Origin of the sequence: Rhizobium sp. CB3060 (assembly GCF_025200735.1) — a bacterium.
Lineage (GTDB): Bacteria > Pseudomonadota > Alphaproteobacteria > Rhizobiales > Rhizobiaceae > Rhizobium.
Genome location: NZ_CP104159.1, coordinates 346,029 through 403,699 on the forward strand (window position 1 = coordinate 346,029; position 57,671 = coordinate 403,699).

Annotated in this window: 49 protein-coding genes (1 of these 49 only partly in view); 28 read left to right on the forward strand and 21 right to left on the reverse strand. The window is 59.8% G+C overall.

The features are described from left to right. The first annotated feature begins 98 nt into the window (after window positions 1-98). The 13 genes from N2601_RS21100 to N2601_RS21160 all read left to right on the forward strand — a co-directional run bounded on the left by N2601_RS21100 (window position 99) and on the right by N2601_RS21160 (window position 13,800). Window positions 99-1,754 (forward strand): ABC transporter substrate-binding protein, encoded by a 1,656-nt coding sequence (locus N2601_RS21100; protein WP_260304762.1) that lies wholly within the window; start codon window positions 99-101, stop codon window positions 1,752-1,754. 115 nt (window positions 1,755-1,869) lie between these two features. Further along, window positions 1,870-2,847 carry an ABC transporter permease gene (locus tag N2601_RS21105; RefSeq protein WP_260304763.1) on the forward strand — a complete coding sequence of 326 codons (978 nt, stop codon included), beginning with the start codon at window positions 1,870-1,872 and terminating at the stop codon, window positions 2,845-2,847. 3 nt (window positions 2,848-2,850) lie between these two features. Continuing rightward, window positions 2,851-3,765, forward strand: coding sequence for an ABC transporter permease (locus tag N2601_RS21110; protein ID WP_104826219.1), 915 nt, complete (start codon window positions 2,851-2,853; stop codon window positions 3,763-3,765). 1 nt (window position 3,766) lies between these two features. Then, window positions 3,767-4,576, forward strand: a complete 810-nt coding sequence (locus N2601_RS21115; RefSeq protein ID WP_260304764.1) for an ABC transporter ATP-binding protein — start codon at window positions 3,767-3,769, stop codon at window positions 4,574-4,576. After that, a complete protein-coding gene (locus N2601_RS21120) occupies window positions 4,573-5,541 on the forward strand; it encodes an ABC transporter ATP-binding protein (protein ID WP_260304765.1) in 969 nt (322 codons plus the stop codon). The genes N2601_RS21115 and N2601_RS21120 overlap by 4 nt, the downstream gene beginning before the upstream one ends. Window position 5,542: 1 nt before the next feature. Further along, window positions 5,543-6,016 (forward strand): GNAT family N-acetyltransferase, encoded by a 474-nt coding sequence (locus N2601_RS21125; protein WP_260304766.1) that lies wholly within the window; start codon window positions 5,543-5,545, stop codon window positions 6,014-6,016. 48 nt (window positions 6,017-6,064) lie between these two features. After that, window positions 6,065-7,981, forward strand: a complete 1,917-nt coding sequence (locus N2601_RS21130) for a beta-N-acetylhexosaminidase (protein ID WP_260304767.1) — start codon at window positions 6,065-6,067, stop codon at window positions 7,979-7,981. A gap of 128 nt (window positions 7,982-8,109) precedes the next feature. Then, entirely contained in the window at window positions 8,110-8,934 is an 825-nt protein-coding gene (locus N2601_RS21135; RefSeq protein ID WP_260304768.1) for a class I fructose-bisphosphate aldolase, read from the forward strand. 21 nt (window positions 8,935-8,955) lie between these two features. Beyond that, window positions 8,956-10,110 (forward strand): Gfo/Idh/MocA family protein, encoded by a 1,155-nt coding sequence (locus tag N2601_RS21140; RefSeq protein ID WP_260304769.1) that lies wholly within the window; start codon window positions 8,956-8,958, stop codon window positions 10,108-10,110. Further along, on the forward strand, window positions 10,110-10,781 hold the full coding sequence (locus tag N2601_RS21145) for a D-lyxose/D-mannose family sugar isomerase (RefSeq protein WP_260304770.1): 672 nt from the start codon (window positions 10,110-10,112) through the stop codon (window positions 10,779-10,781). The genes N2601_RS21140 and N2601_RS21145 overlap by 1 nt, the downstream gene beginning before the upstream one ends. Further along, on the forward strand, window positions 10,781-11,836 hold the full coding sequence (locus N2601_RS21150; protein WP_260304771.1) for a carbohydrate kinase family protein: 1,056 nt from the start codon (window positions 10,781-10,783) through the stop codon (window positions 11,834-11,836). Before N2601_RS21145 ends, N2601_RS21150 begins: the two co-directional genes overlap by 1 nt. Before the next feature lie 86 nt (window positions 11,837-11,922). Beyond that, complete coding sequence (locus tag N2601_RS21155; protein ID WP_260304772.1) at window positions 11,923-12,711, forward strand: L-iditol 2-dehydrogenase; 789 nt, start codon at window positions 11,923-11,925, stop codon at window positions 12,709-12,711. Window positions 12,712-12,789: 78 nt separating this feature from the next. Further along, window positions 12,790-13,800, forward strand: coding sequence for a zinc-dependent alcohol dehydrogenase family protein (locus N2601_RS21160; RefSeq protein ID WP_260304773.1), 1,011 nt, complete (start codon window positions 12,790-12,792; stop codon window positions 13,798-13,800). A 27-nt stretch (window positions 13,801-13,827) separates the two neighbouring features. On the opposite strand, the gene N2601_RS21165 is transcribed toward N2601_RS21160, so the two are convergent. Then, window positions 13,828-14,847, reverse strand: coding sequence for a LacI family DNA-binding transcriptional regulator (locus N2601_RS21165; protein ID WP_260304774.1), 1,020 nt, complete (start codon window positions 14,845-14,847; stop codon window positions 13,828-13,830). Window positions 14,848-15,054: 207 nt separating this feature from the next. Then, on the reverse strand, window positions 15,055-15,942 hold the full coding sequence (locus N2601_RS21170; RefSeq protein ID WP_260304775.1) for an MBL fold metallo-hydrolase: 888 nt from the start codon (window positions 15,940-15,942) through the stop codon (window positions 15,055-15,057). Between the two features lie 265 nt (window positions 15,943-16,207). Here N2601_RS21170 and N2601_RS21175 point away from each other — a divergent pair, with 265 nt between their 5' ends. After that, the gene (locus N2601_RS21175; RefSeq protein WP_260304776.1) at window positions 16,208-17,491 is read left to right on the forward strand and encodes a cystathionine gamma-synthase family protein; all 1,284 of its coding nucleotides are present in this window, start codon (window positions 16,208-16,210) and stop codon (window positions 17,489-17,491) included. A gap of 148 nt (window positions 17,492-17,639) precedes the next feature. On the opposite strand, the gene N2601_RS34245 is transcribed toward N2601_RS21175, so the two are convergent. The 3 genes from N2601_RS34245 to N2601_RS21190 form a co-directional block, all read right to left on the reverse strand. After that, a complete protein-coding gene (locus N2601_RS34245; RefSeq protein WP_104826233.1) occupies window positions 17,640-17,915 on the reverse strand; it encodes a GCG_CRPN prefix-to-repeats domain-containing protein in 276 nt (91 codons plus the stop codon). A gap of 176 nt (window positions 17,916-18,091) precedes the next feature. Further along, window positions 18,092-18,571, reverse strand: a complete 480-nt coding sequence (locus N2601_RS21185) for a VOC family protein (RefSeq protein ID WP_260304777.1) — start codon at window positions 18,569-18,571, stop codon at window positions 18,092-18,094. Window positions 18,572-18,732: 161 nt separating this feature from the next. Then, the gene (locus N2601_RS21190) at window positions 18,733-20,586 is read right to left on the reverse strand and encodes an ABC transporter ATP-binding protein (RefSeq protein WP_260304778.1); all 1,854 of its coding nucleotides are present in this window, start codon (window positions 20,584-20,586) and stop codon (window positions 18,733-18,735) included. Window positions 20,587-20,803: 217 nt separating this feature from the next. On the opposite strand from N2601_RS21190, the gene N2601_RS21195 reads away from it, so the two are divergent. Next, window positions 20,804-21,781 carry a L,D-transpeptidase family protein gene (locus N2601_RS21195; RefSeq protein ID WP_260304779.1) on the forward strand — a complete coding sequence of 326 codons (978 nt, stop codon included), beginning with the start codon at window positions 20,804-20,806 and terminating at the stop codon, window positions 21,779-21,781. A 45-nt stretch (window positions 21,782-21,826) separates the two neighbouring features. Here the strand turns inward: N2601_RS21195 and N2601_RS21200 are convergent, their stop codons facing one another. From N2601_RS21200 to N2601_RS21215, 4 genes are all read right to left on the reverse strand, one after another. Beyond that, window positions 21,827-22,954 carry an adenylate/guanylate cyclase domain-containing protein gene (locus N2601_RS21200; protein WP_104826237.1) on the reverse strand — a complete coding sequence of 376 codons (1,128 nt, stop codon included), beginning with the start codon at window positions 22,952-22,954 and terminating at the stop codon, window positions 21,827-21,829. 113 nt (window positions 22,955-23,067) lie between these two features. Then, entirely contained in the window at window positions 23,068-26,127 is a 3,060-nt protein-coding gene (locus tag N2601_RS21205; RefSeq protein WP_260304780.1) for an efflux RND transporter permease subunit, read from the reverse strand. Then, the gene (locus tag N2601_RS21210; protein WP_260304781.1) at window positions 26,124-27,209 is read right to left on the reverse strand and encodes an efflux RND transporter periplasmic adaptor subunit; all 1,086 of its coding nucleotides are present in this window, start codon (window positions 27,207-27,209) and stop codon (window positions 26,124-26,126) included. Before N2601_RS21210 ends, N2601_RS21205 begins: the two co-directional genes overlap by 4 nt. Next, window positions 27,206-28,282, reverse strand: a complete 1,077-nt coding sequence (locus N2601_RS21215) for an efflux RND transporter periplasmic adaptor subunit (RefSeq protein ID WP_260304782.1) — start codon at window positions 28,280-28,282, stop codon at window positions 27,206-27,208. The genes N2601_RS21210 and N2601_RS21215 overlap by 4 nt, the downstream gene beginning before the upstream one ends. A gap of 132 nt (window positions 28,283-28,414) precedes the next feature. Between N2601_RS21215 and N2601_RS21220 the strand changes: the two genes are divergently transcribed. Beyond that, complete coding sequence (locus tag N2601_RS21220; protein WP_104826241.1) at window positions 28,415-29,044, forward strand: TetR/AcrR family transcriptional regulator; 630 nt, start codon at window positions 28,415-28,417, stop codon at window positions 29,042-29,044. 50 nt (window positions 29,045-29,094) lie between these two features. On the opposite strand, the gene N2601_RS21225 is transcribed toward N2601_RS21220, so the two are convergent. Beyond that, a complete protein-coding gene (locus N2601_RS21225; RefSeq protein WP_260304783.1) occupies window positions 29,095-29,514 on the reverse strand; it encodes an RrF2 family transcriptional regulator in 420 nt (139 codons plus the stop codon). 278 nt (window positions 29,515-29,792) lie between these two features. Between N2601_RS21225 and hmpA the strand changes: the two genes are divergently transcribed. Beyond that, the gene (hmpA, locus tag N2601_RS21230) at window positions 29,793-31,004 is read left to right on the forward strand and encodes an NO-inducible flavohemoprotein (RefSeq protein WP_260304784.1); all 1,212 of its coding nucleotides are present in this window, start codon (window positions 29,793-29,795) and stop codon (window positions 31,002-31,004) included. 68 nt (window positions 31,005-31,072) lie between these two features. Here hmpA and N2601_RS21235 read toward each other — a convergent pair whose 3' ends face one another. The 3 genes from N2601_RS21235 to N2601_RS21245 form a co-directional block, all read right to left on the reverse strand. Beyond that, window positions 31,073-33,067, reverse strand: a complete 1,995-nt coding sequence (locus tag N2601_RS21235; RefSeq protein WP_260304785.1) for a glycosyltransferase — start codon at window positions 33,065-33,067, stop codon at window positions 31,073-31,075. Further along, complete coding sequence (locus tag N2601_RS21240) at window positions 33,049-34,281, reverse strand: HlyD family secretion protein (RefSeq protein ID WP_260304786.1); 1,233 nt, start codon at window positions 34,279-34,281, stop codon at window positions 33,049-33,051. The genes N2601_RS21235 and N2601_RS21240 overlap by 19 nt, the downstream gene beginning before the upstream one ends. A gap of 244 nt (window positions 34,282-34,525) precedes the next feature. After that, the gene (locus tag N2601_RS21245; protein WP_260304787.1) at window positions 34,526-36,082 is read right to left on the reverse strand and encodes a putative bifunctional diguanylate cyclase/phosphodiesterase; all 1,557 of its coding nucleotides are present in this window, start codon (window positions 36,080-36,082) and stop codon (window positions 34,526-34,528) included. A 282-nt stretch (window positions 36,083-36,364) separates the two neighbouring features. Between N2601_RS21245 and N2601_RS21250 the strand changes: the two genes are divergently transcribed. Further along, entirely contained in the window at window positions 36,365-36,748 is a 384-nt protein-coding gene (locus N2601_RS21250) for a hypothetical protein (RefSeq protein WP_260304788.1), read from the forward strand. A gap of 143 nt (window positions 36,749-36,891) precedes the next feature. Here N2601_RS21250 and N2601_RS21255 read toward each other — a convergent pair whose 3' ends face one another. Together N2601_RS21255 and N2601_RS21260 are read right to left on the reverse strand one after the other, a co-directional pair. Next, entirely contained in the window at window positions 36,892-38,757 is a 1,866-nt protein-coding gene (locus N2601_RS21255; RefSeq protein ID WP_260304789.1) for a methyl-accepting chemotaxis protein, read from the reverse strand. A 410-nt stretch (window positions 38,758-39,167) separates the two neighbouring features. Continuing rightward, entirely contained in the window at window positions 39,168-39,956 is a 789-nt protein-coding gene (locus N2601_RS21260) for an IclR family transcriptional regulator (RefSeq protein ID WP_260304790.1), read from the reverse strand. A gap of 182 nt (window positions 39,957-40,138) precedes the next feature. Here N2601_RS21260 and N2601_RS21265 point away from each other — a divergent pair, with 182 nt between their 5' ends. The 8 genes from N2601_RS21265 to N2601_RS21300 are packed head-to-tail and all read left to right on the forward strand — an operon-like array spanning window position 40,139 to window position 48,363. Next, window positions 40,139-41,251 (forward strand): ABC transporter substrate-binding protein, encoded by a 1,113-nt coding sequence (locus N2601_RS21265; protein WP_445945025.1) that lies wholly within the window; start codon window positions 40,139-40,141, stop codon window positions 41,249-41,251. 21 nt (window positions 41,252-41,272) lie between these two features. After that, window positions 41,273-42,781, forward strand: coding sequence for a sugar ABC transporter ATP-binding protein (locus N2601_RS21270; protein ID WP_260304792.1), 1,509 nt, complete (start codon window positions 41,273-41,275; stop codon window positions 42,779-42,781). Then, complete coding sequence (locus tag N2601_RS21275; RefSeq protein ID WP_260304793.1) at window positions 42,778-43,743, forward strand: ABC transporter permease; 966 nt, start codon at window positions 42,778-42,780, stop codon at window positions 43,741-43,743. The genes N2601_RS21270 and N2601_RS21275 overlap by 4 nt, the downstream gene beginning before the upstream one ends. Beyond that, a complete protein-coding gene (locus N2601_RS21280; protein ID WP_260304794.1) occupies window positions 43,740-44,681 on the forward strand; it encodes an ABC transporter permease in 942 nt (313 codons plus the stop codon). Before N2601_RS21275 ends, N2601_RS21280 begins: the two co-directional genes overlap by 4 nt. After that, window positions 44,678-45,634: an amidohydrolase family protein gene (locus N2601_RS21285; RefSeq protein ID WP_260304795.1), complete on the forward strand. Its 957-nt coding sequence runs from the start codon at window positions 44,678-44,680 to the stop codon at window positions 45,632-45,634. Before N2601_RS21280 ends, N2601_RS21285 begins: the two co-directional genes overlap by 4 nt. After that, window positions 45,627-46,937, forward strand: coding sequence for an alanine racemase (locus N2601_RS21290; RefSeq protein ID WP_260304796.1), 1,311 nt, complete (start codon window positions 45,627-45,629; stop codon window positions 46,935-46,937). Before N2601_RS21285 ends, N2601_RS21290 begins: the two co-directional genes overlap by 8 nt. A gap of 36 nt (window positions 46,938-46,973) precedes the next feature. Beyond that, entirely contained in the window at window positions 46,974-47,318 is a 345-nt protein-coding gene (locus N2601_RS21295; RefSeq protein ID WP_104826255.1) for a RidA family protein, read from the forward strand. Window positions 47,319-47,349: 31 nt separating this feature from the next. Next, complete coding sequence (locus N2601_RS21300) at window positions 47,350-48,363, forward strand: succinylglutamate desuccinylase/aspartoacylase family protein (protein ID WP_260304797.1); 1,014 nt, start codon at window positions 47,350-47,352, stop codon at window positions 48,361-48,363. Window positions 48,364-48,370: 7 nt separating this feature from the next. Here the strand turns inward: N2601_RS21300 and N2601_RS21305 are convergent, their stop codons facing one another. From N2601_RS21305 to N2601_RS21330, 6 genes are all read right to left on the reverse strand, one after another. Beyond that, window positions 48,371-49,555, reverse strand: a complete 1,185-nt coding sequence (locus tag N2601_RS21305) for a hypothetical protein (protein ID WP_260304798.1) — start codon at window positions 49,553-49,555, stop codon at window positions 48,371-48,373. A 141-nt stretch (window positions 49,556-49,696) separates the two neighbouring features. Further along, window positions 49,697-50,464 (reverse strand): SDR family NAD(P)-dependent oxidoreductase, encoded by a 768-nt coding sequence (locus N2601_RS21310; protein WP_260304799.1) that lies wholly within the window; start codon window positions 50,462-50,464, stop codon window positions 49,697-49,699. Window positions 50,465-50,589: 125 nt separating this feature from the next. After that, complete coding sequence (locus tag N2601_RS21315; protein WP_260304800.1) at window positions 50,590-51,294, reverse strand: response regulator transcription factor; 705 nt, start codon at window positions 51,292-51,294, stop codon at window positions 50,590-50,592. A gap of 1 nt (window position 51,295) precedes the next feature. Beyond that, on the reverse strand, window positions 51,296-51,673 hold the full coding sequence (locus N2601_RS21320) for a response regulator (RefSeq protein ID WP_260305285.1): 378 nt from the start codon (window positions 51,671-51,673) through the stop codon (window positions 51,296-51,298). Window positions 51,674-51,675: 2 nt separating this feature from the next. Then, window positions 51,676-52,317 carry a response regulator transcription factor gene (locus tag N2601_RS21325; protein WP_104826261.1) on the reverse strand — a complete coding sequence of 214 codons (642 nt, stop codon included), beginning with the start codon at window positions 52,315-52,317 and terminating at the stop codon, window positions 51,676-51,678. Then, window positions 52,314-56,006: a PAS domain-containing protein gene (locus tag N2601_RS21330; protein ID WP_260304801.1), complete on the reverse strand. Its 3,693-nt coding sequence runs from the start codon at window positions 56,004-56,006 to the stop codon at window positions 52,314-52,316. Before N2601_RS21330 ends, N2601_RS21325 begins: the two co-directional genes overlap by 4 nt. Before the next feature lie 362 nt (window positions 56,007-56,368). Between N2601_RS21330 and N2601_RS21335 the strand changes: the two genes are divergently transcribed. Further along, entirely contained in the window at window positions 56,369-57,346 is a 978-nt protein-coding gene (locus N2601_RS21335) for a sensor histidine kinase (protein ID WP_260304802.1), read from the forward strand. Window positions 57,347-57,363: 17 nt separating this feature from the next. Next, window positions 57,364-57,671 carry the 5' portion of a response regulator gene (locus tag N2601_RS21340; RefSeq protein ID WP_260304803.1) on the forward strand. Its footprint extends 85 nt past the window's final position, so only the first 308 of its 393 coding nucleotides appear in the window; it begins with the start codon at window positions 57,364-57,366; the stop codon falls past the right edge of the window.

Genomic DNA, 57,671 nt, shown 5'->3' on the forward strand with positions numbered 1-57,671 from the left:
CCGGAATTGTCGGGTGACTTTGCCGTTCGCCTCGCGCTGATATGACGTTGCCAACCGGGCCGGGCTAGAACCTGCGCCGTGATAAATGGGGAACGGAAATGAACATCAAGACTATTTTGAAGGCCGCGCTGGTTGCCAGTGTCATGGTGCCGGCATCAGCGCGTGCAGAGGTGACGTTGACTGCACTGCCGGACGAATCGACGGCGTGGGTGGAGAATTTCAATCCTTTCAACACCACGACCCGCGTGCCATCGGTGGAAGACTTCATGTATGAGCCGCTGATTGTCTTCAATGCGCTCAAGGATGGCGAACCGAATTATCGGCTGGCGGAATCCTTTGCCTATTCGGACGATCTGAAAAGCGTCACCTTCAAGCTCAGGAACGCGAAGTGGTCTGACGGCAAGCCGTTTACCGCGAAGGACGTGGTCTTCACATTCAATCTGATCAAGGAGCACAAGGCGCTCGATCTGCAGGCGATCTGGGATCAGATCGATGGAATCGAGGCACCTGACGATCATACGGTGAAGATCAACTACAAAAGCCCGAACAGCGGCCTGATCTTCAAGATCGTGCAGATTTACATCGTTCCGGAACATATCTGGGCGTCCGTCAAGGATCCGGTCACGTTCACCAATCCCAATCCGGTCGGCAGCGGCCCGCTCACAGAAATCCGCCGCTTCACGCCGCAGGAATATGTCCAGTGCCGCAACCCCAATTATTGGGACAACGCCACGCTGAAGGTCGATTGCATGCGTTTCCCGCAGGTCGCGGGCAATGATCAAACGATCGCGCTTGCCGCCAAGGGCGAACTCGACTGGTTCGGCTCCTTCCTTCCGGACATTGAGAAGACTTATGTCGGTACGGACCCCAAACATCATGGCTACTGGTTCCCGGCCGGTTCCATGGTCGCCTTCACCATGAATTTCGAAACGACGAATCCTGGCAATCACGAGGCATTCAACAACCTCGCCTTCCGCCGCGCCTTCTCAATGGCGCTGGATCGCCAGGCGATGGTCGACATTGCCGGCTATGGCTATCCGACGCTCAACGAATATCCCTCCGGCCTCGGACGGGCTTTCCATTCCTGGAATGATCCGAAGGTGGATGAGAAATACGGGGCCTTCTCGAAATATAATGTCGAGGCCGCCAAGGCTGAGCTGGCGAAGGCCGGCTTCAAGGATGTCGATGGCGACGGCTTCGTCGAAAATCCGGATGGCAGCAAGATCAGCTTCGACATCATCGTGCCGAATGGCTGGACGGACTGGGTGAACACCTGCCAGCTTGCGATCGAAGGACTGACGGAGGTCGGCATCCAGGCAAAGCTCGCAACCCCGGATGTCCCCGGCTGGACCGATGCGCTGATCACCGGCAAATACGACGTGGCGATCAACTCTTTCCGAACCGGCATCACGCCGCAGTTCATGTATGACGAGGCGCTCAACTCCAGCAACAAGGGCAAGACACGCTTTGCGTCGGCCCACTACAGCAACCCAGAACTCGATGCATTGCTGAACGAATTCTACACCACCAATGATCACGGCAAGCAGGTCGAGATCATGAACAAGATCCAGGACATTATCGGCGCGAACCTGCCTTTCGTTGCGGTTTACAACAACCCGCTCTGGTACGAATACAACACCAAGCGCTTCACCGGTTGGTTCAGCGCCGACAACCCGGTCGCCCGCCCGGTCGTCTATGGCGGCGTGCCGGAACGGCTCCTGCAGCTTCTGGCATTGCGGCCAGTCACGCAGTAATCGCGCGTCCGACTCTCCCTCTCTGTTTGGACGCACGCATTCGGTTCAGGCGCTCAGCCTGAACCGAATTGATCGCGGACATCCGCCCTGCTCGGTCGCTGCCGGAGACAAACCGATGACCTTCATCTTGCGAAGAGTGATCTTCTATATTGCCGCCTTCTTCACCGCGGCCACGATAAATTTCTTCATACCGCGGCAGATGCCGGGCAATCCGGTGGACGTGATGTTCGCCAAGATGAATTCCTCGCTGCCGCCCGAGGCCAAGGCCGCCTTGATCGAAACCTTCGGCTTCGCCTCGGGGCCGCTTTATCTGCAGTTTCTCGACTACATGAAAAGCGTCTTCACCTGGGATCTGGGGCCATCTATCAAATTCTATCCGCTGACCGTGGGGCAGGTGCTCGGTCATGCGCTTCCCTGGACGCTGACGCTCGCCGGCACGGCCTCGGTCCTCGCCTTCGCAACGGGTTCATGGCTCGGGGTTTCCGCGGCCTGGCGGCGCGGCGGCGTCCTCGATACGATTGCTTCTCCCGGCGCGCTTGCGCTCCAGTCCATCCCCGCGGTCGTGGTGGCCCTGACCGGGCTCTATGTTTTTGGTTTGATCCTCGCCTGGTTTCCGACGAGTTTTGCCTTCGACCCGCAACTCGATCCCGGGCTGACGCCGAGCTTTCTCTCCAGCGCGCTTTACCACGCCGTCATGCCGGTGGTGTCCCTCGCCTTCGTTCATATCGGCGGCTATCTCGTCACCATGCGCAACAACATGATCGGCCAGCTCGGCGAGGATTATGTCGTCATGGGCATGGCCAAGGGCCTTTCCGATCGACGCGTGATGTTCAACTACGCAGCGCGCAATGCCTTGCTTCCGAGCGTGACGGCTTTTGCCATCACCCTCGGCGCCGTGATGGGCGGCTCGCTGGTGACCGAGGTGGTGTTCAACTATCCGGGTCTCGGCCATCTCCTCTATCTCGGCATCGTCGCGCGTGACTATCCGTTGATCCAGGGCCAGTTGCTGATCATGACGCTTGCCATGCTCTCGGCCAATCTCATTGTGGACCTCATCTACGTGCTGCTTGACCCAAGATTGAGGAAGGCCTGATCCATGCAGAGGACCCTCCTTCCCATTCTCAGCAACCGCAAGGCGCTCATCGGCCTTGCCATCGTCCTCCTTTACGTCGCTGTCGCCTTGCTGGCTCCCGTGCTGACCGGTCATGAGCCGATCAAACGGGTCGGCCGGCCGCATGAGGCGCCTTCATTGGACCACATCCTCGGCACCACCCGGATGGGTCGCGACGTCTTCACCCAGTTGATCTGGGGCACGCGTACGTCGCTGTTCATCGGGCTTCTGGCCGGTTCGATCGTCACCGTGATCGGCGTGATCCTGGGCGTCACCGCCGGCTATTTCGGCGGCTGGATCGATGAGGCGATCAACTTCATCACCAATATCGCTCTCGTCATTCCGCAATTGCCCTTGCTGCTCGTCATCGCCGCTTTCGTCGGCGAGGCGAGCCCCTTGGTGATCGTGCTTATCATCGGGCTGACCTCCTGGGCCTGGGGTGCAAGGGTCACGCGGGCGCAGACCATGACGCTCCGGCAACGCGATTTCATCCTCGCCTCGGAGCTGATCGGCGAGCCGAAATGGCGGATGATCGTCGTCGAGCTCATGCCCAATCTGCTTTCGATCATCGGCTTCAATTTCATCGGCTCGGTCATCTATACGATCATCACCGAGGCAACGCTGGAGTTTCTGGGGCTCGGCGATCCGCTCGCCGTTTCCTGGGGCACCATGCTCTATAACGCCCAGACCGCATCGGCGATGAGCGTCGGCGCCTGGTGGGAGGTGTTCGCGCCGGCAACCGCGATCGCCGTTATCGGCATCGGTCTCTCGCTGATCAATTTTGCCGTCGACGAGATTTCCAATCCCCGGCTGCGCACGCTCGGGACAGTCAACGCGGCTGTCAGAAAACAGCGCAAGCTCGATCGCGCCCGGACCGTAGCACACGGACAGGAGGCTTGAAATGAACCTCTCCTCCAATCTCGTGGAAGTGCGTGGGCTGCAGGTGGATTTCCTGACCCAAAACGGTCTCTTCACCGCCGTCAAGGGTGTGGATTTCGACATAAAGCGCGGCGAAGTGATGGGGCTTGCCGGCGAAAGCGGCTGTGGAAAATCGACCATAGCCTTCGCCCTGATGCGGCTGCATCGCCCGCCGGCGATCATCTCGAAGGGCGATATCCGTATCGACGGGACCGATGTGCTCGCGCTTTCCACCCGCGCCCTGGAGCAGTGGCGCTGGCGCAAGGCGTCCATGGTGTTCCAGAGCGCCATGAGCTCTCTCAATCCGGTGCTGACGATCTTCGAGCAGTTCAGGGACGTGCTGTCCAGGCACGACGGAATGGGGAAGGACGAGGCACGGGCGCGCGCCGAGACGCTGATGCGGCTCGTCTCCATCTCCTCTGACCGACTTGACGACTATCCGCATCAATTGTCCGGCGGCATGCGCCAGCGTGTCGTGCTCGCCATCGCGCTCGCGCTCGAACCGCAGCTCGTGATCATGGATGAGCCGACGACTGCACTTGACGTGGTCGTTCAGCGGGAGATCCTGCAGGAGATCGTCACGCTCAAGGAAACGCTCGGCTTTTCCATCCTCTTCATCACCCATGATCTGGCGTTGATGGCACAGTTTGCCGATCGGATTGCCATCATGCTGAAGGGGGAAATCGTCGAAACCGCGCCCGTCGCGGATATCGTTGCCGCACCCCGGCATGAGTATACGCGTCGCCTTTGGGAGGCGATGCCGCGGCTCGGGCACGCGATGGAGGTGGTATGACGGACGATAATTTCTCACCGCTGCTCGAACTCAAGAACGTCAGCAAAACCTTCTTGCTGAAGCCGTTGTTCGGGCAGGAAAAGCGGGTCGATGCGCTTCGGAACGTGTCTTTGAAACTGGAAGCGGGAAGGGCGCTGGCGATCGTCGGCGAATCCGGGTCCGGAAAATCGACCGTGGGACGAGCAGTCACCCGGCTCTTCCAGCCGACATCGGGCAACATCCTGTTTGCGGGTCGGGATATCGGCGGCCTCACCACGGCAGCCGACCAGATGAGTTACCTTCGCATGGTGCAGATGGTGTTCCAGGACCCCTTCGCGGCGCTCAATCCGGCACACAGGATCCGCCATCACCTCTTCCGCCCTCTCATCTTGCATCAAGGCTTAAAGGGCGATGCGTTGAAGGCGGCTGCGCGTCAGACGCTCGCCGATGTCGAACTCGATCCCAACGTGACGCTCGATAAATATCCGCATGAGCTTTCGGGAGGACAGCGCCAGCGTGTCAATCTCGCCCGCGCGCTTGCAGTCGATGCACGGTTGATCGTTGCGGACGAGCCGACATCCATGCTCGACGTCTCGATCCGCCGCTCCGTGCTGGACCTCATGCGCCGGCTGAAGCTCGAACGTGGCATCGGCTTCCTTTACATCACCCACGATATCGCGACGGCGCATTATATTGCCGAGGATACGGCCGTGATGTTTGCCGGTCAGATCGTCGAATATGGCCCGTCGGCCAGCGTGATCCGCAATCCGCAGCATCCCTATACGCGGCTGCTGCTCTCGGCCGTGCCCGATCCGGCCGTCAGGATCGCGGGCCGTAGCGGCGAACAGGGGCAATCATTCTCCACGCATGCCGAGACGGTGCGCGACGCATCTCGCAGGCCGGTCGGGCAATCGGTGGAGGTTACGCCCGGCCATTTCGTCTTTCATCATATCGACATGAACCCATCGACAGGGGAGGCCGCGTAGCATGTCTGATCTTCTGGTCCGTCTTTACGACCTGCCGGCCTATGACGACGCGAAAGTGCGCGCGCATGGCATCGAGATACGCCGGGCGCTGACGCCGGAGCGCAGCCTGGTGCTCGGCTGGATCGAAAAGCATTTTGGCTTGAAATGGGCCGCCGAAAGCGAAACGGGCTTCGGCAGCCATCCGATCACGACCTGGATTGCGGTCAAGGATGGCGAGATGTTGGGCTTTGCCTGCGGCGACGCGATTGCCAAGGGCTTTTTCGGGCCGACTGGGGTCGCGGAGGACCAGCGCGGCAAGGGCGTCGGCGAAGCGCTGTTGTTTGCCGTGCTCTATGGCCTGCGCGAGGCCGGGTATGCCTATGCCATTATCGGCGATCCGGGCCCTGTCGAATTCTACTGCAAGCGCCTCGACATCCTCGAAATCCCCGGATCATGGCCCGGTATCTATCGCGGCATGCTCCGCACTTCCTCCTGACATTCCGCAAGCATTGTTTCGCCCTCACCGAAATCTGAAAGCACCACCATGACGTCAGCACCATGTCATCTCGAAGCCTGCTGGGAACCTATCGAAGGCACGACCGGCCGTTTCGAATTCACGCTCTTCAATTTTACCGATGAGACCCTCACCGGTTTCCGCCTTGCCTATACGTCGCTCACCCGCACGGCCGACACTCATGTGTGTCAGGGCGCGACGCTGCTGCGCCGCAATGCCAATTTTCACGAATATGCGCCGCCGGCCGAGCTTGCGCTCGCACCGGGCGAGCAATGGACCTTTCGTGTGTCCGGCCTGACCCGTCCGGCGAAACATTGCACCGACGGTGTGAAATCCGCCTATATGACCTTGAGCGATGGACGCGCCCTGCCGGTCACATTCGGCGATCTGATGCTCAAAGGCCGAAAGAGCACGGCCGCACCGGCGCTTCTTCCGGAAGGACGGCTCGACCAGCCTTTCTCGCTCTTGCCCTGGCCAGCCGAATGCCGTCTGACGGCAGGCGGTGAGGTGCCGGTGGCGCTCTATCCCGCACCGGGGAGCGGACCTGTGCATCGCAAGACGATGGTGGCCGTGCTCCGGCTTTTCCAGCGGCTCTTTCCCGCCGCGAACGTGCCCTTCAGCCTCACCGCCGTCGAAGGCGGCGTGCCGGTGATATTCGCGTCGTCATCGCTTTCCAAGGAAGGCTACGCGCTTGATTTCTCGCCGGGCGGCATCCGCCTGACAAGCTGGGATGCAGCCGGCCTGCAATATGGGCTGACCACGCTTGCGCAGATGCTGCATGGCGCCCGGACCGAGCCTGCAAGATTCAAATTTCCGGTCGCCGGGCGAATTTCCGACCAGCCGCGCTATGCCTGGCGCGGCTGCCATCTCGATGTCTCCAGGCAATTCTATCCCGCGGCCGATATCTCCCGCCTTCTCGATATCCTGGCCTGGAACAAGCTCAATATCTTCCATTGGCACCTGACCGACGACGAGGCCTGGCGCATCGAGATCAAGGCCTATCCGGCGCTGACCACGATCGGCGCGCGGCGCGGCCCGAATGAAATCCTGGTGCCGCAACTGGGCGATGGCGCCGAGGTTCGCGAGGGGCACTATTCGCAGGAGACCGTCCGGGAGATCGTTGCGCATGCCGCTGCGCTCCATATCGAGATCATCCCGGAAATCGATATTCCGGGCCATTGCACGGCAGCCCTCATGTCCATTCCCGAACTGGCCGATGGCCAGGAGGCGCCCGACAGCTACCGCTCGGTTCAAGGCTATCCCAACAATGCGCTTAACCCGGCAATTCCCGCCACATATGAGTTTCTCGGCAAAGTCTTCGACGAACTGATCGAGCTTTTTCCCTCCGACTACGTCCATGTTGGCGGCGACGAGGTCGCTAATGGCTCATGGCTCGCTTCGCCGCTCTGCCGCAAATTGATGGATCAGGAAGGCATAGAAGGAACGTTCGGCCTCCAGTCCTATTTTCTGGGCAAGGTCAAGGCGATGCTCGATGCGCGCGGCCGAAAGCTCGCCGGCTGGAACGAGGTCGCCCATGGCGGCGGCGTCAATGCGGAAAACACGCTGCTCATGGCATGGGAGAACCAGAAGGTCGGCATCGAGCTTGCCCATGAAGGCTATGACGTGGTGATCACGCCCGGCCAAGCCTATTATCTGGACATGGTCCAGGCCGAGGATTGGCAGGAGCCCGGCGCGAGCTGGGCGGGCACCGTGCCTCCTCATTATACCTACACCTATGAGGCGGAAGGCGATTTCCCGGATGAGCTTAAACATAAGCTCAAAGGCATTCAGGCCTGCATCTGGAGTGAGAATTTCATCTCCAAGGCCTATTTCAACCATCTCGTCTTTCCTCGTTTGAATGCGATTGCGGAAGCGGCCTGGACTCCCAAGCCTCAGAAAGACTGGGAGCGCTTTGCCGCGATAACGCGGCTCAGTCCCTTGCTTTGATTGAATTGGTAGGGATTGCCAGCCGTTCAATGCATAACGATATATGGAAACGATACCACATTTATTGACTCGCAGTCCTGACCCGCATATCCTCCCGTATGGAAACGTTACCATATGGGAGGAAGCGAATGAAATCCGCGCGGCTCAACCGCCTTTTTGGCGTGTCTGGAAATTGCTTCGACGTCGCCATCGATCACGGCATGTTCAACGAGCGGACTTTTCTCGCTGGGATCGAGGACATGAAGACGGCCATCAAGGTGATCGCCGATGCCGCGCCCGATGCCATTCAGCTTCCGCCCGGCACGGCGCCTCTGCTGCAGGCAATCCCCGGCAAGCAGCGCCCAGCATTGGTGCTGCGCACTGACATTGCCAATATCTACGGCAATCCGCTGCCTTCGGCGCTGTTTTCCGAAATGATCGACCGGGGCGTCGAGCAGGCCGTGGCGCTGGATGCCGCCTGCGTCGTCGTCAATCTTCTGATGCTGCCGGACCAGCCCGAAGTCTATCGTGCCTGCGTGCGCAACGTGAATAGTCTGAAGCGTGAATGCGAGATCTACGGCATGCCGCTGATGGTCGAACCGCTGGTCATGCAGGACAATTCAAAGGGTGCCTACATGGTCGACGGCGCGATCGACAAGATCCTGCCGCTGGTGCGTCAGGCAGCCGAACTCGGCGCTGACATCATCAAGGCCGACCCATGCGACAATGTCGCGGAATATCATCGCGTCGTCGAAATCGCTCAGGGTCTTCCGGTGCTGGTGCGCGGCGGCGGCCGCGTTTCGGATCAGGAAATCCTGACCCGGACAAAGCAGTTGATGGAACAGGGCGCCCGGGGCATCGTCTATGGCCGCAACGTCATTCAGCACAACAACCCCGCAGGCATGACACGGGCGCTGATGGCGATCGTCCATGACGGGGCTTCGGTCGAAGATGCCTCCCGGCATCTCGCCTGACGCATCTTGGGAGGAGGAGGCATGACAAAAATATTCCGCTTCGGCGTCATCGGCTGTGGTCTGATGGGGCGCGAGTTCGCGAGCGCTGCGGCGCGCTGGCTGCATTTGGCCGATATGAAGGCGCGGCCAGAAATCATCGCCGTCTGCGACACCAATACGACGCTGCTCGACTGGTTCAGGGACAATGTGCCGACGGTTCGGCAATTCACCGCCGACTATAAGGAGCTTCTGGCCAATCCCGAAGTCGATGCGGTCTATTGCGCCGTCCCGCATGTGCTGCACCAGGACTTCTATATCGATGTCCTGAAGGCCGGAAAGCATCTTCTCGGCGAAAAGCCGTTCGGCATGGATGCCGCCCAGAACCGAGCGATCATGGCGGTTCTCGCCGAGCATCCCGAACTCCTGGTCCGCTGCTCGTCGGAAATGCCTTTCTTCCCCGGCGCACAGAAGGTCATCGCGCTCGCTAAAAGCGGTGAGATGGGGGATATCCTCGAAGTCGAGGCGGGCTTCCTGCATTCCTCGGATATCGACCGGCAGAAGCCGATCAACTGGAAGCGCATGGCGGATATCAACGGTGATTACGGCTGCATGGGCGATCTCGGCATGCATGTGCTGCATGTGCCGCTGCGCCTTGGCTGGCGTCCGCAAACCCTGCATGCGCAATTGGTCAAGAAGGTCACCGAACGTCCCGACGGCAAGGGCGGGATGCTGCCTTGCACTACCTGGGACAATGCCACGATCAGCTCCCGCGTGCGCACCGGGGATCAGGATTTCCCCATGGTGTTGAAAACCTGGCGCATAGCGCCGGGTGAATCGAATACCTGGTACATTCGCATTCTCGGCATGAGGAAGAGCGCATTCTTCAGCACAAAGTCGCCGCGCCAGTGGCAGTGGATGGACTATAATGGCGGCGCGCAGGCCTGGAGCACCGAGGATCTCGGATATGGTTCGCTGTTTCCGGCAATCACCGGCAAAATCTTCGAATTCGGCTTTGCCGATGCCATACAGCAGATGTGGGCGGCCTTCGTCGATGAGCTTGCCGGAGGAAATGCCAACGGTTTTGGCTGCGCCACGCCGGCGGAGGCGCAGGCACATCATGCGGTGCTGACGGCCGCTCTCAAATCCGGCCGCGAGGATGCCGTCGTTTCGGTCAACTATGACGGAGCGGCAGTCTGATGAAGCGCTCCGAAATCAACGCCGCGCTGCGGCGCGCAAGCGAGACCCTTGAACGCTGGCATTGGTCTCTGCCGGAGTGGGGCTTTTGGTCGGCGTCGGAATTTGCCTCCCATCCGGAGGCATCGGCCTATCTGCGCGCCCATCAGCTTGGTTGGGATGTCACCGATTTCGGCTCCAACCGCTTCGCCGAATGCGGTCTCGTGTTGTTCTGCCTGCGCAACGGCATTGTTGGTGCCGAGGGCGAGCGCACCTATGCCGAAAAGCTGCTTTTCGTCGAGGAGGGTCAGGTGACGCCGACGCATCGGCACGCGGCGAAGATGGAAGACATCATCAATCGCGCTGGCGGCGATCTCGTCATCAAATTCGCCGCTGCCGATGCTGATGGCAATGCGCTGCAGGATGATGTGATGGTTCCGGTGGATGGGCTGCCGCGCCGGCTCGCCGCATGGGAACCGTTGGTTCTTGCGTCCGGCCAGAGCGTGACGATCCGCACCGGGCTTTATCATCGCTTTTACGGCAGGAAAGGGGGCGGGCCTGTGCTTGTCGGCGAGGTCAGCCAGGTCAACGACGACCATAGCGACAACTTCTTTCTTGAGCCGATCGGGCGCTTTGCCGCGATCGAGGAAGATGAGCCGCCGCTCAGGCCCCTGTGGAACGAGGGAGGAGGCTGATGCGATCGGGGGAGGAGGCTCACGGTGGCGACAGTCAGCAGGGCGGCATCGTCTGCGCGGGAAACTTCATCGTCGATCGCGTCCACACCCTGTCTTATTGGCCCGAACAGGGTAATCTTGCCTACATCGTGCATCAGGATTTGGGTGTCGGCGGTGGGGCGGCCAATGTCGTCACCGACCTCGCCTCGCTCGGGTTTTCCGGAAGGCTGGCGGCGGCGGGATGCATCGGTGCTGATCAGGACGGAGAGATCGTCAAGGCCCGCCTTGCGAATGCCGGCATCAATGTCGAGGGACTTCTGGCGCTCGCAGATCGGGTGACGGCTCACACGCATGTCATGAACGTGCCGGGTCAGAACCGCACCTTCTTCTATCATGGCGGCGCCAACGATGCGCTCACAGATACGCTCATCTCGTCTGCGACCTTTGCTAACGCCGGCTATCGGCTGTTCTATCTCGGCTATCTGATGCTATTGCCCGGGCTCGACCAGATCGGCCCAGACGGTCGTTCGGGGGCATCACGCCTGCTGGAAGCCGCTCGCAGCGCGGGGCTCACGACCTGTGTGGATTTCGTGTCGAGCGAAGATCCGGAATTCGCCGCCAAGGTGGGCGTCGCTCTGCCTTTCTGCGATTTTCTGATCATCAACGAGATGGAGGCGGGTCGGGCAACTGGCGTTACCGTTCGCGATGAAAAGGGAGATCTGAGTGAGGCTGGGCTTTTAAGCGCAGGCAAGCGCCTGCTGGCTGCCGGCGTCACCAAAGGTGTCGTCATCCATGCGCCGGAAATCTGTTTCTGGTTTGCGCCGGACACTTTACCGGTCGTAACGCGCTCGCGGCCCGTCGATCCGCACGATATCGTCAGCACCGTCGGCGCGGGAGACGCTTTCTGCGCTGCCGTGCTCTACGGCCTGCATGAAAACTGGCCTGTCGAGCGTATCTGCGCCGTCGCCCACGCTGCGGCTGCGCGTTGCCTTGCGGGCGCGACGGCCACCGATGGCATCCCCAGCATGAGGGTTCTTCTGGAGGATATGGAGGAGATGAATCCGGTATCCGATTAACCTGTTGAACTCGCATCGGGACCAAGCAAGGAGGAAGCAGGCATGAAGCCAAGCGCAACAGCAGCGGCGAACGAGGAGTTGACACGATGACCTTGGTGCAGACATCTCGACTGTCCGGAAAGGTGGCATTGGTCACGGGAGGCGCGAGCGGTATCGGCAAGGCCGTTTGCGAACGCTTTGCAGCGGAAGGCGCGAAGGTCGTCGTGGCCGATCTGGATGGTGAACGATGCGCGGGGGTCGCGAAGGCGATCGGCCCCGATAGCTGGGGCGTGGCGCTCGACGTGACCAGCCAGGAGAGCATCGACGCCGCGGTGGACTTTTCGATAAAGACCGCCGGCAGGATAGACATACTGGTGAACGCCGCAGGCATCTACGATGTCCAATCCATCCTGGAGATATCGCGCGAGCGCACCGCCAGGGTTTTCCAGGTCAATATCGAAGGCGTGATTTTCATGACGCAGGCGGTTGCCCGGCATATGGTGGAGAGAGGCGAAGGCGGGCGCATCATCAATTTCTCGTCTCAGGCCGGCCGCCGCGGCGAGGGACCGGCCGTCGCTTACTGCGCCTCCAAAGCGGCCGTCATCAGCATCACCCAAAGCTGCGCTCTGGAACTGATCCCATACGGGATCAATGTGAACGCCATCGCCCCCGGCGTGGTCGATACGCCGATGTGGGACGTCGTCGATGCGAAACTTGGGAGTCGCGAAGGATTGCAGCCCGGCGAGGTGAAGCGCCGTGTGGCCGCCGCCGTTCCCGCCGGACGATTTGGGGCGGCGGAAGAACAGGCGGCCATGGCTGCCTTTCTGGCCGGGCCGGATGCGGCATACATCGTCGCGCAGTGCTACAATGTCGATGGCGGCAACGTCATGAGCTGATCATTTAGGCAGTGCGCGCCGGACCGGTGCCGGGTGCGCCATTCTTGCAATGTGGGATCATCAGCGAGGAGGAGAGGAATGAAAGCCGTCCGCTTGGAGTCGATCGCATCCATGACCATGCGCAGCGTCGAGAAACCAGTTGCGCGGCCGGGCGAATTACTCGTCAGGGTCCTTGCCGCCGGCATCTGCGGCTCTGATCGCCACATGTACAAGGGCGAGTATCCGACAGCGATTCCGGTCACGATGGGCCATGAATTCTGCGGCATCGTCGAAGTGGTCGGCGAGGAGGTCATCGGTTTTACCGGCGGTGAGCTGGTGACCGCAGACCCGAATATCGCCTGCGGCCGTTGTCATGCCTGCGCGCGCGGGCGGGTGAACCTGTGCGAGGGTTTGACCGCGATCGGCGTGACGCGAGATGGTGGTTTTGCCGAATATGTGGCGGTGCCGTACCGTCAGGCATTCACGCTGCCTGCCGATCTCAATCCCGTGCACGGCGCTTTCTGCGAGCCGCTTGCCTGCTGCCTTCATGCCATCGACAAGGCCGAGATCCGTGCGGGCGAGAGCGTCGCTATCTTGGGCGGAGGCGTCATCGGCCTGCTCATGGTGCAATTGGCCCGCTTGGCTGGAGCAAGCCAGGTGATTTTGATCACGCGGCAGCTCTCGAGACGGCAGACTGCGCTGCAATTGGGCGCGACGCATGCATTCGACCCGACAGCTTCGGACGCGGTCGCCGCCGTTCGAGACGTCACCCATGGCGGCGCGGATGTCGTCATCGAGTGCGCAGGCGTCCCCGAGACCTTGCAGACCGGTCTGCGGATGGCGCGGCGCGGCGGTAACTTCGTGCTTTTCGGAGTAACGCCTAGAGGGGTCGAGGTGCCTGTCCTGCCGTTCGATCTGCTCGTCAACGAAGTCGATATAAGGCCGGCCTATCTCAATCCGTTCACCCATTCGCGGGCGGCCGCATTGGTCGCGAGCGGGGCGTTGGAGCTGGATATACTGGTGACCAAGACCATAGGTCTCGAAGAGGTCGCGGAGGTGGTGGGTAGCGCGCCATTGCCGGGCGAGATCAAGGTCATTGTCCGACCCTAGCTTGGATCATGCCGTGACCATTCCGCCTCAGCCGCGGGCGGGGCCGGTCGAGTCCCTATGGATTAGGGTGACCGGCACTTTCACGACAGCACCCGCGCGCGGTTCGTGCCCCGCGTGGTGTTCCGCGATCAGCGTTTCCAGGCGCTGTGCCGCCCGCTGCCCGACATCGCGGATCGGCTGTGCGACGGTCGTCAGCCGGGGAAAGATGTAGGCTGCCTCCGGCAGGTCGTCGAAACCGATTACCGAATAATCGCCTGGCACGGAACAACCACGATCCAGAACGGCGTGGATTGCCGCAATCGCCGAAATATCGGTCGTGCCGATGATCGCCGTGATCTCCGGGTGCGCCGTCAGCAGATCCCGCGCCAGTGGGTAGGTTGCCGCGAAGCTGTGTTCCTCGGCCATCGTCACGGCGGCCGGCGCGATCCTGTGTTTCGCCATTTCCTCCGAAATACCCCGGAGGCGAAGCTGAACTGGCTGGCTATGGGCCGGCGCGCCGACGATGCCGATCGACCGGTGGCCGAGGTCGATCAGGTGACGCGCCATCAGGCGGCCGCCTTCCTCATGATCGGCCATGATTGCGTCGTCGGCGATGCCGCTCAGCTCGCGATCGATAGCGACGATCGGAATATGGGCATCCCGCAGGGTCTCGAAGTGCTCGATGCTGCCAAAGGCACTTGCTACGATGACGCCATCGACGCGCTGGGCAAGCAGCATGGACATGTAGCGCGCCTCGTGATCCATGTTCTCCGCTGTGCTGCAGATCAGCGTCTGGTAGCCGCGTTGGAATAATTCCTGTTCGATCGTATGGGCCAGGATGCCGAAGAACGGCACGTCGATCGACGGCAGCATCAGCCCGATCATCCGGCTCGGCGCTCCCCGCAGCATGCGCGCGCCCTTGCTCGGCGTATAGTTCAGCGCGCGAATGGCCGCCTCCACACGCTCCCTGAGCTCGGGCGAGGCATAACCGCTATTGTTGAGCACGCGCGATACTGACGAGACCGATGTTCCGGCGAGTTTGGCGATATGTCTGATGCTGGTCGTCACGTGCTCGTATTCTTTCCCGGGGCTTCGGACAGTCATGAGACGAGCTGCGGAAATTCACCCCACGTCGTCATTGACTTAATCATCAGCAGGGCACGGCATCAAGCATAAGACGAGTCAATCAAGGGCTTTCTGCCGCCGATCAGCAGAGACGGTCCGGCGAACCAACAGGATCGTCAATCGATGCTTCAGCAGCCTCCGAACATAGTCCTATTCGGACTTGTCATCCGCAGTCCATTTGAAATGGTCGCCTTCCGCCGTGATATATCCCACGCCAGGGAACGGAAAATGCGGCGCGAAAATCCTCTCATGACTCTTGGCTAGCGTGTTCAGCGTTTTCACACGGTTCTGCTCCGCTTCCGGCTTGTCACCGTCGAACGATATCGCCCAAGTTGGCTTGGCGAGCGAAATGATGGAGCTGTGAACGGTGTCGCCAATATCGAACAGCCTCTCCTTTCCCGAGGTGATCTGGTAGCCGACATGGCCCGGAGTGTGCCCGCTCATGGCCACGGATGCGATACCGGGGAGAACCTCACCGCCAGGTTTGAACGTCTTCACATGGTCCGCGATGACCTTAACCACGTCGGCCAGTTTTTCATTGGCCTTGGCATAGGACCACTCCGCTTCCGACATGCGGATGGTGGCCTTTGGAAAAGCAAGTTTTCCATCGTGAACCAGTCCGCCAACGTGATCCGGATGAGAATGGGTAATCAGGATTTCGTCGACTGCATCCGCGTGATAACCGGCTTTTGCCAGGCTGCCCTGAAGTGCGCCTCCGACACCGGTATCGATCAGGATGAGGTGCTTGTCCGATTTGACCAGCAGGGTGTCGACGCTAAGCGTGACCGTATCGGTCGGTGCACCCGCCGCTTTCAGCAAATCCGCGACCTCGGTTGGGCTATGGTCGAGACCAAATATCTTCCCGTCATTCGGTTGGACAAACTGGGCGTCGTGCAGGGCGACGATGTCGAGCTTGCCCAATTTGAAGGCCTTCGCATCGGGTTGTTGTTGCGGCATCTGCGCGAAGGCAAGTCCTTGGCTCGCGAACACCAGAGCAGCTACTGCCAGCAATTTTGCTGAAATTTTGCGATCCGTCATGCCAGTTCCCCCTTGAGCGAGAATGTCAGTGCATCCTACCCGACTCTTTTGAGCATGTCACAAATCGGTGTTCCACAAGATCTGAAAAGGATCTGAGGGCGAGCTGAAACTTCGCCATTCGACATCCGACTGATATTCCCGTGCCACGTCATCCTCTTGGCGTAGAGGTGCGGCTCTTTTCACTGCGCGTCGCCGCTCCAAATATCCACTGGTTGTTCGCTCGGACGACGATCCGAGCCTGTGACCTTGATCAAGGAGGCACCCCATGACTGCGCCGCACCCGTCGAAAACCCGTGTCGGAAACCAGATTCTGCATCCGGAAACCCTGATGCTCAACTACGGCTATGATCCCGAACTCTCCGAGGGGGCCGTGAAGCCGCCTGTCTTCCTGACGTCGACCTTCGTTTTCCAGTCCGCCGAGGACGGCCGCGACTTCTTCGACTATGTTTCAGGTCGGAAGGTGCCGCCGGAAGGAAAGGGCGCGGGCCTCGTCTACTCGCGCTTCAATCATCCCAACAGCGAGATCGTCGAGGATCGTCTCGCGGTTTATGAAGGCACGGAAAGCGGCGCGGTGTTCTCTTCCGGCATGTCGGCCATCTCCACCACTCTGCTTACATTCGTCCGTCCGGGTGACGCCATTCTCCATTCGCAGCCTCTCTACGGCGGTACGGAAACCTTGCTCGCCAAGACGTTTTTCAACCTTGGCGTCTCAGCCGTCGGATTCGCTGACGGTGTCGAGGAAGTTTCCATCAGGGCTGCCGCGGAGCAAGCGATGGCCAAGGGACGCGTTTCCATTATTCTGATCGAGACGCCGGCCAATCCGACCAACAGCCTCGTCGATGTCGCAATGATCCGACGTATCGCGGACGCGATCGGTGAGAAGCAGGGGCACAAACCGATCGTCGTGTGCGACAACACGCTTCTCGGGCCGGTCTTCCAGCGTCCGATCGAACATGGTGCGGACCTCTCGCTTTACTCGCTGACGAAGTATGTCGGAGGCCATTCCGACCTCATTGCGGGCGCCGTACTCGGCAGGAAAGCGATCATCGCCCAAGTAAAGGCGCTCAGGGGTTCGATCGGCACCCAGCTCGATCCCCATTCGTGCTGGATGCTGGGGCGATCTTTGGAGACGCTGCAGATCCGCATGGAACGCGCAAATAGCAATGCAATGGCCGTGGCGGACTTCCTGCGGAACCATGCAAAGGTCGAGCAGATTCACTACTTGGCCTATGCCGATGCGAGCTCGGCCACAGGCCGCACGTTCGCAGCCCAGTGCAGCGGCGCCGGCTCGACGTTCTCCTTCGATATCAAGGGCGGTCAGCCTGCCTCGTTCCGGTTTCTGAACGCGTTGCAGGTCTTCAAACTCGCGGTCAGCCTCGGCGGAACGGAATCGCTGGCTTCCCATCCTGCGACGATGACGCATTCGGGCGTGCCGGCCGACGTGCGCCAACGCATCGGCGTATTGGAATCGACCATCCGCCTTTCGATCGGCATCGAGCATCCCGACGATCTCATCGCCGATCTGGGCCAAGCACTCGATGAAGCCTAATGTCAAGCCCCGGTGCGGGCTCTGGCTGAACGCTATCGATTTGGCGTTTTGCTAAGACATGCGGTCGCCCGCTTCTGGGGCAATCCCGCTCAAGCCGCTCCGTGTGAGCGGCTGGGCCGGTCGATTGACCGACCCAGCAAAGTTTCGATCAATAGTAGCGCCAGCCACCGTGCCAGCGCTCACGATGCACCCAATAACGGCGGCCATCCCAGTAGCCGCGTCCATGGTAATAAACACCGACCCTCGGGCCTCCGGGGGGCACGACAACAACCGTGCCGCCGGTCGCGACGTTCGGACGGCAATGGCCATAGGGGCCTCGATGATACCCCGCGCCGCATCCTTGAGCTGCGTTGGCCGTAGAAACGAGTGCGGTTAGTGTTAACGCTGCTGTGGAAGTCAGGGCAATGACAAGTAACTTTTTCATAATGTCTTCCTCTAATCTCCTCCGAAACGCTCCTTGCGCCCGGAATGTCACCGTAACGCCGATTTCTGCATTTTTTTGTCCGAGCTGAAAATTTTTTCGGAATGCTGCCGCAGGCAAGTCCGCTGTTTGATCAGGGGTGGAAGCTCCAGCAAAATCTCGCTCGGTGCGCCGGTGTGTCAGCCGCGCCGCGCCGCCTCGATCGCTGCGACGTCGATCTTCTTCATGGTCATCATCGCATCGAAAGCACGCTTTGCTTCATCACCGCCTATCACGAGCGCTTCCATCAAGACGCGCGGCGTGATCTGCCAGGACACTCCCCACTTGTCTTTGCACCAGCCACACTCACTTTCCTGGCCGCCATTGCCGACGATGGCGTTCCAATAGCGGTCGGTTTCTTCCTGATCGTCCGTTGCGATCTGAAATGAGAAGGCTTCGTTGTGTTTGAACGTGGAGCCGCCGTTCAGGCCGATGCAAGGGACACCCGCAACGGTGAATTCAACCACCAGGACGTCTCCCTGCTTACCCTCCGGATAGTTTCCAGGGGCACGAATGATGGCACCCACTGAACTGTCGGGAAAAGTCTCAGCATAGAAGCGGGCGGCAGCCTCCGCGTCTTTGTCGTACCAAAGGCAGATCGTGTTCTTTGCCGTTGCCATTGCGTAACTCCTTTCGCTGTTCGTTTTTCATTCCCGCTGAGAGCTGAAATAAGAGGCGAACCGTGTTTCTCCAGCCCACATGAGGCATTTTACGCGCCTAAGATGTCCGCTTTGGAATCCAAACGGTCCGGCGTTTCCGACGTAAGCGATCCCGACAAGGATCAATTGATGTCGTCAGGAATAAAGCCGCCGGTCTGGCGTTTCCACAAACGGGCAAACAGCCCGTCCTGTGCGACCAGTTCGTCCGGCCTGCCTTCTTCTATAATGCTTCCCTGATCGAGCACGACGATGCGATCCATCCTAGCAATGGTTGAGAGGCGGTGTGCGATGGCGATCACCGTCTTTCCCTCCATCACCAGGTTGAGCTTTTCCTGGATGGCGGCTTCGGATTCGCTATCGAGGGCGGAGGTCGCCTCATCCAGCACCAGGATCGGCGCGTCCTTCAGCAGAACGCGCGCGATGGCGACACGTTGGCGCTGGCCGCCAGAAAGCTTGATGCCGCGGTCGCCGACGAAGGCATCGTAACCCTTGCGGCCTTCGCCGTCGGCGAGATCGGCAATGAAGGCATCGGCACTTGCCATCGTTGCGACGTGTTCAATCTCGTCCTGCGTCGCCTCCGGCCGGCCGTAACGGATATTGTCGCCGACCGAACGATGCAGCAGCGCGACGTCCTGCGCGATGACCCCGATGTTGCGGCGAAGGCTTGCCTGCGTCACCATGCGGGTGTCCTGTCCGTCGATCAGGATCGTACCGTCCGCGATGTCGTAGAAGCGCAATAGTAGACTTACGAGCGTCGTCTTGCCGGCTCCGGAAAGGCCGACCAGGCCAACCTTCTCGCCGGCCCGGACCGTCAGCGACAGCTCATTGATCACTTGCTTGCCGGACTTATACGCGAAGCGAACGTCTTCGAAACGGATTTCCCCGCGGCTGACGTTCAGCTCGGTAGCGTCTGGTCGATCGATTATGGTCGGCGGCGTCGTCATCACCGGCATGGCGTCCTTGATGGTGCCTATCGCCTGGAAGATCTGCTGGCCCATCTGCAAAAAGGTGAAGGTATGCCCGGACAGCCGTTGGAGGATGTAGACCGCCGCGACGAACTGCCCGACCGTTAGAAAGCCGTTGACGAGGCCGGAAAAACCGATCGAAATCATGGTCAACCAGAGGGCCATGTTGAGTGCCACAACGGTGAGTTCCGCTGTTCGGTAGATGCGTTGTTCCTTGTGTTGCGTCCAGACGGCCTTTTGAAGGATGCGGCGGATGGCGCCAGCCTCACTGTCTTCGGCCGCGAACTGTTTGATCATCTGCATGTTGCTGTAGAGATCGGTGATGGCGCCGGAGACGAGGCTACGCTGCTTGGCCGATCGACGCGAGCGTTCCGCAAAGGTTGGCACCAGTCTGACAGCGAACACAACGTTCAGTGCAATCCATATGAGGACCGGTAGCGCGAGCTGCCAGGACAGGGCACTCAGCAAGATCGTCGAGCCGACCATTTGAAAAAGGAAGCGCGGCACCGTTTGGAAGGCGGCAATGATCTGCTGCTGGACCGCCGACGCCACCTGCGACAGTCGCGAGGCGACCTGGCCGGCAAAAAGGTCGTGAAAAAAGGCAAGATCCTGCCGCTCCACCGCCTTGTGACCCTGCCATTGAATGGCGGCAGGCATGGCGACATTGAGCGTATGCGAGTTAAGCGTGTTCAAAAGGAAGGAAGCGACAGGCATGCCCGGAAAGATGAGCAGGCCGAGGACGGTAAGCAGTGGCCATTCGCCGTGCAGAAACGCGACAGCGCCCATATGCGTCACACCGTCAACGATGACCGAAAGCCCCCAGACAATCGTCAGGTTGATAGCCTCGACCGCTATGGAGGCGAGCGCCAGGCCGATCAGAACCCCGCGGAACATCGAGATGAAATGCGGAAGCACGGCCACAGGCCCTTTGGAGGGCAGAGGCCGGTAGGGGATGTCGAGCGGCCGGATCAGTTTTTCGAAGGGACGGTAGATCGCATCTGAAATCGACATGGGCCACTCGGGTCAAAAATCGGAAGGAGGGCGAGGGAGTCAGCTACGCGGACCGCATAGGACCACCTTCCGGATGCAATCTCAATTAGAAATTCTGATGGGTGTAAGTAACGGGAGGTTTGCTGCCGTGACGCCGAAGATCGGCGCAACCGAAGCCTTCGGGGCACGCTGCGGCATGCGGTTGGAACAAGATCCGCTTCTGACCATTTGATGTTCCATGAAAGTCTATGCTGTGATCGCCGTTCTCACGCTCACGCCTTCATTCGGCGGCGCAGCCGTGCAAGCCCTCGGTCCTGAAACGATCAACACAGCGTCCCTTACCTCTGTCGCGCCAAAGCATACCGCCAAGGCGTCCAAGGAGCCGGATCCCGCGATCATCCGCCTCCAGGTGCTGCTCGACCGAGCGGGGTCGTCTCCCGGCGTGATCGACGGCTTCTATGGAAAGAATGTCAGCCACGCCATAGCGGGCTTCGAGGCGATGAACCATCTTCCCATCGACGGAAAGCTTGATCCCGACGTGATCGCACGTCTTGAGACCGACGCATCGATCACCCAAAGTTATCTCGTCACGCCAGAGGATGCCACTGGACTTGTCGACCACATTCCCGATGACTACGGTGAAAAAGCGAAGATGGAGAGCATGGGGTATACCAGCGTGGCGGAGCGGCTGTCGGAGCGGTTCCATATGGATATCGACCTGCTGAACAAGCTCAATCCGGGCTCGGACTTTGCTCCTGGCAAGACGGTTTTGGTCATGGCGCCGGGTTCGCCAAGGGAAGGCCGCGTCAAGCGCATCGAGATCAACAAAAAGACCAGCCAAGTCCTGGCCTATGATCAAAGCGGCGCGCTGCTTGCGGTCTATCCAGCGACCATCGGCAGCCAGGATAATCCTTCGCCGTCAGGGACCCATAAGGTAAAGGGCGTCGCAAGGATGCCGGTCTATCGGTACAATCCGAAACTCAACTTCAAGCAGGGCAGGAATACGAAGATTCTGACCATACCCAAGGGCCCGAATGGGCCGGTCGGCAGCGTATGGATCGATCTCGACAAGCCCACATACGGAATTCATGGAACGCCCGATCCGGAGTTCATCGACAAGGGGCAGTCGCACGGATGCGTGCGCCTTACCAACTGGGACGCCGAGGAACTGGCCGGCATGGTCAAGCCCGGCGTCGTCGTCCACTTCGCCAATTGACGTCGATTCCCATGCGCCCGTCGAGGTAGCGATGCGTGACGCTCGTCAGGCAAGTTTGAACACGCCCGCGGGTTTTGAAACCCCGCGCAACTTGAAGTCTCCCAATTGATCGCATGCAAGGCCGCAGGCAGTTGCGAAGCTTTCGGACAGTAGGAGATGTTCCTGCAGTTCATCGCAGAGTTTTTCGAGCCTGGATGTCTCATTGACCGCTGGCCCAATCACCGTGAAATCCAGCCGTCCACGCGCTCCGATATTGCCGTAAAAAACCTCGCCGAGATGCAAGACGATATCGATGTCGACAGGCGGGCCGGATCGGCGGAGATCGTCATTGTTCAGAGCGGCATTCGCCATAAGCATGTGCCGGGCGGACGCGACAGCGTTCCGGCAGGCTTCCTTCGGGCAATCGATATCGGCCGGGAAGATCGCAAGGACGCTGTCTCCCATGAACTTCAGGATCTCGCCATTGTGTTCCTCGACATTCCGCCCGACCAGTTCGAAACGTTGGTTGAGCATGGCGACGATCTCGTCGCGCGAATGCGATTCCGTCAGGGCGGTGAAGTTGCTGAGATCAGCCAAGAGGATTGCGGCGTAAAGCGCGCCGCCAGCGCCCCTTTGCGTCTCGCCGCCCAGGATATGCACGCTCGTTCTTGCGCCGGTATAGACGGCCAGCATGTCGGTCGCCGTCTTGGTCGCGGCCATGCGGTAGCATGCCAGTCCGAGGCTTGGCAGCAGCGCCTTCAAAGTTTCAAGATGTGCATCGGAGAAGCCGGTGGGACAATCGGTGGTCACGGAGAGGGCCATGCCGCGCAGAGCAACTTCTGTCGGAAAGGACACAAGGTTGACGACGTGGTCGGTCCCGCCTTTTTGCTGGAGCTCGGCCAAGTCAGGGTAGAGATCAACACCGTCTCCCCGCGCGATTTGCCATCTGCCGAAGAGCAGGCCGTTTTCCAGCAGATAAAAGATCGGCGTATGCGTGAAGCTCTCCTCACTGACGCTCTCATATTCGGCATTCTCAGTGACGGCCTCCGCACCTCTGGTAAATCTCGCCGAAACTCCACGGTAAACCGGATGGATGGAAGGCATTGCGATGCTCGCCTGCCATATCGGCAAGCCGTCTGCGATCAGCCGCCGGCATAGTCCGGCGACGAGCTGACCGATGTCGTTGCCGGCCATGCCCTGTTCGATCAGCCATTCGACGTGGTCTTGAATGTTATGTCTCCCCGATAAACCGTCTCATGGCGAACCCGCGCCGTCCGAAGGAGCCGGCGCGGGTTCGCTGTTTCGTATTATGCAGATGCTTTTTCGGCGGCTTCTCTCGGTATCCGGAACCACGTCACGTAAAGGGCGGGCAGGAACAGCAGCGTCAAGACAGTACCGACCACGATGCCGCCCATCATGGCGTAGGCCATCGGTCCCCAGAACACTTCCCGCGAGATGGGGATCAAGGCCAGGGTGGCGGCGGCCGCTGTCAGCATGATCGGCCGCATACGGTGTTCGGTTGCCTCCATCACCGCATGCCAGGCACTCACTCCCGATTTTCTGAGATCCTCGATCTGTACGACGAGAATGACGGAGTTTCGGATCAGGATGCCAATTAGCGCCAGCACGCCCAATATCGCCACGAAGCCGAGCGGCGCATTGCTCATCAGTAGAGCGGCGACCACGCCGATGAGGGCGGTGGGGGCGACCGCAAAGACCAGGAACAGGCGGCTGAAGCTCTGCAACTGGATCATCAGGATTGTCGCCATGACGAAAATCATCATCGGTGCGACAGCGGCGATCGGGCCCTGTGCCTTGGCGCTTTCCTCGACGGCACCGCCGACGACGACCGAGTAACCGACTGGCAGCGTCTTCTTGAATTGCTCGACCTTCTCGTCGAGTTGCTGGACGACGGTCGCCGGCTGGATGTCGCCGGTCACGCCAGCCTTGATCGTGATCGTCGGGATACGCGCGCGGCGCCAGATGGTCGGCTGCTCCAACTCGTAGCGGAAGGTCGCAACGGCTGACAGAGGAACCGCCTTGCCGTTCGAGGCCGGCAATTGCAGGTTCTGGAGCGTTTCGATGGAGCCGCGTTCTGCCGTCTGGGCTCGTCCGATCACATCGATCAGGTAGATGTCATCGCGGATTTGGGTGCTGCTCGATCCTTCGACAATGCCGTTGAGTGCAGTGGCGATGTCTTCGGAGGAGACGCCGAGTTGGCGTGCCTTGTCTTGCAGGACGTCAACCTTGACGACGCGGGCCGGCTCGTTCCAATCGAAGTTGATGCCGTTGAGCGACGGGTTGTCACCCATGATGCCCGCAAAGTCCTGCGCTATGCTGCGGACCTTTTGGATGTCTGGGCCGCTGATCCTGTATTGAACAGGCTTGCCGACCGGCGGACCGATATCCAGCAGCTTTACGAAAGCGTCCGTTCCGGGGAAGGTCTTCTTGAGATAGTCTTGAAGCTCGTCCCGCACCTTGTCGCGCACATCCATTCCCTTCGTGACGATAACTGTCTGACCGAAGGTCACGTCGGGCGTCTGCACGTCGAAGGAGAGGATGAAGCGGGGCGCACCCTGGCCGATATAGCTGGACCAGTGATCAACGCTCGGATTGTTTGCGAGCATCTCCCGTTCGAACTGAGCCATCTGCCGGTTCGTTTCGGTGATCGAGCTGTTGTGCGGCAGGTTCCAGTCGACGATCAGTTCCGGACGGTCCGAAGACGGGAAGAACTGCTGCTGAACATAGCCCATGCCGAAGAGGGAAGACCCAAAGGCAACGATGGTGAGAGCGATGGTCGCCCAGCGGAACCGCATCGCGACCCCGAGAACGCGCGAGAACAGCGAACCGAACCAGCCCTTCTTCTCGTGATGTTTCTTCATGCTTTTCGGCAGGATCGTCACCCCGAGCAGCGGGGTGAAAAGAACCGCGACGATCCAGGAGACGAGCAGCGATACAGCGATCACGACGAAGAGGGTAAAGGTGAACTCGCCGGCGGCACTGTCGTTAAGGCCGATCGGAATGAAGCCCGCGACGGTGACGAGCGTGCCGGTCAGCATGGGGAAGGCGGTCGAGGTGTAAACATAGGTCGCCGCCTTGCGCAGATCGTCGCCGACCTCCAGGCGCGCCACCATCATTTCGACGGCGATCATGGCGTCGTCGACCAGCAGGCCGAGCGCGATAATCAGGGCGCCGAGCGAGATGCGCTGCAGCGAGATGCCCGAATAGCTCATCACCACGAATGTAATGGCAAGGACGAGCGGAATGGAGATTGCAACGACCAGGCCTGCTCTCAGGCCGAGGCTGATGAAGCTGATCGCAAGCACGATAGCGATCGCTTCGAAAAGAGCGCGCGTGAAGCCGGAAACAGCCTCGTCGACCACGGCCGGCTGATCGGAAACCTGATGAACATCGACACCCACCGGCAGAACGCCGACGATCTCGTCAACCTTCTTTTCCAGAGCCTTTCCGAACTCCAGCAGATTGGCGCCCTGCTTCATGCCGATCGCGACGCCAATGGCCGGCTGGCCATTGAAGCGGAAAAGCGCTGATGGAGGATCGACATAGCCGCGCTTGATCGTCGCGACGTCGGTCAGCGGAAAGAAGCGGTCGTTGACCCTGAGATTGATCGACCGCAGGCTATCCTCCGATCTGAACTGGCCGCCTACTCGAAGCGCGATGCGCTCGGGCCCGGCTTCCACGAAGCCGGATTGCGTGACGGCGTTTTGTGCCTGCAGCGTGGAGATGATGGACTGGCGATCGATGCCGAGTGCTGCGATCTTGCGGGTGGAGAATTCGAGATAAACCGCTTCGTCCTGCGCGCCGATGATATCGACCTTGCCGACGTTCGGAACCGTGAGAATTCTGGCGCGCGCATCCTCCACGAGATCGCGAAGCTGTCTCTGGGAGAGACCGTCGCTGGTAAAGGCAAAGATGTTTCCGTAGACGTCGCCGAAGCGGTCGTTGAAGAACGGACCCACCACGCCCGACGGGAAATCGCCCTTGATGTCTGCGATCATGTTACGGACGCGAACCCAGGTGCTTTCCACATTCTTGGCTTTTGTCGTCGGAAGCAGATTGACAAAAATGGTCGTCTGCCCGGCAACGGTTTGGCTGCGGGTATAGTCAAGGGACTCGAGTTCTTCGAGCTTCTTCTCGATACGGTCGGTCACCTGCTTGGTGACTTCCTCAGCGGAGGCACCCGGCCATTGCGCCTGGATGACCATGGTCTTGATGGTGAAGGACGGGTCTTCTTCGCGGCCGAGTCCCATATAGGAAAACACGCCGGCGAGAATGAAGACGATCATGAAATACCAGACCATCGAACGGTGTTCGAGCGCCCAGTCGGAGAGGTTGAAGGTCTTCAAAGTTGATTCTCCTGCGTGAGTTTGACCCTCTGGCCTTCGGTCAGGTGATGGACGCCGGCTATCGCGACGCGATCGCCTATATTGAGGCCGCCGACGATCCGCACCCTGTCCGGATCGCTGAAGGCGCTATCCAGAGTTACCGGCTTGCGGAATACCGTCGCTTTCTCGGGATCGATCACCCAGACGCCCGGCTGGCCGTCTTTGTCCAAAATGGCGGTTGATGGGAGAGACGTGGTCGGCGCGCTGTCGACGACAGCACTTGCCGTGATGATCGAGCCCAGGCGAAAAGCGTCCGGCGGGTTGGTAAGCGTTATCTTCGTTCGCCTGGTCCGTGTGGTCGCCTCTGCTTCAGGCGCGATCTCACGCACGATGCCCGTGACCCTTATGGTCGGATCAAGCTGCAGGGCGATCTCGAACGGCGAACCCGGCTTCGGACCGTCAAGGCTTGCTTCCGGAATGTCGATGACAGCTTCGCGAACATCCGGGCGCGCGATGGTCGCTACGGTCTGCCCCGCCGAGACGACCTGGCCGACTTCCGCCGACGTCGCGGTGACGACGCCATCGAACTCCGCTTTCAATTGAGCGTAGCCTAGCTGTTCTTCTGCCTTCGCCAGATTGGCTTGCGCCTTGGCGACGGAGGCAATGGCCGATTTTTGCGCCTGCTCGGCGCTTTCGAGGGCGGCTTCACTGCCAGATCGGGATTCGGCAAGCGCGCGCTGGCGCTCTTCCGACGCCGACGCGTTGGTCAATTGCGCCTGGCTGTTTGAAAGATCGGCGCGGCTGCTTCGGACTGCAAGTTCGAGAGAAAGGGGATCGATGGCGGCGACCACCTGCCCCTTTGTAACGAGGTCGCCGACATTGACGTCGCGCGCTACGACCCGGCCCAGGACACGAAAGCCCAGTTGGGTTTCGATTCTGGGTTCGATCGTGCCGGGCAGGTGCAGGCTGACCACCGGCTCTGGTTTGATAACGGTCGACAAAACCGGCCGCACCTTCTCTTCGGTGTCTGCGGACTTCACCTCGCAGGACGTCAGCATCGATGTGGCCAGCAGCAGCGATGCTGCAATTAAAGAGTTTCTCATTTCGCGGCCTCTTGGGAATGGTCGACATGCTGACCGGGGCGCAGGAATTTGCCGCCTTCGGCAACCACGATTTCATGTGGCTTGAGGCCGGCGCTGACCGCGAACTGTCCGGTGTCATATTCTGCGACTTGAACTTTGCGTAAGGAGACTTCGCTCGTGGTGGGGTCGACGACCCATACCGCCGGCTGTCCACCCGCCGACGCCATGGCGCCCCACGGAAGGACGATTGCCTCTGCCGAGGGCATGCTGAATGTCCCGGTGACAGCCGCTCCGAGCGGCATGCTGGCGCCATCTTCCAGCCCGACCTTGACCTTTATCGTGCCGGTGGCGGCATCGATCGTCGGCGATATTTCCCGCACTGCGGCGGATACCCGCTTGGAAGCGTTGGAGATCAGAGCGACCTCAACCTGCTTGTCGGGCTGGTCCTTGAGAAACAGGGACTCAAAGACATTGAAGACGGCATCGCGGGGCCCGTCATGGGCGAGCGTGAATACCGACTGCACAGCCTGCGCCACTTGGCCGACCTCGGCATTGCGCTCCGTGATGACCCCGTCCGCGTCGGCGCGAAGTTCCGTGTAGGAAAGGGCATCCTTGGCGGTTTCAAGCTGGGCCTTGGCGACCTCCTCGGTCCCCTGAGCCGTCAGAAGCGTCTCACGGGCGGAGTCGTAGGCGGCACGGGTCGTGACTTGGTTTTTGAAGAGGCTTTCCTGGCGCGCGGCCGCCAACTGTGCTTGCGTGAGCTGTGCTTCCGCTGCCTGAAGGCTGGCCGTCGCCACGTCGACGTCTGCCCGCTGCTCTTCGGGATCTATCTTTGCTAGCAGATCGCCCGCTTTGACCTTCGCTCCGACATCGACGTTTCGCTCGATGATCCTTCCGCTGACGCGGAACGAAAGCTCCGATTCAATCCGGGCCTTTACTTCGCCGGTAACGGTCGTCCTTGCCGTCGGTTTGCTGAGCATTGCCTCAACGGTTCTGACACTCTGCGGCGCTTGTGTCGCGTGCTTTTCGTTCTGATCGCACGAGGACAGCGCAAGCGTCAGCGCGAGCCCCATAATGATTGCTAACTTATCCATTTCATCCCCTCGATGGCGGAATTCATGATGATGTTTCCGCCAAATAATATTGACTGACTGATTAGTCAATGAAATAAATGATGACTGTGAAGCTGATTGTGTCGGAATATCCCGAGACAAGGAGGACGTGAGATGTCGGTAGCAAAACAAGCGGGGCTGCGGGCGCAGCGCAAAGCGCAACGGCCCGGGGAAATCCTCGATGCGGCCTTCGAGGAATTCGTCGAACGCGGCTATGTGGCGACACGCGTCGAGGACATCGCCAGTCGCGTTGGCGTGACGAAGGGGACGATTTATTTCTATTTCGAGACGAAGGAACGGCTGTTCGAGGAGGTGATCCGCCGCATCTCCGTTTCATTCGTCGATGTCAGCGCCAAAGCAAAGACGCTGAGCGGGCCTTACTCGCAAAGGATCAGGACCTTCCTCCGGCTGGTTTATGATCGCCTCGTGACGGACCGGAATACGAGGGAACTCATGCGCTTTGTCATCGCGGAAGGGTCACGGTTTCCGCAGGTCGTGGATCGCCATCATGAGGAATTCATCGTCCCGCTTATGGACGCGACGCAGAAGCTCTTTGAAGAGGGGGTTGCTGCCGGTGAACTGCGAGATGCGCCGGCGATCAAGATTCCGGATACGGTGATAGGAGCCGCCGTGATGTTATGCGTCTCGCAGATGATCTTCGCAGATCGCAAACCGCAGGACGTCGAGGCGTTTTTCGAAGCGCATGTCGATCTCATTCTTCGCGGATTGATAACGAAGAACTGAGTTGGCGGGCCATCCATGGCATCGCCGCCGATGCTTGCGGAAGCTTGTTTTCAAGACGCTTTCAGCAGATGCGTGAAATCGCCCTTGCGTGCAAGGACATCAGCCAGGGAATAGCGATCGAGGGTTGTCAGAAAAGATTGCAATGCCTCGTCCAACACGCTGGTCAGACCGCAGGCGGGCGCGATGATGCACGAGCCGCAGCCGACCAGATCAAAGTCGTCTTCCGTGTGGCGGACTAGTGCGCCGACATTGATTTCGGCGGGCGGCTTCGCCAGACGTATGCCGCCATGACGTCCGCGCACGCTCTCAAGATAGCCGGCATTCACCAGATCGTTGACGACTTTCATCAGGTGGTTCTGCGAGATGGCATAGGCCCGGGCGATATCGGCGATCGAGGATAACCTCTCCGGTTCCCTGCCAAGATAAAGCATCACGCGCATGGCGTAGTCAGTGTAGCGCGTCATTCGCATCTGCATATCTCCAAATGATGTATTCTTGTTGCATGTTTTCCTGCCAAGGTATAGATGCATTCTGGATGCATGATTGGAGTTGGGCAATGGCGGGGTTAACGCTTGATGGCTGGGGGCAAAGTCACCTCATTGACGCGTTTTACGCCCGTGTCCCCGGTCGACACGAGGTTTGGCCCGATCTTCAAGGAAATGTCGCCGATCGATGCTCAGCCGCCGATGGCGGCCGATCGCACGTCTTCAGCTTCCCCCGAAATTATTCGATTCATTAGGAGATATCGATGAAACAACCCCTCAGCACGCAGACCATTGCGCTGGTCAAGGCCACCGTTCCCGCGCTCGAAGCCCACGGTCTCGAGATCGTGCGGGAGATGTACGCACGCATGTTCCAGAACCCGGAAATTCGGGATCTGTTCAACCAGTCGCATCACGGTGATGCCGGGTCGCAGCCGCGCGCCCTGACCGGAGCAATCCTCGCCTATGCCAGCAATATCGACAATCTGGGCGCGCTTGCGCCTGCCGTCGAGAGGATCGCGCAGAAGCATGTCGGGCTTCAAATTCTTCCCCAACATTACCCCTATGTCGCGGACGCCCTGCTCGGCGCCATCAAGGCCGTCCTGGGCGATGCCGCGACCGATGATATCCTCGCCGCATGGGGAGAAGCCTACTGGTTCCTTGCTCATATTCTGATTGCGCGTGAGGAGCGCATCTACACTGAACAGAAGGAAATTGCCGGCGGCTGGAACGGTTGGCGGGATTTCCGTGTCGAGAAGGTGATCCGCGAAAGCAGCGTCATCAAGTCGTTCATCTTGCGGCCGGTCGACGGCGGCAGCGTCATGAACCACAAGCCCGGGCAATACCTCACCTTTTGGTTTGATATCCCCGGCCATCCTCCGGTCAAACGTAATTATTCGATTTCGGCGGCACCGAATGGCGAAACCTATCGCATCTCGGTGAAGCGGGAGCCTCTTGGTCTCGCGTCGGGATGGCTCCATGACGAGGCCGTGGCGGGAACGATCCTTAGGGTTGCCGCGCCCGCGGGCGAATTCTTCCTCGCCGATCATCCCGAACGCCCGGTGGTGCTGCTTTCGGGCGGCGTGGGTCTTACGCCGATGGTGGCAATGCTGGAGGCATTGGTCGCCCGCGGCAACCAGGTGCCGGTCCACTATATCCACGGCACGCATGATCGCGAGACGCATGCGATGCGCGACCATGTCCGCACGCTTGCGGCTGCGGACAAGGCGGTACGCGTTACCGATTTCCATCAGACGCCGCTTGCCGATGAAACCGAGGACCGGGATTATGATGTGGCAGGCATTATTACCGACGACTGGCTGATCTCGAATACGCCCGTCGCCGAGGCGGACTATTATATCTGCGGGCCTCGCCTTTTCTTGCGCGCAGCGGTTACGGCGCTATCGCTTGCAGGTGTGCCGTCGAGCCGCATTCACTATGAGTTCTTCGGTCCGGCCGACGAGCTGCTCGCGGCTTGAGGGAATTGTTCAGGTAGAAGCCGTTCTGCGAAGGGAGCCGGTGGCTCCCTTCGCGTTCGAATTTTTGGCTACAACGTGCGCGTTCGCCCGAAGGAACGAAGCAGAAGATTGACGGAGACGGCGACCTTGTCGATGTCGCGGATGTCCTGTGAATATTGACCGGTGTAGAGCTTCACGATCATTTTGTCGCGATCGGATTCGCTGAGTTCGAAATGCAGATGAAGATAGTAAGCTTGCCGATCGCCGCCGCGGGCTATGCTTCTTCGCCGCTGAGTGACCTGTTTGAGTTCCGATCTGAATGGCGTAAAGCCATCAAACTTCAGCATGACGGATCGAGACTGAAACTGGGTTTCAACCGGCACTGCGACGACTGCCTTGTCCAGTGCGAGGCTGACGACCTGGCCAGGAATACCGTCGACCGTAGCAGTCTCTTCAAGTTTGAACGCGTGAAACAATCGCCGGGGTTTTTCAAAGCAGATGAGGGAGGCGATGATCATAACGATAATATTGATACCTGCCCACAAGGCTGCGATCGGCGAAAACAGTCCTTGAACATTGGTCGTCTCCGGCACAATGTTGATCAGCAGGCCGGCGGCGGTGATCGCGACCAGGCTGGCGATACAGATAAAAGTGTATCTATCGAACTGGTTTTCCTCATTGCCGCTTCCCTTCGGCGTCACCCTGAACGGCTTGCCGAACGGGCGGATCACGCTGGAAACGACAGTCGGCAGCATTCGGAACGTTGCAAATGTACCGACCGCACTTGAAATTATAGGCAGGTAGCGCGTCGGCGTTATCCATAGCATGAGCAGGAAATAGGCCGTCAGCAGCGGTATCTGATAGGAAACGTAGTCGGCAATATCGGTGAAATAAAGCGGCAGCAGCCCGAACCAGAGATAGACGATCGGGACGATCAATATCATGAAGCGAACCAGATATTGCACCAGCCACGACGCCGGCAGGAACATGATCCGTTGAAAGAGCGACAATCCCGGGCCGCGCAGCGGACCGTTATGCAGATACAGCGTCTGAATGCCGCCCTGGCACCACCGCTCGCGCTGTACGAAATAGCCGGTTAGATTCTCGGCCGCCAGACCCATCGACAGCCGCTCGTTCAAGTAGCGTGTCTTGTAGCCCACGTTGAGCATAGACAGCGTGGTCAGCAAATCCTCCGTGATGGACTCCGTTGGAAAGCCACCAATTGCGTCAATCGCTTTGCGGCGGGCGATTGAACACGAGCCGCAGCAAAAACTGACATCCCACACGTCTCTGCTAGGAGCGATCTCGTCGAAAAACAGGCGCTGCTCATCCGGCCAGATATTCTCCAGCCCGAGGTTCGACTGCACCGGATCGGCATTGAAAAAATGTTGCGGCGTTTGAACGATGCCGATGCTTTCATCGGAAAAGAAAGGCAGCGTTCGACGCAGAAAATGCCGGTAAGGCACAAAATCCGCGTCGAAAACCGCGACGAAATCGCCCGAACTGACCTTCAGCCCGTTGTTCATATTGCCCGCTTTGGCGTGCGAATTATCGCCACGCGTGACATGAATTGCGTTCTTTTCTTCGCAAAACCTCTTGAGCCAGTCTCGGCGCTGGTCGTCGAGCACGTATACCCTGAGCTTGTCGGCCGGGTAATCGAGCGACAACGCACCGACGATGGTTCTTTCGAGCACGTCGAGCGGTTCGTTATAGGTGGGAATGAAGACGTCCACCGTCGGCAGCTCTCGCTGGTCACGGGCAAAGAAGACACGCGCCAGCTTGTCTGCTTCGGCACTCCGATCGACATAACGGCTCATCAGCACGAGAAAAAGTACAACCTCGGTAAAGGCCAACATCTCCACGAGGAAGACAAACCATACCCAATAGAAATTGAGGCCGTCATAGGGGTAGGGAAGAACGGTTTCCGTCAGCCGCCAAAGGATGTAGCGCAATGCGATGGCTGCAACGAGCGCGCAGGTAACTGCCCGCGTCCAGGTATGGTGACGCGACCAATTGAATGGCCCTAAGAGAAAGAGGGCCAGAACCAGAAAGGTCGGAGCCAGCGCTAGAAGATACTGAACCACAGGTTTTTAACCCAATTCGTCAAGCCAATCCCGTGTTTGGGAAACCGTACCTGCACCGTTCGCCCGACCTGACAGAAATTCGCGAAGTCGTCGTTCATAAAGGACGGCTCGAGGCGAACCCGAATGCGGGCATTACGCTGTGACGATGCTGGCAGACTGGCCGCAAAGGAATCGCTCTCGACAGCCGCCGAACTGCCTTTTACGGAAACGACCGTGCCATCGAAGACATCGGTGCGGCCGAACAGTCGCACCTGCGCGGTAAGTCCAGGATAAATCTCGTCATAGTCGACCTCGGGAACAAGGATATCGACAAATAGCTCTCGGCAGTCGAGTAGGCGCATCAATTCGTTGTTGAGCACGACATTGGAGCCGTTGACGATGGTCCTGCTCCAAATCACACCATCGAATGGTGCTGTTGCGGTTGCGGATTCAAGGTTGCCCACGCGGTTGCGTTCTTCGATCAACTGCTTTTCGACTTCGGCGGCGCGTGTCTCGTTTTCCGCTATGCGTGAGTCCAAGTCACCGATGCGAACAATAACGTCGTCCTGGCGTTGTCGCGAATAGGGCACATCATTCTGCCCGTCGCCGAACACGAAGATGCCCTGGCGAATGGCATCGAGCCTCTGCTCCAACTGATCGACGGTCAAATTGCTGATTTCGACCTCACCGCCGGTCGCAGCTCCGGCGGCACGCGCGGCATCGACCATCCTCTGCGTGAGAATACCTTTTGACTCCAGGTCCATCCGGCGGCTTAGGTCGACCTGCGCGGCAAGATCCTGGGCCTGGGAGACCTCGACTTTCTTTCTCAGGATCTCCACTTCCCGTTCCAGATTGGAAATTGTGGCCTGCTTGAAAATTTCCAACCGTTTGGATAGCTGCTCGCGAAGTCCGGAAAGCTCGTCCCGCTCCTTCTTCAGCGCCACTACACGGTCGCGCGCCGTGTTGCGGTCTGCTTCCAGCGAAGCAAGGATTGCACGATTGACGCGTGGGTTTTTGATATCTGCAAGTGTCTGACCCTCTTTGACAGGGGTACCAACCTTCGCAGGCTCTCCTTCAATCACACCGTCAATAGGGGAATTGACGACAGCGAAGCGGGCATTGACCGTGCCGTCACGGCTCGTAAAGCCGGTGATTGCCGGTAGCGAGACGATAACAGCGATCGCCAGCAGCAGCAGTCCGACACTGATACGTGTAATGCGATGATTTAAGATCATGTTGCCAAACGAAGAAACCGCGTTGAGAGCCCTGCGCGTCGCCGAATCATTTTCGACAACAATTACAACTAAATCTTGCGTAATTTAGCGTAACGAAAATTAGCAGGCAAGTGACGGTCGCAAAATATGGATAACGAAAAGCGGGTGCGGCGCGCGTGCATCAGTTGAACGTTGACGCGTCCTTTATTGCAAGGAAGCCGGCTACGATCGGACATTTTGATGGAAGATGTGGTACAGGAGCAGCCTAAGCCGTTTTGAGGATCTCCGCGCGATCCCTCAGATATGTCATCGTGTCGGAAAATGGCATGGCTTTGCCGAAGAGGTAGCCCTGTCCGATATCGCATCCTGCGCGTAGGAAATATGCCAATTGGGTATTGTCCTCGATGCCTTCGACGGTCGTCTTCACATCCAGGCCTTGGCTCATCATGAGCAGCGCTTGAACAATTTTCTCATGGCGGTCGTCGTGCTCGCGGGCGGATCTGACGAAGCTTTTGTCAATTTTGATCTTGTCGAACTGGTATCGTGCGAGCTGCGCCAAGCTGGAATAGCCGGTGCCGAAATCGTCCAGTGCGATTTGTATGCCCGCGTTGTGAAGATCCCCAATAATTGCGGCAGCGAGATCCGGATCGCGGATCAACGCATTCTCGGTGATCTCGACTTCCAGCCGGGACGACGGCAAGCCTGCGTCATCAAGAATTTCCAGAATTCGAGACACAAGAAGCCGGTCATCCATTTGAACAGCCGAGACGTTGAACGAAAGCGATACGTCCTCCGGCCATGATCTGGCGTTCTCGCACGCTGTCTTGAGGAGCTGCAGAAAAAGCGGCGTCATCAAGCCGGTTTCTTCCGCTATGGGAATGAACAATTGCGGCGAAACGCCCGTGCCGTCGTCGAGCGTCCACCGGGCAAGCGCCTCGAAACCGCACACCTTTCCAGACCGCAGATCGATGAGCGGCTGATAAAATGGCTCGATGCGACCTTCTGTGATCGCCGTTCGAAGTTCGCCCTCAAGCTTTGCACGTGCGGTGACTTTAAGCCGCATTTCCTCGGAGAATCGCAGCGCGATGTTGGCGCCCGCGCTCTTGGCTTCGTAGAGTGCGATATCAGAACGATGGCAAACATCCTGCAGTTCATGGCCATGCTCCGGCCAGCGAGCGTAACCAACGCTCGCTCCGACCTGGCAGGATATCGGCCCGATGTGGATGGGCCGGCTGAGCGCATGGATCAGCAGATTTGCGAACTTTTCGTCTTTCTCTGGGACCAGTCCCCTGGCTATGACGATGAATTCATCGCCTCCGAGACGAAAAACGCATGATTCCTCGGCAAATGCCGATAGTCTTTTTGCGACTTCCTGCAGAAGCCTGTCGCCTCCCTGATGGCCGACCAGATCATTGACCTTCTTGAAGCTGTCCAGGTCAACGGAAAAAATCGTCGCCGTCGGCACCAAATTGTCGTCATCTTCGGTCGCGGGCTTCACGATCTCGAATTTCTCGAAAGCATATCTGTTCGGAAGGCGCGTGAGGTGATCGTGGGTGGCAATCCAGTGTGCCCGCTTTCCCTGTTCTTCCTGACGCAGCATCTCTTTGCGCAGATCGAGGATTCGCAGAAGCGAATAGATAAAGCTCGCGGCGCCGGGGATGATGAATGTCAGGAACAGAACAGCGATCGTGCCGTCGCCAAGGGGTCTCAACCAACCAAAAAATGTTCCATGCCAAAGCAAGCCAATGATCCACAACAGGGATGAACCAGAGGCGAGGACAGCAAGTTGCTTTCCCGCTTTGCTTTCGAAAAATTCACGCATCCTCTTCCCCGCAAGCTATCCGGCATTATGAAAGATGATGTTACATTAGCGTGCAATCATGAGCGCCGGTGTCGCTGTGATTGTGCTACTCTGTGCCCAGCGGATTAAATTTTTCCAAATCATGTCTAGATTTCTTCGAAACTCGGGTCCGAGGGAGTTTCATCACTATTTGCTACCGCTTGCCTAAATTATTGACGGTCGACGCTGTCGCGAATGGGAACAATACCAGTCGGAGGGGATTCAAATCTGAGTAAGTCAAGAACTGCGATGGAGGATGAACCAATGACAATCGTGGAGGAATATCGGGCGTTGAAGCGGCAGCCGCGCAATTCTGCAGAGGGGCTGGAAACATTTCGTGGAAAGAAGCCGGTCGTCGTCATTGTCAGTGATCTGGCACGAGAGGCAGGTCGCGAACAAGAGCGGCTCATTCTTAGGGATCGCCGACGTCTTGAAGAGGCCAATCTGGCGGTGGTGCGCGTGCATGACGGCAAGGTGACGCCTCTATTCGCTGCTGGGAGTGGATTGCGGCCCAAGATAGTTCGTGCGCAACTCGACGCCAATTCGGTGGTCGATTTTTGCGTCGCGCTGGTCAGCAAGGAGGGTGAGGTGCTGTTTCGGTCCGCAAAGCCGACCGACAGCGATTTGCTCTTCGCTTTCCTAGAATAGTTTTCTCGGCGTTCCAACCGCTGCGGGTGGCAGGTCGGTAAGCGGCGACCGCCGTTCCGGCGAGCGCCGCGGGGCTGATGGAACTCCTCCCAGGATACACTGGTGTTTGCCATGGCTCTCCGCCTTTCGAGAGCATCTGCCGGCTATGCAGTCATTCTACGCGCCGGCGCCACAGGCTCGTGACGCTGCTGTGCTTTCGGGGCAGGGGTCGCGGCCGTTTGGCTGGCTGCGCCGATCCGGAAGCGGCCGAGAAGATTGAAGAGAGCTTCAGCTTCGTTCGCAAGGCTATGGCTGGCAGCGTTCGATTCCACGACCATGGACGTATTCTGCTGCGTGCCTTGATCTATGGTGTTGACCGCCTGGTTGATTTCCTTGAGGCCGGTTGCCTGTTCTCGCGACGCGTCGACGATTGCCGCCACGTTGACATTTATGGCCTCCACCTGTTGGCCGATCAGATCGAGCGCCTGGCCGGTTTCCCCCACAAGTGTCACGCCGTTTTTCACCTGCTCGCCGGAGGTGTTGATCAAGGTCTTGATCTCCTTGGCGGCGCCGGCCGAGCGTTGCGCAAGCTCGCGGACTTCCTGAGCAACGACGGCAAAACCCTTGCCGGCTTCTCCGGCGCGCGCAGCTTCGACACCCGCATTCAGTGCCAGAAGGTTCGTCTGGAAAGCAATATCGTCGATGACACCGATAATGTTCGAAATCTCGTTCGAGGATGCCTCGATCTCACCCATCGCAGTGATTGCCCGGCGAACGATATCACCCGATTTTTCCGCATTTTCCCGAGCCGTGACGACCAGCCGGCCGGCCTCGTCGGCGCGGCGGCTGGAATCCGTGACGGTCGTGGTGATCTGCTCGAGGGCTGCCGCGGTCTCCTCGACCGAGGCAGCTTGCTGTTCCGTTCGTTTGGATAGATCGCCGGTTGCCGACCGGACACGATTGGAACCGGTTGCGATCGCCTGTGCGTTCTGGCCGACCTTGCGCAAGGCATCCTCAAGCTGCTCCACCGCAGCGTTGAAGTCTCGGCGCACAAGGTCGAGCGGCGGCGCGAAGGCAACGTCTATCCGGTGTGTGAGATTGCCGCTGGCGAGCTGGCCCAACCCGCTGGCGATCGCATCGACCGCGAGCTTGATATCTGCCGCCTCCCGCGCACGGACATGTTCCTGCTCCGCGCGTCCCTGTTCGGAAAGTGTGCGATTGACCTCTGCCTCAGCCTCGAGCCGCTGATGTTCTTGAGCCTTCGCCTTGAACACGGCAACGGACTTCGCCATCGCGCCGATTTCATCGGAGCGTTCGGAATGGGGCACTTCCTTGGTGTAGTCGCCACCGGCAAGCACACCCATATAGGCCCTCATGCTTTCCAGTGGCACGATGGCCCGGCGCCGCAATAGCAATGTTCCGGCAAGCAGCAACAATATGGATCCGCCAGCAGCGGAGAGCGAGAAGATTGTCCAACGATTTATCTCTTCTCGGGCGCCCTTCTCCTGGCCCGACAGAAACTCGTTCGAGCTGGTCACCAGTTCCTCGACGGCATCCTGATGCAGGTGAAACGTGCCCTTGAGATGAACGAGCAGATCCTTGACCTTTGCCGTATCCTTAGCCGCCAAAGCAGGGAGAATCTCCCGGTCCATTTCCTGCCAGAAGACATCGGATTTGGTCAGCACCGTATTGGCCAGCTGATCCTTCAGATTCTGTGGCAAGCTGGAGGTTTGCCAGTAAGCGCGGCGCTCATTGTAGTCGAGGTGGAGTTTGGCGATTTTGGCCGCATTCGCCTCGGCGACCTCCGGAAAATCACTGGCTTCCAAAGCCAGCATGTAGGATTCCACCACGAAAAGCGGCGGGGGCAGAATATCGGCAACGAGATCTTTTCCGTTGACGACCTGCTCATAGATCGGTCCGTTCACTTTGAGCCGGTTCAAGGCGACCTGCTGCAGCCCTGTCGAGCCGGCAAGCCCTATGGTCATCACGACACCGAAAGCAATAAGGCTTTTTGCAATACTAATGCTCATAATGTTCGCCCTAATAAAAATAAAATTTGTATTCGAGTAACTTGCTTAAATTGTGTTTAATAATGGTTTAATTTTCCGGAAATATTCGTCAAATGGATAGGTTCAGCGTCTTTTGTTGTGTCTTTGACAAAGACTTGAACTGTCGGCTGACCGGTCCAGCGGCTTGTTTTGTGCCCCTCGCTGGATTCATCGGCGGCTTCTCCGATCCGAGCGGCGCACGAATCTATATTCACTTCCCTGTCGCACGACACGCACTGCGCATTTGCGCCCATGCGCAGGCCAGCCAGCATCTCCTTGAGAGCTGCTGGCCGATCTCAGGTTCGGATTGTCGCCGTCCCCTGGCCTAAAGTCCGCAGGGCGTTCGCGGAAAGCAAAGCGCGTTTCGGCTTTGTCGCTCAGCCTTGCAAGAACTATGAAGCTCGCTTCGGCCGTGCTGGGGTCTGGTACAGGCCGAGGGCTGCCTTTTTCAAGCAGGCGAGATAGCGGTCCCGGTTCGCAAGGCCATCGTCGCGCGGCGTAACGAGGCAGAGCGTTCCGGCTGTATGACCGTCCTCGCCGTGTACCGGTACGGCAAAACAGTGCGTGAAGCTGTCGACGATGCTGTTGAAGGTGAAGAAGCCTTCGCGCTCGGCCTGACGCACCTCGGCGATGAAGGTCTTGGGGTCGAGCCATTCGCCGCTGGGCAGACGAAAATCCTCCGGCGGAATGAAGTTCAGGATTTCCTGATCCGAAAGATGCGCAATAAGCAGGCGGCCGGAGGCCGTCCACGGGATCGGAACCGACTGGCCGATATCCGTCGAGATGCGGAATGGCCGGGCGCCTTCGCGCATGCGAACGACCGTATATTTGTTACCATCCAACATGCAGAACTGCGCCGTCTCCCGCGTCTCGTCGGCAAGCTGCTCCAGCGCCGTCTCACATTCGCGGGTGAAATCGAAATGGTTCTCATAGGCCGCACCCAGGAAATAGAGCTTGCGGCCGAGGTAGACGCGGCCCTCGCCACCCGTAAATTCAAGAATACCGTTGTGCAGCAGCAGGTTGACGAGCTCGTAGACCGATGAGCGCGGCGCGCCGATCTGCGCGGCGATTTCGTTCGGCTTCAAGGCCTGCCGCTTGTGGCGCAGGAATTCGAGGATCTCGAAGGCGCGGTCGAGCCCTCGGGCGCGTTTGCCGATTGCTTCGTCCTGAACTGCATCCATGTTGCCGAATCCCGATTCTAGTCGTGTCAAATTTTTCAAGTCGTCTCCCGCATCTGTCAATCGCTCCTACCATTCGCCGTGAACGAATTTTTTTCACCCCCCTTGCGAGGGGAAAAAATCGGCATAAGATCGCCGACGTCCGGTATATAGATCATATGTACATTATAGCGGACATCACACAAATGGCAAGCCTTAAGGCTGCCACGCACAAAAAGGGGAACGACATGACGAAACTTGAAGACACAGCCTCAGCCTCGCTGCGCAGCCGCCTTCTCGCGGGCGCTGCCGCCGCTGCGGTCCTCCTCGCCTTTTCGGCCGGCACGGCGTCGGCGGCAGCCAACTGCATCAAGGGTGATCGCAAGGCGCCCTATACGATCGGCTGGGCGAACATCTATTCTGTCCCGACCTGGATGAAGCAGACCGAAGGCACGATCACCGATGAGGTGGCGGCTCTGAAGAAGGACGGGCTCGTCAAGGACCTGAAGATCACCGATGCGCAGGGCAATGCCCAGACGCAGATCCAGCAGATACAATCGATGATCGACGCGAACCTCGATGCCATCATCGTCGAAGCCGGTTCGTCCACCGCGCTCGACCGCGTCATCTCCGATGCCTGCTCCAAGGGCATTGCCGTCGTCAACTTCGACAGCCTCGTGGACACCAACAATCTCACGGCGAAGATCAACACGGACTCCAACGAATGGGGCCAGAGGGCTGCGCAGTGGATGGTCGATCAGCTTCACGGTAAGGGGAAGATCATCATCATGAACGGTCCCGCCGGCGTTTCCGTCAGCGACGACCGCCGCAAGGGTGCGCAGCCGGTGCTCGATGCGAACAAGGGCATCCAAGTCATCACCGAAACCAATACGGAATATAACGTCGCGCCCGCCCAGGAAGCGATGACGAGCCTGCTGTTCGCCAACCAGCAAATCGATGGCGTTCTGTCGCTCGGTGGCGCACTGTCGGCGGGGTCCGTCATGGCTTTCGACCGCCAGGGCCGCGAACAGGTTCCGACGACAGGCGAAAACGCCCGGCAATTCCTGGAACTCTGGAAGGAGAAGGGCCTGAAGGGCTGGGCGACCATGCAGCCAAACTGGCTCGGTGCGCTCTCCGTCTATGCAGCCGTACAGGCGTTGCAAGGCCGGGACGTTCCGGCCTTCGTCAAGGTGCCGCTGCCCGTTATCGACGACAGCACGATCGGTGGCTATCTCGCAAGGGCCGACAAGTTCCCGGCTGACGGCTATATCTACTCGGACTACGACAAGGCGCTCTTCGACAAGCTGCTTGCCAAGTAATCCGTCTTGAAGGAAGCCGTCATGAAGGAAGAAAGGCCCCTGCTGGAAGCCCGGCAGGTGTTCAAAGGATTTTTCGGCAATCCCGTTTTGAAGGGCGTCGATATCGCCCTTCTTCCGGGCAGGGTTCACGCCCTGCTCGGTGAGAACGGTGCCGGCAAGTCCACGCTGATCAATCTGCTGTCCGGTGCCCTCCAGCCCGACGGCGGTTCCATCGCCGTCGACGGCAAGCCCGTTGGGCGCTTTAGCCCGGCGGCCGCGCGTGCGGCGGGCATCGCCGTGGTCCAGCAGGAGCTGAGCCTCACGGCGAATCTCTCGATTGCCGAAAATATCGGGCTCGGCGCATTTCCGCGCCGGTTCGGTCTCATCGACTATGAAGCTCTTCATCGCGGTGTGCGGGAAGTTTGCGACATGGTGGGGCTTACCGAGCCGATCGACATGCCGGTCGCCGATCTTGCGCTTGGTCGCCGTCAGATGGTGGAGATCGCCAAGGCGCTGTTCCGCAAGCCGCGCGTGCTCATTCTGGATGAGCCTACCTCCTCGCTCTCGGCCCATGAAGCCGGCATTCTTGCCAGCCTGATCGAGACGCTGAGGGATCGCGGCATAGCACTTCTCTATATTTCTCACCGCCTCCATGAGGTGCAGGCGCTTTGTTCGCACGTCACGGTGCTGAAGGATGGCGGGGTCACGGCGGACCAGTCGCTATCCGGCATCGACGGCGAGGGGCTGGTGCGTCTCATGGTCGGCCGCGAGACCGGCGACCTCTTCCCGCCGCGCCGAGCCGCGACGCCCGGTGCGACGCGCATCAGCGTCGAAGATTTTTCCGCCGGCATGGTGCGCAACATCGGCTTCTCCGCCCGTGCCGGCGAGATCGTCGGCATCGGCGGGCTCGTGGGGCAGGGGCAGGAAGACTTGTTGCTCGGCCTTTATGGCGCGATTCCTGCCGCGGCTGCCCGGGCCGAGGTTTCCGGGAAACCCGGTCTGCCTGCCCATGTCGGCGAGGCGAATGCGGCTGGTATCGTCTATGTCCCGGCCGACCGCAAACATGAGGGGCTGGTATTGCCTCATTCCATTGCGTCAAACCTCATCCTGCCCTCGCTCGGACGGCTCGCCAGCAAAGGGCTGCGCGACCTGCAGGCAGAAAGCGGTCTTGTCGCCGATCTTGCGCGCCGTCTGACGATCAAGGGCGACACGGCCCGCCCGGTGCAGGCACTTTCCGGCGGTAACCAGCAGAAGGTGGCGCTCGCCAAATGGCTGCCGCTCGATCCGTCCGTTCTGCTCCTCAACGATCCCACGCGCGGCGTCGACATCGAAACCAAGCGGGAAATCTACCTTATGCTCCGTGCTTTCGCCGCCGAGGGGCGGCTCGTCATCCTGGCCAGTTCCGACACGCCGGAACTGGTGCATCTTTGCGACCGCGTCGTGGTGCTGCGCGAGGGGCGCATCGCGGCGACGCTATCAGGCGCTGCGATCAGCGAAGGGGCGATCGTCGGCGCGGCCATGGGCGTCACGACACAGGAGGCAGCAGCATGAGCACCGTTTCCTCTTCCGCCTGGCTTTATGGCGCGATCCAGCTCCGCCGCAATCGCGGTCTCGGCGGCCTTTATCTGGTCGTTGGCGCTTTTCTTATCCTCTATGTCGTGCTCTTTCCGGGTATCCTTTCCATCAGTGGCTTTTCGAAGTTCACGCAGAACTGGTTCCCGCTCGCGCTCGTCACCATGGCGCAGGCGGTGCTCATGTTGAACGGCGGCATCACGCTGGCGATCGGTCCGCTCGTGAGTCTCGGCGCAGTCATAGCGGCAACGACCATGGAAGGGACGCTCGGCGTGCCGGGGGGCATTATTGCGGTCGTGCTCGCTGGCCTGTCGATCGGCGCTGTCATTGGGGCTATCGTGACGCATCTGCGGCTTCCGGCGATCATCGTCACGCTCGCCGGCTCCTTCATCATAACCGGGGTCGCGCTCATCCTGCTGCCGCGGCCGGGCGGGTTCATTCCCGACTGGCTGTCGGTAACGCTGGCCGGCGATACGCCCGTCGCCTTCCTGTTGCTCGTCGTGACCCTCGTGTTCTGGAAAGCCTTTCTCGCAACGCCGCTCGGCCTCGGCATCTATGCGGCCGGCGACAACCCGATCGGCGCATTCCGTTCCGGTGTCCCGGTTGAGCGGGTGAAGGTTGTCGCCTTTGCGCTCTCCGGTCTTCTGGCGGCGTTGACCGGTCTCTTCGTCGCTGCGCAGACCGGCTCGGGTGATCCGGTGATAGGCACGCCCTTTACGCTGAACTCGATTGCTGCCTCCGTGCTTGGCGGCGTCGGCTTTCTTGGCGGCAAGGGCACCATGCGCGGCGCGATCTGCGGCAGCCTGCTGCTTTCGGTCATGATCAACGTCATGTTCTTCCTCGGCTTTCCGCCGGTCGCGCAATATGTCGCGCAGGGCCTGATCATCGTGGGCGCGGTCGCGGTTCCGGAACTTCTCGCACAATGGAAGGTAAGGCGATGAACGTCATCAGGACAGCATTCCGCAACCCGCCGCTCCTGACCTTCCTTCTGGTCTCGCTCGTCTGGATCGTCGCAAGCTTCATGTTGCGCGGGTTCGGTGCCTATGGTCACCTGCGCTATCTGCTGGAGCTCTCAGCGGTGATCGGCATTGTGGCCGCCGGCCAGACGCTCGTCATCCTGATGGGCGGCATCGATCTTTCCGTCGGCGCGGTTATCACCGTGACCGCGATCCTGCTGCCGCTCCTCTCGCCTGCTTGGGATGCGAGCGGCGTCATCGGTATCGCTGCAGCACTTGCCATCGCCGCCGGCATTGGCCTCATGAACGGTGCGGGTGCGGCCTATCTTCGCGTACCGCCAATCATCATGACGCTTGCCATGGCGACCTTCTTGCAAGGCTTGCTCGTCATCGTTGCCGGCGGCAGTGCGGTTACCGTCAGCAATCCGGCGGTCATTCTGCTTGGCCAGGCGCGGCCGCTCGGCATCCCGGCTGGTATCGTCCTTTGGATTGTGGTCTCGGTTGTCGTCCTGCTGCTCATCCACCGCATGCCGATCGGCGCGCGTTTCCTTGCGCTTGGGGCAAACCCGCTGGCTGCCCGGCTCTCCGGTGTCCGCGTCGGTCGCAACACGCTGATTGTCCATACGCTCTCGGGCTTTTTCGCGGGGCTTGCGGGTATTCTCGTGCTGGGCATGAACCGGCAAGGCTATGTCGGCATCGGCGATCCTTATCTGCTGACCTCGATCGCAGCCGTCGTGCTCGGCGGTACGTCCATCCTCGGCGGCCGCGGCACCTATGCAGGTACTATTCCCGGCGCGATCCTGCTCGTGACGACGACGGCACTGATCACCGTCGTCAATGCCTCGCCCGGTTGGCGCTCCATCATGTTCGGCACGCTGATCCTTGCCCTCTTGCTCGTATCCGGTCGTGAGGGGCGCAGATGACCGAGCGCTATGACGGGCCGTTGATCGACCCGCATCATCACCTCTGGGATCTCAAGCTGGAGCGACACCCTTGGCTTAAAAAAGCGCAGGCGACCGGCGGGGAGACGGCTTTCGGGAGTCTCGCACCGATCCTGCGCAACTACGGCATCGAAGATTATCGCGCCGATGCCGCACGCCAGAACGTGGTTGCAACCGTCCATGTGGAGGCCGGCTGGTCCGATGCACATCCGCTGGAAGAGAGCCGCTGGCTGGATAGCCTCAACCGTAGCTCCGGCGTGGCACGCCGTTATGTTGCGCGGGTTCCTCTCGACGCGCCGGGCGCCATGCGCCTGCTCGAGATGGAAGCGGCAAACCCGAACGTCGTCGGCATCCGCGATATCGTTAGCTGGCATCCGGAACCGGCGAAGCGTTTTGCCCGGCGCGCGGATCTCATGGGTGATCCTGCCTGGCGGGCGGGGCTTGCCCACGCTACGCGGCTCGGGCTTATCTTCGACCTGATGCTTTATCCATGGCAGATGAAGGACGCGCTTGCGCTGGTGCGCGCTTTCCCGCAAACGCTTTTCGTGCTCAACCACGGCGGAAGCCCTGTCGACCGCACGGATGATGGCATGGCGCTCTGGCGCGAAGGCCTGCGGGCGTTTGGCAACGAGCCGAATGTGCGCCTGAAGATTTCCGACCTCGTGGCCTACGACAGCGGGTGGACACTCGAAAGCCTGCGACCGGTGATCGAGCATTGCCTCGATTGTTTCGGCCCGACGCGCTCGATGTTCGCGAGCGATTTCCCGGTGGCGGGGTTATACGCCTCCTTCGACGAGGTCTATCGGGCCTTTCGCACCGTCGCCTCGCAATTCTCTCTCGACGAGCAACGCGCCCTGTTCTTCGCCACGGCCAACGACACCTATCGCCTCGGCATAGCCGATCCGGTCGAGCCCCAGGGAGGCTGCGATGTCTGACCTTCATGCCGCATCCGAAACCGTGCTGATCGATGACCGGGTGCGCGGCTTTCCGCCGGGCAACCCACCGCTCCCGCTTGCGGCAATCGGCAAGCAGGGATGGAAACCTTATGACGGCAGGATGGCCCTGCCGCTGATTTCGCTCGATCGGCAGGCTTTCTCCAGCAATGTCGAGCTGATGATGGCCTATGTGAAGAGCCATGGCGCCGAAATCGCGCCGCACGCCAAGACGCCGATGTCGACGGCATTGGCAGATGCACTTATTGCAGCGGGCGCCTGGGGCACGACGGTTGCCGATATCCGCCAGACTGCGGTTCTGCTCAAGGCAGGACAGCGCCGTCTGATCCTTGCCAATGAGATCGGCGGAGCCGCCGCCGCACGTCGGCTTGCCGCGCTGCTTGCCGGTTATCCTGATGCGGAAGTCCATGTTTTCGTGGATTCGACGGCGCTCGTCGATGCTCTGCGGTCGGCGTGGCGCGAACGTGGAGATCTGCCGCCGCTGGGGCTGATGGTGGAGTTCGGCGCCGGTCGGGCCGGTGTGCGCAGCTCCGACGCTGCGGCAGCAATTCTCGATGCGATCGTTGCTGCCGAAACGCCGACCTTCCGGCTGACCGGCATTGCCGCTTATGAAGGCGCCGCCGCGACCAGCGATGCGGAAGAGACGATGCTTCGCATCACGGCGCTGATGGCGATGACGGCCGAGTTCCTGCCGAAGGTGCGTTCTCGCATAGGCACCGAGCGGCCGCTCCTCGTCACGGCCGGCGGTTCGGTCTTTTTCGACATGGTTGTTGTGGGGCTTTCGTCCGCCGTTGCTGCCGATCCCGCTTGCCGTCTCGTGCTGCGCAGCGGTGCCATCTTCTTTCACGATCACGGCATTTACGAGCGCGGTCTTGCTGGTCTCGATGCGCGCGGTGGCTTCCGCATTGGTGCCGAATTAGCTTCCGCCGCGTCCGGCTTTCGTCCGGCGCTGCGGGTCTGGGCCGAGGTCCTGTCCCGGCCGGAGCCAAGGCTGGCGATCTGCGGCTTGGGCATGCGTGACGTGGCCATGGATCAGGGCATGCCGCGGCCGCTGGCGCTCTATCGTAACGGTGCGCGTCTTGCCGATCTCAGGGGCGCCGAAGTTCTCCGCCTCAATGATCAGCACGCTTTCGTGGCACTTGCAGACGGCAGCGACGTTTCCGTTGGCGACGTGGTCGAATGCGGTATTTCGCATCCCTGCACCTGCCTTGACCGCCACGCAATCCTCTATGGCCTCGACCCGGATCATTCGGTGACGGCGGCCTATCTCACCAGCTTCGGCTGAACCTCCCTCCCAAAGCAAGAAAAGGAAAAACCTTCCATGATCCAACGTTACCAGAAGGGTTCGCGTATGAGCCAAGCCGTCAGCTATGGCGGGCTCGTCTATATTGCCGGCCAGGTCGCGGAAAATCGCAAGGCGGGCATCGAGGAGCAGACCCTCGATGTGCTCGGCAAGATCGACACCCTTTTGAAAGAAGCCGGTACGGACCGCTCGCGCCTGCTCGCCGTCAACGTCTTCCTGCCGGCGATCACCGATTTCGAGGCGATGAACGGCGTCTATGATGGCTGGATCGACATCGAAAACCCGCCGGCCCGCGCCTGCGTCGAGGCACGCCTCGCCGATCCGGACCTGCGCGTCGAAATGACTGCGGTCGCCGCCCTCTGACGGCAAGGCAACAGCCCGGACTGGAGACATCATGCATAGCGGCCTCGTCAATCCGATCGACTTTTCGCGCGAGGGCCGGCAGGCCGGTCATCTCGCCATTCCCTATTCGATCGACCGTTCGCCTTATTATCAGATCCGCATTCCAGTTCTTCGCCTGAAGAATGGCGAGGGGCCGTCCCTGCTTCTGATGGCGGGCAACCATGGCGACGAATATGAGGGCGAACTCCAACTCGGGCGGCTGATGCGCCGGTTGGATGTTGCGGAAATCCGCGGCGCCGTCACCATCCTGCCAATGGCGAACCTGCCGGCGGTGATGGCGGCGAGGCGCTGCTCGCCGTTCGATGGCGGCAATCTCAACCGGGCGTTTCCCGGCGATCCGACGGGATCGCCGACGGCGCGCCTCGCCCATTTTCTCGAACATGAACTCTTTCCGCGCCATGACGTCGTGCTCGATCTGCATTCGGGCGGCACGTCCATGGCGCACCTGCCCTGCACGCTGATCGAGCGGCAGGCCGATACGGCCCGCTTCCAGCGGTCGGTCTCGCTGATGCGCGCCATGGGCGCGTCACATGCCTTCATCGCCGACAATGGGCCGACCGCGCCGACATCGATGGGTGCTGCCGGACGGGCGGGGACCGTGGGTCTTTCCGGCGAATTCGGCGGCGGCGGAACCGTGACGCCGGAGACAATGGCTTTCACGGCGGCGGCGATCGACCGGCTGCTTATCGCGCTCGGCATTGTCGAGCGTCCGGTTCTCTCCCGCGCACCGCTCTCCGAGCCGGGACCATCGCTGCTTCTCTCGTTGTCTCGGCACAGCCAGGGCATCTATGCGAACCACAGAGGCTGGTTCGAGCCAGCCGTCGCACTCGGCGCAACCGTTTCTGCCGGCGATCTTGCCGGTTGGTACCATGATCTGGAACGTCTGGATCAGCCGGAGGAAGAGCTGCGCTTTGCGGAGGGCGGCATCGTCATTTCCCATAGGCTGCATTGCGACAGCCAGGCCGGCGACTGCCTGATCCAGGTCGCCGAACCCATCGCCTGCTGACGAGGGGTCAGGTGATTGCGTCGACCGCCGCCTTGACCCAGTCAAGGCGCTTGGCCGGTATGAGGCCGTAATTGTAGAAGTTCACGCCGTCAGCGCCGGCATCAACAGCGGCTTTGGCGCGCTCTGCGAGGATCGCCGGTCCGTCGACTTCAGGATAGAAGACGCGCAGACCCACGCCGAGGAACTTTCCCGGTCCGATCGCCGCCCGCCCGCTCCGGATGACCTCGCCGACAGCCTCCGGCTCCATGTCGTAGCAGCAGAGGATCGCCCCATCGCAAAGCTTGCCGGCTGCAACGAGATCAACGCCGCCGAGCCAGCCGTCCTTCAGGTCGATAAGCACGATGCGTGTCTCCGGATCAGCCGCAGCTTTGATCTCGCCAATCAGGCTGGTCACCGGTTCGGTGCGCCAGACGAGATAGGCGTACAGATCCGGATGGTCGCGAAATGCATCAATCCCGGCCGCGGGAAAGTCCGGGAATTGCCGCTCCGGGACGGCCCGTTCGCAGAGTTCCGCGATGAAGCGCGTGACCGATTGGCGCGCGCCTTCCACCGGCACGCCGGCCTTCATGGCGCGCGCCGTACAATGATCGCAAAAGCAGAGCGACAGCAGGAAATCGTCTTCGGCGTTAAGGCCGACGCCGTCTTTCTCGTGGTGATATTCGTGCGCGAACCCCATGAAATTCGGGCTCTCGAGCTCCAGCATGTCTGGCCGGTAGTTTGTCGTGATGTCGCGGATCAGAGTGACCACATAGGCCCGCGCCGCGGGGCTTGAGGGGCAAAGATTATAATAGTTGGGATTGCCAAAGGCGTTCCGAGTGACGTGATCGGGATGCAGCATGCCGAGGCGGGTATTATGGAGGCAGACCGTCCAGCACGAGACCTTGAGGCCTGTCGCGTCGCGCCCTTTGACGAGCGCTTCCAGCATGTCGCCGCGCTCGGCTACATTCCTGGCCATCAGCGGCCGGATCACCTTGTCCTGCCACAGTCTTTCGTCCGGCCGGAAGTAGACCGTCCCGTCTTCGGGAAAATAGGCCTTCTGTTGCGGACTTCTCGGCTGAAAGAACCGGCCGGCATGATAGGAGGTGGCCATGCTGATCGTGGTGAGGCCTGCGCGGCCGCGAAGGTCGGCGGCAAGCGCTTCAAGCCCCTGATCCTGAATGTCCCAGGGGTAGGTCCACATGGAAAAATGCATGGCGTGCTCCCGCTAATCTGTCCACTTTTTAGAACATGTGTCCATAATAGTGTCCAGGCCGATCTTTGGGTATGCGTTGCCGTTGCACGCTTGCTTGCGGCCTTGTCGTGAGAAGAATGCTGTTTAGTCAGCTATCGACGATCAGATCGCGGTAAAGCCATTGTCGACGAAGAGATGGATACCGTTGACGAAGTTGGATTCGTCCGAGGCGAGATAGAGGGCGGCGCGCGCCACATCTTCCGGCTCTCCGATCCGGCCTTGCTGCGCCGCGATTGCTTCATCCGAAACATCAACGCCGAGGGCCTGCAGCTCAGCCACCTCGCGCAGACCGTGCGGCGTGCGGATGAAGCCGGGGCAAACGGCGTTGCAGCGAATATTGCGATCGCGGAACTCGACGGCAATGGCGCGGGCGAACATGTGCACAGCGCCCTTCGTCGTATCGTAGAGCACTTCCATCGGCGTCGCCGCGACCGCCGAGATCGACGACGTGCAGACGATGGAGCCGCCGCCGGCTGCGATCATGCCCGGAAGCACGGCTTTGGTCATCAGGAACATCGAGCGCACGTTGACGCCGTGCAGCCATTCCCATTCCTGCAGTGTCGTTTCGAGAAACGGTTTGATGACGATGGTGCCGGCGTGATTGAAAAGGACGGTCACGGCGCCGAAACGGTCCTCGATGCCCTTCACTGCCGCATTGACGGCTGCTTCGTCCGATACGTCGGCAACCCAATAGTCAGCAACGCCGCCGGCATCCCGGATCGCCCGCACTGTCTCCTCAGCCGCGTCGCCATTTCGGTCGATAATCGCAACCGTTGCGCCTTCCGCCGCAAACAAGCGTGAAGCCGCCCCGCCCATTCCGGTGGCTCCGCCGGAAATGATGGCAATCTTGTTCTTGAGCCTATCCGTCATTTATTCCCCCGCATGTCATTGTCAGTTTTGAAGAATCTCGCAAGTCCGCGAACTTGTCGACGCCATTTCCGGAAACTGCGCTTGGATTCCTTTCGAGACAAGCCCTTTGTATCAACTCGGCTCAATCATGTTACAGCCCGATGTGCGCCAGCCTCGCGCATCGGTGCCGGCAGTGTTTCCCATGCCCGGATCAGTTCGCCGATAGAGGCTGCCTCCATCTTGTGCATGACATTGCTGCGATGCAGCTTGACCGTCACTTCGCTAATGCCGAGATCGAAGGCGATCTGCTTGTTGAGGCGTCCGTGCGCCACTTCATAGAGAACCTCGCGCTCGCGCTGTGTCAGCGTCTCGAGGCGTTCGATGTTCCGATTGGCGATCGCGGCTTGCGCCCGTCGTTCGGCATCCATGGCAATGCCCGCCGTCACGGCGTCGAGCAATGTTTGGTCCCGCACCGGTTTGGTGAGAAAATCCACGGCGCCGGCCTTCATCGCCTCGACGGTCATCGGAATGTCGCCATGCCCGGTCAGGAAGATGATCGGTTTGGGATTGCCGTTTTCGGCCAGATGACGCTGCAGATGGAGACCACTCGTCCCCGGCATGCGCACATCGAGGATCAAGCAGCCGGGATTGTCCAGGATATCGGCATCAAGCACTTCGCGGGTCGAGGCAAAACTGATGGGCCGGAAGCCCGCCGACAGGATCAACTCCGAGAGTGCCTCCCGAACGGATGCGTCATCATCGACAATGATGACGAGCGGCTGATCTTCTTCGCTTCTCCGCCGCGGTGATGGCGGTGCCGATCTCCGCGGGAAAGATTGTTCAACTTTCATCTTACCCTCCATCTCTTGACTGATGCAAAGCATTGGCGATGGCCGCGAGCAGGGCCTGGGCATCGAATGGTTTCCGGAAAAATCCGCTGATGCCTTGAGCGCGGCCCTGATCCGCTATCTCGTGGCGGCCTGTGATCAGGAAGACCGGCAGCTCCGGACGCAGCTTCCTCACCAGGTCACGAAGCTCAAAGCCATCCATGCCGGGCATCCCGATGTCGGTGATGAGCACGTCTAGGTCCGATAGCCCGTCGACGAGCAATGATCCCGCCGACGGGAAGCTGCGGGCCGCATAGCCAGCGGATTCCAGAAGATCGCCCACCGATTCCAGTAGCCTTGGATCGTCATCAACGATTGCCACTACATGTCTTGTCTTGTTCATATTCAATTTCCTCCCACGCGGCGCGAGTGGGTAATCGGGATTTCCAATCTCTCCGCAATACGCACGAGATCGGCGAGCGATGCCGCCGCCATTTTCTGCATGACGTTCCTTCTATGGATTTGCAGCGTGACTTCGCTAATCCCCAGTTCAGCCGCCGCCTGTTTGTTGAGAAGGCCACTCACGACGAGCGGCAAGACCTCGCGCTCTCGTGGCGTCAGGTCGAGGTAGCGTTGCCTCAGCATGCCGAGTTCGGCGCGTTCCGATCTCTTTTCCCGATCCTGGGCGATCGCGGCGTGGATCGCTGCCATCAGATCGGCGTCGCTGAAAGGCTTGGTCAGGAAATCCACGGCGCCGTGTTTGATCGCACGTACCGACGACGGAATGTCGCCGTGCCCCGTAATGAAGACGATCGGCGGATGATCTCCCTCTGCGATCTGCCCCTGCAGATCGAGGCCGTTGATATCAGGCAGCTCGATATCGAGGATGAGGCAGGCCGGGAAATCCGGTTTGTCCGCGCTCACATAATCGCCGGCCGATCCGAACGCGATGGCGCGCATGCCGTGCGAGTCCAGCAGATCGCCGAGCGCCTCCCGAATGCGTTCATCATCGTCCACGATGAAGACAATATGATCGTCCGTCGTCATTGCGCTGCCTTCATTTCAACCGGCAGGGTGAAGATGAATGTCGCCCCACTCGGTTCATTCTTTTCGGTCCACAATCGTCCGCCGTGTAACTCGACGATCGAGCGGCAGATCGCCAGCCCCATGCCCATGCCGTTTGCTTTTGTCGTGAAGAAAGGTTCGAATATTCTCTCGGGAAATTCGATGCCCTGGCCGTGATCGCTGATTTCGGTCCGGACGACATCGCCCATATGGCGCACGCGCATCCCGACCACTCGCTCGCCTGCCATGGAGTCCATCGCATCCATGCCGTTGCGAATGAGATTGATCAGAACCTGCTGGATCTGAACGCGATCGATTGCGATGAGCGGAAGGCTGCCGTCAATCTTCACGTCCATCCGAACGCGATGCCGCAACGCTTCGTCGGCCATGAGGTTGCGCGCTTCGTTGATGACGCTCGCGAATGCCGTATAAATCCTCGTATCTATGGATTGCTTGAACAAGGCGCGTATACGGCTGACGACGTCAGCAGCCGAGTTGGCGTCCCGGATGATGCGCTCTACCGTTTTTTCCGCCCGCTCGATATTGGGCGGTTCGGCCATGAGCCAGCGCTGGCAGGCGTGCGAGTTTGCCACGACAGCCGCCAAGGGCTGGTTTACCTCGTGCGCAATGGAAGCCGAAAGCTCGGCAAGGCTTGCCGCCTGGCTCGCGCGCGCGAGGCCCTCTCGTGCCCGCTGCAGCTCTTCCTGTGCGCGAACCTCGCCGTCGATATCGATGCAGATGACATTCCACTGCACGATGGCGCCTTCGGGATTGCGCATCGGTGCGGCGCGTGTCTCGATCCAGCGATATTCGCCATCGAACCGCCGCAGGCGATGCCTGCGCGCATACGGCTCGCCGGTGGATAAGGAATGGGCATAATTCTCCTTGACGCCCTGGAGGTCATCGGGATGAACGCCGGCGTCGAGTGTGCCGGCCAGCCGGGATTTTCCAGTTCCGTCCAGGTCTTCAAGCTTATAACCAAGGAAATCACGGAGCTGGGGATTGCGATAGACCGGCTCCCCATCGGGTGCCGCACAATCGATCATCGCGGGCAGCGTTTCGACGAGCTGCCAGAGCGAGCGCTCCCGCGTGCGCAATTCCTCCTCGATGCGCAGTTGATCATCAATATCATGCGAGAGACCGTACCATTGGATGATTTTTCCGCTTTGATCGCGCAGCGGCTCCGCGCGGCCCGACATCCAGCGATAAACCCCGTCGGCACGACGCAGGCGATAGTTCAGGGAAAAGGTCTCGCCGGTGGCGAGCGAGCGGTCGAGCGCCTCCGACAGTCGCGCCGCATCATCCGGATGGACGAGAGACGCTATCGCGGCGGCGAGGCCACTCATTGTCAGCCCCTCATAAGCCTCGCTGTCCAAACCGAAAAACTCGATGGTGCGTTTGCTGAAGTAAACCGGCTCGCCGGTTGGACTTAACCGCCAGAGCAGGCTCGGAACCATGTCGGCGAGCTGCGAGAACTCCCGCTCCCGGTTGCGCAACGCCTCCTCGGCCTTCTTGCGCTCAGTGATATCGATAAAGCCAACCAGGCTCTTGTCGGCCACGGCGCCGGGGCGGGCGGTTGTGAAAAGGACGTCGATGACGCTGCCGTCCATTCGGGCCACCTTGGTCTCTTCCTGAAAGATCTCCTCACCGCGATAACGCGCCTCGATGGAACGGCGTATGGTGGCAATCCCCGGCTGCCAGTACCGGGTAATCGGCCCCCGCATCTCCCCGGTATCCTTTGCGCCGAACATCTCGATGATATGCCGGTTGACTTCTTCAACCTCCAGCGCTTCCAAGGCGCGCGGCAGGAATTCGGGGTGCTCGTCTATATAGGTTCTGAGTTCCGTCACGCCCTGCGCCCGCAACTCCTTGAACAGGGGTATCAACTTGCCGGCATCCACCTGGGCCAGCCCGATCGGCATATAGTGGAACAGGTCTCGGTAGCGGCGCTCGCTTTGCCGCAAGGCCTCCTGCGCGGTCACGAGGTCATCGATATCGAGGCAGACGCCATACCATTCCACGATCCGCCCCTCCGGATCGCGTAGCGGCTCTGCGCGCCCCTCGGTCCAGCGATAGGCTCCGTCGGAGCGATGCTGACGATACTTCATTGCAAAAGGGGTACCCATCTCGAACGAGTGTGCGAGTGCCTGCTTCACCGCCTGTCTGTCTTCCGGGTAGACATCGGCCAGCGACAGCGATCCGTCCGGCGCGACCAAGTCTTCCAGAGTGACCCCAACCGTATCCATGAGCCGCTTGTTGATGTAGGACGGCACTCCTTCAGGCGTCGCGCTCCAGATCAGAGCGGGTACGGCGTCGATGAGCTGCCGCAACTGCCGTTCACTTTCGCGCAATGCGTTCTGCGCACGCACTTCATCGTCGATGTCGATGGAGATTGCGAACCACTGCACAATCGCTCCGCTTTGATCCCGCAGCGGCTCCCAGCGGCCGTCCACCCATCGGTAAGCGCCGTCCGCGCGGCGCATGCGATATTTCATCGAGTAGGGCTCACCGGTGGCGAGGGAGTGGCGGACCGTCTCCAATAGGCGGGCCGAATCTTCGGGATGGACGAGAGTCGTAATGGCTGCCGCCAGCCGGCTCATGTTAGGCTTGTCCAATTGCGCTATGTCGTCCAAACCGAAGAAATCGAGCAAGCGCTTGTTGAAGAAGGTCGGCTCGCCTTCAGGTGTCAGACGTCTGATCTGGACGGGCACCATGTTCACGAGCTGCGAAAGCTCGTTTTCGCGCTCACGCAATGCCTCAACGCTTTGGCGTAATGTGGCCACCGCAAGCTGGTGCTGTCGCGATATGGCGGCCACGATGAGCGCTGAACATGCCGAGATTGCCAGAAAAAGCTGCAGCATGATCTGGTTGTGCTTCTGAGACCCGGGATCACCGACAAATTGGCCGGCGCCGGATATCGTGAATAGCGCCGTGATCAGGGCAAGAAGTGTCAGGGTCACGGCGGCGCCTTTGAATTCGAAACGCACCGCGGCCCAAAGAAGAGGGGGCATGACAATGTAGCTGAAGGGCAAGGCGCCGCTCAAGGAAAGGGCGGCGACACCGAGAAAGATCAGCCCCAGGAGGCAGGCTTCCAGCCATCGCGCGGGCGAGAGCTGGGCCTCACCGCGCCAGTTCTGGAACACGACCAACGCCAGCGGCGCTACGATCAAGACCCCGGTGGCATCCCCGATCCACCATAAGGGCCACGCCGTCGTGAAGGATTGCGATTGCATGTCGAGCCAGGCAAGCGTCGCACTTCCGATCGTGGCACTTACGATCGGCGCGATGACAGCGGCAAAGACGACGAATGAGAGAACTTCCTGCAAGGTTTCCAGCCGAACCGGACGGCCACAGGTCCGATTCACAAGCCATGCGCCGACCACCGCCTCAAGAGCGTTGCCGGCATAGATCAGGAAGGCCGCGGGCAGCGGACTTTGGAACCAAAGGTTGCTGAACAATTCAGCCAGACACCCCGCCACTATCCACCACGGCCAACTTTGCCTGGGGGCGAGGACAAGCGTGGCGATGAAAAGCCCGCTCGGAGGCCAAATGGAAATACCGGTTCCAGGGACGATTGCGAGCGATTGAGCGAATCCGCAGCCCAAGACATAAGCCGCGATAAAAAGCCCTAAGTGCAGGAATTGAGGGCGGTACGACCAGACGCGCATCATGGGCTGCTCCTGCGGGGCAAAGAAAGCCTGGGATCGTCAGTGCTTCGAGCGGCTTCTTCTCGATATCGGGACTGGCGAGCCCATGCAGCACCCTAGTCTCGTGACAACAGCGCTGCAACTTATGGAAATCCATGTATTGATGGACACGTAGCGGCTTTGCTGCTCGCCGACACGCCGCATCTGGCGGAATGTGTGTCGAGAGCGGCTTGTCAAATAATATGAAGCCGCCATCTTTATTTTAGTGCCCATCGCCAGTCTCGCTCGCCTTTCAGGCTGGTGAAATCTGGTTAAGCAATCCGACGTTTATCTGAGGACGAGAACGTCAACATGCGAATACTTCTAACCAGGGAAAGATTTCCTCGATGATGTTGGAAGACCTGTATCGCTTACTGAGAAGCAGCCACGTCCAAGCCCAAGGTGTCGTCGATACGATGACCCAGCCGGTGGTCGTCCTGGATCAGGGGTTTTGCGTGGTGACTGCCAACAACGCTTTCATCCGCACCTTTAAAGTCGAGCGGGATGACATCTTGGGGCGCAGTTTCTTTGATCTAGGCAATGGCCAGTGGGACATCGAAGAGCTTCGGCAACTCATAGCTTCGGTAATTCCCAAGGCATCTGCCGTGATCGGATTTGAGGTGACGCACGACTTTCCTGCGATCGGTCGGCGGACTTTTCTCGTCGATGCCCGGCGCCTCGTTCATCCCGACGACAACAGCACCAACGTCCTCGTTCTTTTCGACGATGTTACCGAGCGCCAGCGCCACGAGGCCGAGCAAAACTTCATCATCTCCGAAACCCGGCATCGGATGAAGAACCTGTTTGCGGTCGTGCGCGCGATCGCGATGCAAACGGGGACCGAAGGCCGGACCGCAGAGGAGTATCGCGACGCCTTCCTTGGACGGTTGGAGGTCACTCTACGTGCCCAGGAGCTCGTTTCAAACAAGGGAACGGCTGATCTTGCCGTTTTGCTGAAAACTACAATCAGCGAAATTGGCGTGGATCGGCTTCATTTTGAGGGGCCGACAGTGCAACTATCGAGTTCAAAGGTCCTTCCGATCAGCATGATGATCCATGAGCTGGCCACCAACGCGGTAAAATACGGCGCCTTGTCCGTTCCTGAAGGCGAAATCCATGTGAAGTGGTCGCTGGAAGCCGGGCCAAAAGAACGAAAATACCTGAAATGCGAGTGGCGGGAAGAGAAAGGCCCGGGCTTGGCACCGCCGACACGCAAAGGCTATGGAACGGAATTGATCGAGGGTACTGCTGCCCATTTGGGCGGCGAGGTGGAGCTTGCCTATGGCGGCCGTGGTTTGACTGCAACGATCAAACTCCCTGTGTGAGGATGTGATGAGCGGACATGCGAGAGAGAGAGAGAGAGAGAGAGAGAGAGGATGTACGCGGGAACCTCGTCCTCATAGTCGAAGACGAGTTCTTCATAGCGATGGAACTGAGGGAAGCGTTGATCGAGGGAGGTTTTCGCGTGCTCGGACCGGTCGGCTCGGTCGAGGATGCCCTCGATCTCCTGCAAGACGAACGTCCGGATGCAGCAGTCCTGGATGTCAATCTTGACGATGAAAAGGTGACACCAGTCGCAATTCTATTGAAGTCGCTGGGCGTGCCCTTCGTCCTCGCGAGCGCATGCGAAAAGTCCGAACTGGCCCAGAA

Bases quoted from the DNA above. Each gene is read 5' to 3' on its own strand.
- N2601_RS21100 (WP_260304762.1), top strand. From the start codon at position 99: ATGAACATCAAGACTATTTTGAAGGCCGCGCTGGTTGCCAGTGTCATG.
- N2601_RS21105 (WP_260304763.1), top strand. From the start codon at position 1,870: ATGACCTTCATCTTGCGAAGAGTGATCTTCTATATTGCCGCCTTCTTC.
- N2601_RS21110 (WP_104826219.1), top strand. From the start codon at position 2,851: ATGCAGAGGACCCTCCTTCCCATTCTCAGCAACCGCAAGGCGCTCATC.
- N2601_RS21115 (WP_260304764.1), top strand. From the start codon at position 3,767: ATGAACCTCTCCTCCAATCTCGTGGAAGTGCGTGGGCTGCAGGTGGAT.
- N2601_RS21120 (WP_260304765.1), top strand. From the start codon at position 4,573: ATGACGGACGATAATTTCTCACCGCTGCTCGAACTCAAGAACGTCAGC.
- N2601_RS21125 (WP_260304766.1), top strand. From the start codon at position 5,543: ATGTCTGATCTTCTGGTCCGTCTTTACGACCTGCCGGCCTATGACGAC.
- N2601_RS21130 (WP_260304767.1), top strand. From the start codon at position 6,065: ATGACGTCAGCACCATGTCATCTCGAAGCCTGCTGGGAACCTATCGAA.
- N2601_RS21135 (WP_260304768.1), top strand. From the start codon at position 8,110: ATGAAATCCGCGCGGCTCAACCGCCTTTTTGGCGTGTCTGGAAATTGC.
- N2601_RS21140 (WP_260304769.1), top strand. From the start codon at position 8,956: ATGACAAAAATATTCCGCTTCGGCGTCATCGGCTGTGGTCTGATGGGG.
- N2601_RS21145 (WP_260304770.1), top strand. From the start codon at position 10,110: ATGAAGCGCTCCGAAATCAACGCCGCGCTGCGGCGCGCAAGCGAGACC.
- N2601_RS21150 (WP_260304771.1), top strand. From the start codon at position 10,781: ATGCGATCGGGGGAGGAGGCTCACGGTGGCGACAGTCAGCAGGGCGGC.
- N2601_RS21155 (WP_260304772.1), top strand. From the start codon at position 11,923: ATGACCTTGGTGCAGACATCTCGACTGTCCGGAAAGGTGGCATTGGTC.
- N2601_RS21160 (WP_260304773.1), top strand. From the start codon at position 12,790: ATGAAAGCCGTCCGCTTGGAGTCGATCGCATCCATGACCATGCGCAGC.
- N2601_RS21170 (WP_260304775.1), bottom strand. From the start codon at position 15,942: ATGACGGATCGCAAAATTTCAGCAAAATTGCTGGCAGTAGCTGCTCTG.
- N2601_RS21175 (WP_260304776.1), top strand. From the start codon at position 16,208: ATGACTGCGCCGCACCCGTCGAAAACCCGTGTCGGAAACCAGATTCTG.
- N2601_RS34245 (WP_104826233.1), bottom strand. From the start codon at position 17,915: ATGAAAAAGTTACTTGTCATTGCCCTGACTTCCACAGCAGCGTTAACA.
- N2601_RS21185 (WP_260304777.1), bottom strand. From the start codon at position 18,571: ATGGCAACGGCAAAGAACACGATCTGCCTTTGGTACGACAAAGACGCG.
- N2601_RS21190 (WP_260304778.1), bottom strand. From the start codon at position 20,586: ATGTCGATTTCAGATGCGATCTACCGTCCCTTCGAAAAACTGATCCGG.
- N2601_RS21195 (WP_260304779.1), top strand. From the start codon at position 20,804: ATGAAAGTCTATGCTGTGATCGCCGTTCTCACGCTCACGCCTTCATTC.
- N2601_RS21200 (WP_104826237.1), bottom strand. From the start codon at position 22,954: ATGGCCGGCAACGACATCGGTCAGCTCGTCGCCGGACTATGCCGGCGG.
- N2601_RS21210 (WP_260304781.1), bottom strand. From the start codon at position 27,209: ATGAGAAACTCTTTAATTGCAGCATCGCTGCTGCTGGCCACATCGATG.
- N2601_RS21215 (WP_260304782.1), bottom strand. From the start codon at position 28,282: ATGGATAAGTTAGCAATCATTATGGGGCTCGCGCTGACGCTTGCGCTG.
- N2601_RS21220 (WP_104826241.1), top strand. From the start codon at position 28,415: ATGTCGGTAGCAAAACAAGCGGGGCTGCGGGCGCAGCGCAAAGCGCAA.
- N2601_RS21225 (WP_260304783.1), bottom strand. From the start codon at position 29,514: ATGCGAATGACGCGCTACACTGACTACGCCATGCGCGTGATGCTTTAT.
- hmpA (WP_260304784.1), top strand. From the start codon at position 29,793: ATGAAACAACCCCTCAGCACGCAGACCATTGCGCTGGTCAAGGCCACC.
- N2601_RS21240 (WP_260304786.1), bottom strand. From the start codon at position 34,281: ATGATCTTAAATCATCGCATTACACGTATCAGTGTCGGACTGCTGCTG.
- N2601_RS21245 (WP_260304787.1), bottom strand. From the start codon at position 36,082: ATGCGTGAATTTTTCGAAAGCAAAGCGGGAAAGCAACTTGCTGTCCTC.
- N2601_RS21250 (WP_260304788.1), top strand. From the start codon at position 36,365: ATGACAATCGTGGAGGAATATCGGGCGTTGAAGCGGCAGCCGCGCAAT.
- N2601_RS21255 (WP_260304789.1), bottom strand. From the start codon at position 38,757: ATGAGCATTAGTATTGCAAAAAGCCTTATTGCTTTCGGTGTCGTGATG.
- N2601_RS21260 (WP_260304790.1), bottom strand. From the start codon at position 39,956: ATGGATGCAGTTCAGGACGAAGCAATCGGCAAACGCGCCCGAGGGCTC.
- N2601_RS21265 (WP_445945025.1), top strand. From the start codon at position 40,139: ATGGCAAGCCTTAAGGCTGCCACGCACAAAAAGGGGAACGACATGACG.
- N2601_RS21270 (WP_260304792.1), top strand. From the start codon at position 41,273: ATGAAGGAAGAAAGGCCCCTGCTGGAAGCCCGGCAGGTGTTCAAAGGA.
- N2601_RS21275 (WP_260304793.1), top strand. From the start codon at position 42,778: ATGAGCACCGTTTCCTCTTCCGCCTGGCTTTATGGCGCGATCCAGCTC.
- N2601_RS21280 (WP_260304794.1), top strand. From the start codon at position 43,740: ATGAACGTCATCAGGACAGCATTCCGCAACCCGCCGCTCCTGACCTTC.
- N2601_RS21285 (WP_260304795.1), top strand. From the start codon at position 44,678: ATGACCGAGCGCTATGACGGGCCGTTGATCGACCCGCATCATCACCTC.
- N2601_RS21290 (WP_260304796.1), top strand. From the start codon at position 45,627: ATGTCTGACCTTCATGCCGCATCCGAAACCGTGCTGATCGATGACCGG.
- N2601_RS21295 (WP_104826255.1), top strand. From the start codon at position 46,974: ATGATCCAACGTTACCAGAAGGGTTCGCGTATGAGCCAAGCCGTCAGC.
- N2601_RS21300 (WP_260304797.1), top strand. From the start codon at position 47,350: ATGCATAGCGGCCTCGTCAATCCGATCGACTTTTCGCGCGAGGGCCGG.
- N2601_RS21305 (WP_260304798.1), bottom strand. From the start codon at position 49,555: ATGCATTTTTCCATGTGGACCTACCCCTGGGACATTCAGGATCAGGGG.
- N2601_RS21310 (WP_260304799.1), bottom strand. From the start codon at position 50,464: ATGACGGATAGGCTCAAGAACAAGATTGCCATCATTTCCGGCGGAGCC.
- N2601_RS21315 (WP_260304800.1), bottom strand. From the start codon at position 51,294: ATGAAAGTTGAACAATCTTTCCCGCGGAGATCGGCACCGCCATCACCG.
- N2601_RS21320 (WP_260305285.1), bottom strand. From the start codon at position 51,673: ATGAACAAGACAAGACATGTAGTGGCAATCGTTGATGACGATCCAAGG.
- N2601_RS21325 (WP_104826261.1), bottom strand. From the start codon at position 52,317: ATGACGACGGACGATCATATTGTCTTCATCGTGGACGATGATGAACGC.
- N2601_RS21330 (WP_260304801.1), bottom strand. From the start codon at position 56,006: ATGATGCGCGTCTGGTCGTACCGCCCTCAATTCCTGCACTTAGGGCTT.
- N2601_RS21335 (WP_260304802.1), top strand. From the start codon at position 56,369: ATGATGTTGGAAGACCTGTATCGCTTACTGAGAAGCAGCCACGTCCAA.